This window comes from Paenibacillus sp. S-38, assembly GCF_049942825.1.
GTDB lineage: Bacteria > Bacillota > Bacilli > Paenibacillales > NBRC-103111 > Paenibacillus_G.
In genome coordinates this window covers 3,148,286-3,204,406 of sequence record NZ_CP187970.1, presented here as the reverse complement: position 1 = coordinate 3,204,406, position 56,121 = coordinate 3,148,286, and the positions used below count along the sequence as shown (strand labels likewise).

At 57.4% G+C, this 56,121-nt stretch carries 62 protein-coding genes, 1 tRNA gene, 1 riboswitch and 1 other annotated feature (1 of these 65 running past the window's edge); of the genes, 3 read left to right on the top strand and 60 right to left on the bottom strand.

All coding sequences use genetic code 11. The features are described 5' to 3' along the window. Positions 1-15 precede the first annotated feature (15 nt). The 39 genes from ACP26L_RS14790 to ACP26L_RS14600 form a co-directional block, all read right to left on the bottom strand. Positions 16-177, bottom strand: a complete 162-nt coding sequence (locus tag ACP26L_RS14790; protein ID WP_426453577.1) for a hypothetical protein — start codon at positions 175-177, stop codon at positions 16-18. Positions 178-273: 96 nt separating this feature from the next. Continuing rightward, on the bottom strand, positions 274-1,059 hold the full coding sequence (locus ACP26L_RS14785) for a CheR family methyltransferase (RefSeq protein ID WP_426453575.1): 786 nt from the start codon (positions 1,057-1,059) through the stop codon (positions 274-276). A 9-nt stretch (positions 1,060-1,068) separates the two neighbouring features. After that, positions 1,069-1,521 (bottom strand): nucleoside-diphosphate kinase, encoded by a 453-nt coding sequence (ndk, locus tag ACP26L_RS14780; protein WP_426453574.1) that lies wholly within the window; start codon positions 1,519-1,521, stop codon positions 1,069-1,071. Between the two features lie 250 nt (positions 1,522-1,771). Continuing rightward, complete coding sequence (locus ACP26L_RS14775) at positions 1,772-2,746, bottom strand: polyprenyl synthetase family protein (protein WP_426453572.1); 975 nt, start codon at positions 2,744-2,746, stop codon at positions 1,772-1,774. 69 nt (positions 2,747-2,815) lie between these two features. Beyond that, positions 2,816-3,418, bottom strand: a complete 603-nt coding sequence (locus ACP26L_RS14770) for a UbiX family flavin prenyltransferase (protein WP_426453570.1) — start codon at positions 3,416-3,418, stop codon at positions 2,816-2,818. Then, the gene (locus ACP26L_RS14765) at positions 3,415-4,287 is read right to left on the bottom strand and encodes a UbiA-like polyprenyltransferase (RefSeq protein WP_426453568.1); all 873 of its coding nucleotides are present in this window, start codon (positions 4,285-4,287) and stop codon (positions 3,415-3,417) included. The genes ACP26L_RS14770 and ACP26L_RS14765 overlap by 4 nt, the downstream gene beginning before the upstream one ends. 6 nt (positions 4,288-4,293) lie before the next feature. Then, positions 4,294-5,052: a demethylmenaquinone methyltransferase gene (locus ACP26L_RS14760; protein WP_426453566.1), complete on the bottom strand. Its 759-nt coding sequence runs from the start codon at positions 5,050-5,052 to the stop codon at positions 4,294-4,296. Between the two features lie 14 nt (positions 5,053-5,066). Further along, on the bottom strand, positions 5,067-5,930 hold the full coding sequence (locus ACP26L_RS14755) for a heptaprenyl diphosphate synthase component 1 (protein ID WP_426453565.1): 864 nt from the start codon (positions 5,928-5,930) through the stop codon (positions 5,067-5,069). Positions 5,931-6,018: 88 nt separating this feature from the next. Further along, positions 6,019-6,570 carry a hypothetical protein gene (locus ACP26L_RS14750; protein ID WP_426453563.1) on the bottom strand — a complete coding sequence of 184 codons (552 nt, stop codon included), beginning with the start codon at positions 6,568-6,570 and terminating at the stop codon, positions 6,019-6,021. Positions 6,571-6,655: 85 nt separating this feature from the next. Beyond that, on the bottom strand, positions 6,656-6,877 hold the full coding sequence (mtrB, locus tag ACP26L_RS14745; protein ID WP_426453562.1) for a trp RNA-binding attenuation protein MtrB: 222 nt from the start codon (positions 6,875-6,877) through the stop codon (positions 6,656-6,658). 184 nt (positions 6,878-7,061) lie between these two features. Then, the gene (gene ltrA, locus ACP26L_RS14740) at positions 7,062-8,453 is read right to left on the bottom strand and encodes a group II intron reverse transcriptase/maturase (RefSeq protein ID WP_426445489.1); all 1,392 of its coding nucleotides are present in this window, start codon (positions 8,451-8,453) and stop codon (positions 7,062-7,064) included. Positions 8,454-8,898: 445 nt separating this feature from the next. Next, a tRNA-Pro gene (locus ACP26L_RS14735) sits at positions 8,899-8,975 on the bottom strand. A gap of 299 nt (positions 8,976-9,274) precedes the next feature. Next, entirely contained in the window at positions 9,275-9,547 is a 273-nt protein-coding gene (locus ACP26L_RS14730) for an HU family DNA-binding protein (RefSeq protein ID WP_013916498.1), read from the bottom strand. Between the two features lie 241 nt (positions 9,548-9,788). Beyond that, positions 9,789-11,267 carry a stage IV sporulation protein A gene (gene spoIVA, locus ACP26L_RS14725; protein WP_426453560.1) on the bottom strand — a complete coding sequence of 493 codons (1,479 nt, stop codon included), beginning with the start codon at positions 11,265-11,267 and terminating at the stop codon, positions 9,789-9,791. Between the two features lie 260 nt (positions 11,268-11,527). After that, a complete protein-coding gene (locus ACP26L_RS14720; protein WP_426453558.1) occupies positions 11,528-12,259 on the bottom strand; it encodes a hypothetical protein in 732 nt (243 codons plus the stop codon). Further along, positions 12,259-12,609, bottom strand: a complete 351-nt coding sequence (locus ACP26L_RS14715) for a 2Fe-2S iron-sulfur cluster-binding protein (RefSeq protein ID WP_426453557.1) — start codon at positions 12,607-12,609, stop codon at positions 12,259-12,261. Before ACP26L_RS14715 ends, ACP26L_RS14720 begins: the two co-directional genes overlap by 1 nt. Then, positions 12,606-13,244 (bottom strand): hypothetical protein, encoded by a 639-nt coding sequence (locus ACP26L_RS14710; protein WP_426453555.1) that lies wholly within the window; start codon positions 13,242-13,244, stop codon positions 12,606-12,608. Before ACP26L_RS14710 ends, ACP26L_RS14715 begins: the two co-directional genes overlap by 4 nt. A 42-nt stretch (positions 13,245-13,286) precedes the next feature. After that, positions 13,287-13,580 (bottom strand): 2Fe-2S iron-sulfur cluster-binding protein, encoded by a 294-nt coding sequence (locus ACP26L_RS14705; protein WP_426453553.1) that lies wholly within the window; start codon positions 13,578-13,580, stop codon positions 13,287-13,289. 16 nt (positions 13,581-13,596) lie between these two features. Then, positions 13,597-13,758 carry a DUF2768 family protein gene (locus ACP26L_RS14700; protein ID WP_426453552.1) on the bottom strand — a complete coding sequence of 54 codons (162 nt, stop codon included), beginning with the start codon at positions 13,756-13,758 and terminating at the stop codon, positions 13,597-13,599. A gap of 124 nt (positions 13,759-13,882) precedes the next feature. Continuing rightward, on the bottom strand, positions 13,883-14,167 hold the full coding sequence (locus ACP26L_RS14695; protein ID WP_013916491.1) for a stage VI sporulation protein F: 285 nt from the start codon (positions 14,165-14,167) through the stop codon (positions 13,883-13,885). A 112-nt stretch (positions 14,168-14,279) separates the two neighbouring features. Then, on the bottom strand, positions 14,280-15,326 hold the full coding sequence (locus tag ACP26L_RS14690; protein WP_426453550.1) for an NAD(P)H-dependent glycerol-3-phosphate dehydrogenase: 1,047 nt from the start codon (positions 15,324-15,326) through the stop codon (positions 14,280-14,282). 24 nt (positions 15,327-15,350) lie between these two features. Then, positions 15,351-15,950, bottom strand: coding sequence for a glycerol-3-phosphate 1-O-acyltransferase PlsY (gene plsY / locus ACP26L_RS14685; protein ID WP_426453549.1), 600 nt, complete (start codon positions 15,948-15,950; stop codon positions 15,351-15,353). A 12-nt stretch (positions 15,951-15,962) separates the two neighbouring features. Continuing rightward, a complete protein-coding gene (gene der / locus ACP26L_RS14680) occupies positions 15,963-17,285 on the bottom strand; it encodes a ribosome biogenesis GTPase Der (RefSeq protein WP_426454950.1) in 1,323 nt (440 codons plus the stop codon). Between the two features lie 330 nt (positions 17,286-17,615). Continuing rightward, positions 17,616-17,795 (bottom strand): capping complex subunit for YIEGIA, encoded by a 180-nt coding sequence (locus ACP26L_RS14675; protein WP_426453547.1) that lies wholly within the window; start codon positions 17,793-17,795, stop codon positions 17,616-17,618. Between the two features lies 1 nt (position 17,796). After that, positions 17,797-18,711 carry a YIEGIA family protein gene (locus ACP26L_RS14670; protein ID WP_426453545.1) on the bottom strand — a complete coding sequence of 305 codons (915 nt, stop codon included), beginning with the start codon at positions 18,709-18,711 and terminating at the stop codon, positions 17,797-17,799. Between the two features lie 35 nt (positions 18,712-18,746). Next, the gene (locus ACP26L_RS14665; protein ID WP_426453544.1) at positions 18,747-19,277 is read right to left on the bottom strand and encodes a YphA family membrane protein; all 531 of its coding nucleotides are present in this window, start codon (positions 19,275-19,277) and stop codon (positions 18,747-18,749) included. A gap of 197 nt (positions 19,278-19,474) precedes the next feature. After that, entirely contained in the window at positions 19,475-20,533 is a 1,059-nt protein-coding gene (gene fni, locus ACP26L_RS14660; protein ID WP_426453542.1) for a type 2 isopentenyl-diphosphate Delta-isomerase, read from the bottom strand. Between the two features lie 75 nt (positions 20,534-20,608). Further along, positions 20,609-21,853, bottom strand: a complete 1,245-nt coding sequence (rpsA, locus tag ACP26L_RS14655) for a 30S ribosomal protein S1 (protein ID WP_426453540.1) — start codon at positions 21,851-21,853, stop codon at positions 20,609-20,611. An 82-nt stretch (positions 21,854-21,935) separates the two neighbouring features. Beyond that, complete coding sequence (locus ACP26L_RS14650; RefSeq protein WP_426453538.1) at positions 21,936-22,520, bottom strand: lysophospholipid acyltransferase family protein; 585 nt, start codon at positions 22,518-22,520, stop codon at positions 21,936-21,938. A gap of 3 nt (positions 22,521-22,523) precedes the next feature. Beyond that, the gene (gene cmk / locus ACP26L_RS14645) at positions 22,524-23,204 is read right to left on the bottom strand and encodes a (d)CMP kinase (RefSeq protein ID WP_426453536.1); all 681 of its coding nucleotides are present in this window, start codon (positions 23,202-23,204) and stop codon (positions 22,524-22,526) included. Between the two features lie 216 nt (positions 23,205-23,420). Continuing rightward, positions 23,421-23,666 carry a hypothetical protein gene (locus tag ACP26L_RS14640; RefSeq protein WP_426453535.1) on the bottom strand — a complete coding sequence of 82 codons (246 nt, stop codon included), beginning with the start codon at positions 23,664-23,666 and terminating at the stop codon, positions 23,421-23,423. A 64-nt stretch (positions 23,667-23,730) separates the two neighbouring features. Further along, the gene (locus tag ACP26L_RS14635; protein ID WP_426453534.1) at positions 23,731-24,390 is read right to left on the bottom strand and encodes a flagellar brake protein; all 660 of its coding nucleotides are present in this window, start codon (positions 24,388-24,390) and stop codon (positions 23,731-23,733) included. A 173-nt stretch (positions 24,391-24,563) separates the two neighbouring features. After that, the gene (ypeB, locus tag ACP26L_RS14630) at positions 24,564-25,919 is read right to left on the bottom strand and encodes a germination protein YpeB (protein WP_426453532.1); all 1,356 of its coding nucleotides are present in this window, start codon (positions 25,917-25,919) and stop codon (positions 24,564-24,566) included. 147 nt (positions 25,920-26,066) lie between these two features. Beyond that, complete coding sequence (locus ACP26L_RS14625; protein WP_426453531.1) at positions 26,067-26,231, bottom strand: hypothetical protein; 165 nt, start codon at positions 26,229-26,231, stop codon at positions 26,067-26,069. Positions 26,232-26,282: 51 nt separating this feature from the next. Continuing rightward, a complete protein-coding gene (prsW, locus tag ACP26L_RS14620) occupies positions 26,283-26,981 on the bottom strand; it encodes a glutamic-type intramembrane protease PrsW (RefSeq protein WP_426453529.1) in 699 nt (232 codons plus the stop codon). A 318-nt stretch (positions 26,982-27,299) separates the two neighbouring features. Further along, positions 27,300-28,547, bottom strand: a complete 1,248-nt coding sequence (locus ACP26L_RS14615) for a Glu/Leu/Phe/Val family dehydrogenase (protein ID WP_426453527.1) — start codon at positions 28,545-28,547, stop codon at positions 27,300-27,302. Positions 28,548-28,659: 112 nt separating this feature from the next. Beyond that, the gene (locus tag ACP26L_RS14610; protein ID WP_426453525.1) at positions 28,660-30,183 is read right to left on the bottom strand and encodes a DnaB-like helicase C-terminal domain-containing protein; all 1,524 of its coding nucleotides are present in this window, start codon (positions 30,181-30,183) and stop codon (positions 28,660-28,662) included. A gap of 147 nt (positions 30,184-30,330) precedes the next feature. Next, positions 30,331-30,933: a genetic competence negative regulator gene (locus tag ACP26L_RS14605; protein ID WP_013916472.1), complete on the bottom strand. Its 603-nt coding sequence runs from the start codon at positions 30,931-30,933 to the stop codon at positions 30,331-30,333. A 230-nt stretch (positions 30,934-31,163) separates the two neighbouring features. Beyond that, positions 31,164-31,505, bottom strand: a complete 342-nt coding sequence (locus ACP26L_RS14600) for a hypothetical protein (RefSeq protein ID WP_426453523.1) — start codon at positions 31,503-31,505, stop codon at positions 31,164-31,166. 150 nt (positions 31,506-31,655) lie between these two features. Here ACP26L_RS14600 and ACP26L_RS14595 point away from each other — a divergent pair, with 150 nt between their 5' ends. Continuing rightward, positions 31,656-32,564 carry a polysaccharide deacetylase family protein gene (locus ACP26L_RS14595; RefSeq protein WP_426453522.1) on the top strand — a complete coding sequence of 303 codons (909 nt, stop codon included), beginning with the start codon at positions 31,656-31,658 and terminating at the stop codon, positions 32,562-32,564. 40 nt (positions 32,565-32,604) lie between these two features. Here the strand turns inward: ACP26L_RS14595 and ACP26L_RS14590 are convergent, their stop codons facing one another. Together ACP26L_RS14590 and ACP26L_RS14585 are read right to left on the bottom strand one after the other, a co-directional pair. Then, positions 32,605-32,826 (bottom strand): hypothetical protein, encoded by a 222-nt coding sequence (locus ACP26L_RS14590; protein ID WP_426453520.1) that lies wholly within the window; start codon positions 32,824-32,826, stop codon positions 32,605-32,607. Beyond that, positions 32,827-33,426: a CPBP family glutamic-type intramembrane protease gene (locus ACP26L_RS14585; RefSeq protein ID WP_426453518.1), complete on the bottom strand. Its 600-nt coding sequence runs from the start codon at positions 33,424-33,426 to the stop codon at positions 32,827-32,829. It lies immediately after the preceding gene. Between the two features lie 80 nt (positions 33,427-33,506). Here ACP26L_RS14585 and ACP26L_RS14580 point away from each other — a divergent pair, with 80 nt between their 5' ends. Further along, positions 33,507-34,415, top strand: a complete 909-nt coding sequence (locus tag ACP26L_RS14580; RefSeq protein WP_426453517.1) for a hypothetical protein — start codon at positions 33,507-33,509, stop codon at positions 34,413-34,415. 82 nt (positions 34,416-34,497) lie between these two features. Here the strand turns inward: ACP26L_RS14580 and ACP26L_RS14575 are convergent, their stop codons facing one another. Beyond that, a complete protein-coding gene (locus tag ACP26L_RS14575) occupies positions 34,498-34,824 on the bottom strand; it encodes a rhodanese-like domain-containing protein (RefSeq protein ID WP_426453515.1) in 327 nt (108 codons plus the stop codon). A gap of 332 nt (positions 34,825-35,156) precedes the next feature. After that, positions 35,157-35,403, top strand: a binding site (T-box leader). Between the two features lie 188 nt (positions 35,404-35,591). Here ACP26L_RS14575 and serA point away from each other — a divergent pair. Beyond that, positions 35,592-37,175: a phosphoglycerate dehydrogenase gene (gene serA, locus ACP26L_RS14570; RefSeq protein ID WP_426453514.1), complete on the top strand. Its 1,584-nt coding sequence runs from the start codon at positions 35,592-35,594 to the stop codon at positions 37,173-37,175. 129 nt (positions 37,176-37,304) lie between these two features. Here serA and ltrA (ACP26L_RS14565) read toward each other — a convergent pair whose 3' ends face one another. From ltrA (ACP26L_RS14565) to ribH, 18 genes are all read right to left on the bottom strand, one after another. Continuing rightward, the gene (gene ltrA, locus ACP26L_RS14565) at positions 37,305-38,696 is read right to left on the bottom strand and encodes a group II intron reverse transcriptase/maturase (protein WP_426445489.1); all 1,392 of its coding nucleotides are present in this window, start codon (positions 38,694-38,696) and stop codon (positions 37,305-37,307) included. A gap of 453 nt (positions 38,697-39,149) precedes the next feature. Further along, positions 39,150-41,006, bottom strand: a complete 1,857-nt coding sequence (locus tag ACP26L_RS14560; RefSeq protein WP_426453512.1) for an ATP-binding protein — start codon at positions 41,004-41,006, stop codon at positions 39,150-39,152. A gap of 1 nt (position 41,007) precedes the next feature. Then, the gene (locus tag ACP26L_RS14555; RefSeq protein ID WP_426453510.1) at positions 41,008-41,724 is read right to left on the bottom strand and encodes a response regulator transcription factor; all 717 of its coding nucleotides are present in this window, start codon (positions 41,722-41,724) and stop codon (positions 41,008-41,010) included. Between the two features lie 39 nt (positions 41,725-41,763). Continuing rightward, entirely contained in the window at positions 41,764-43,011 is a 1,248-nt protein-coding gene (ccsA, locus tag ACP26L_RS14550; protein ID WP_426453509.1) for a cytochrome c biogenesis protein CcsA, read from the bottom strand. Beyond that, a complete protein-coding gene (resB, locus tag ACP26L_RS14545; protein ID WP_426453507.1) occupies positions 43,008-44,684 on the bottom strand; it encodes a cytochrome c biogenesis protein ResB in 1,677 nt (558 codons plus the stop codon). Before resB ends, ccsA begins: the two co-directional genes overlap by 4 nt. 117 nt (positions 44,685-44,801) lie before the next feature. Continuing rightward, on the bottom strand, positions 44,802-45,326 hold the full coding sequence (locus ACP26L_RS14540; RefSeq protein ID WP_426453505.1) for a redoxin domain-containing protein: 525 nt from the start codon (positions 45,324-45,326) through the stop codon (positions 44,802-44,804). Between the two features lie 65 nt (positions 45,327-45,391). After that, positions 45,392-46,171: a pseudouridine synthase gene (locus tag ACP26L_RS14535; RefSeq protein ID WP_426453503.1), complete on the bottom strand. Its 780-nt coding sequence runs from the start codon at positions 46,169-46,171 to the stop codon at positions 45,392-45,394. Positions 46,172-46,189: 18 nt separating this feature from the next. After that, positions 46,190-46,531, bottom strand: a complete 342-nt coding sequence (locus ACP26L_RS14530; protein WP_426453502.1) for a hypothetical protein — start codon at positions 46,529-46,531, stop codon at positions 46,190-46,192. Positions 46,532-46,651: 120 nt separating this feature from the next. Further along, a complete protein-coding gene (locus ACP26L_RS14525; protein ID WP_426453500.1) occupies positions 46,652-47,185 on the bottom strand; it encodes a spore maturation protein in 534 nt (177 codons plus the stop codon). A 7-nt stretch (positions 47,186-47,192) separates the two neighbouring features. Next, entirely contained in the window at positions 47,193-47,792 is a 600-nt protein-coding gene (locus ACP26L_RS14520; RefSeq protein ID WP_426453498.1) for a nucleoside recognition domain-containing protein, read from the bottom strand. 17 nt (positions 47,793-47,809) lie between these two features. Continuing rightward, positions 47,810-48,979 carry a D-alanyl-D-alanine carboxypeptidase family protein gene (locus ACP26L_RS14515; protein WP_426453496.1) on the bottom strand — a complete coding sequence of 390 codons (1,170 nt, stop codon included), beginning with the start codon at positions 48,977-48,979 and terminating at the stop codon, positions 47,810-47,812. Between the two features lie 336 nt (positions 48,980-49,315). Next, complete coding sequence (locus ACP26L_RS14510; protein WP_426453495.1) at positions 49,316-49,990, bottom strand: SOS response-associated peptidase; 675 nt, start codon at positions 49,988-49,990, stop codon at positions 49,316-49,318. A gap of 177 nt (positions 49,991-50,167) precedes the next feature. Further along, positions 50,168-52,639, bottom strand: coding sequence for an EAL domain-containing protein (locus ACP26L_RS14505; protein WP_426453493.1), 2,472 nt, complete (start codon positions 52,637-52,639; stop codon positions 50,168-50,170). A 160-nt stretch (positions 52,640-52,799) separates the two neighbouring features. After that, a riboswitch (cyclic di-GMP riboswitch) is annotated at positions 52,800-52,907 on the bottom strand. A gap of 192 nt (positions 52,908-53,099) precedes the next feature. Then, complete coding sequence (ytfJ, locus tag ACP26L_RS14500) at positions 53,100-53,606, bottom strand: GerW family sporulation protein (protein WP_426453491.1); 507 nt, start codon at positions 53,604-53,606, stop codon at positions 53,100-53,102. 139 nt (positions 53,607-53,745) lie between these two features. Further along, positions 53,746-54,423: a DUF2953 domain-containing protein gene (locus ACP26L_RS14495; protein WP_426453490.1), complete on the bottom strand. Its 678-nt coding sequence runs from the start codon at positions 54,421-54,423 to the stop codon at positions 53,746-53,748. Between the two features lie 121 nt (positions 54,424-54,544). After that, entirely contained in the window at positions 54,545-55,162 is a 618-nt protein-coding gene (gene scpB, locus ACP26L_RS14490) for an SMC-Scp complex subunit ScpB (protein WP_426453488.1), read from the bottom strand. Next, the gene (locus tag ACP26L_RS14485; protein WP_426453487.1) at positions 55,131-55,916 is read right to left on the bottom strand and encodes a segregation and condensation protein A; all 786 of its coding nucleotides are present in this window, start codon (positions 55,914-55,916) and stop codon (positions 55,131-55,133) included. Before ACP26L_RS14485 ends, scpB begins: the two co-directional genes overlap by 32 nt. A 42-nt stretch (positions 55,917-55,958) precedes the next feature. Continuing rightward, positions 55,959-56,121, bottom strand: the final stretch of a protein-coding gene (ribH, locus tag ACP26L_RS14480; RefSeq protein WP_426453485.1) for a 6,7-dimethyl-8-ribityllumazine synthase. The gene runs 308 nt beyond the window's last position; only the last 163 of its 471 coding nucleotides appear in the window; its start codon lies beyond the right edge, outside the window — the gene reads right to left on this strand; it ends in the stop codon at positions 55,959-55,961.

Below are 56,121 nucleotides of genomic sequence, written 5' to 3'. Positions count from 1 at the left end.
ACCATCCGGAGCGGTTCAGCCGCTGACCGGTTGTTGTTTGAGCGCACGTTTGTCCTTGGCCTCGGTCTCGTTCATCATGCCCAGAATCTTCGGCGAATCGATACCGAGAATTTGGGCGCATTCCTGCATGGTAATAAACCCTCTGCGGTATGCGGTGATGACCTTGCGTTTGTCCATGGGAATCCTCCTGGGGTCACCGGCAGGTCTGACGCCTTTCCGGCGAATCTCTGGCTCTTCTCCTAGTATGGGATTCCATGGTAAGGATTATTCATGCTATTTGCCCGCTTTGCGGTAAAAGAACGTTTCGGCCGATTCGAGCCCGTACTGTCCCGGACTGAAGATCTGCTCCGTGCTGCCTACGAACAGAATGCCGCCGGGCTTGAGCGCATTGGCGAATTTCTGGTACAGCACATGCTTGGCCTCTTCGGTAAAATAAATCATGACGTTGCGGCAGATGATGAGATCATAGTTCGTATCGAACGTATCGGTCAGCAGGTTGCCCTTCTGAAACTTGATCGCCCGCTTGAGCTGGTCCACAATATGGTAAGTCAGATTCTCCTGACGGTAATACTTTTGAAGGTATTTGGCAGGCACATCGCGGATCGAACGGTCGGAGTAGACGGCTTTTCTCGCCTTTTCCAGGGCTCCTTCATCAATGTCCGTTGCTGTCACCGACGACTCCGGCAGCACGCCGAGCTCCGCCAGAATCATCGCCAGCGTATAAGGCTCCTCGCCCGTAGAGCAGGCGGCACTCCAGCACTTCAGCTTCCGGGATTTATGAATCATCTCGGGCAGGAACTTCTGCTCGAGCACCTCCCAGCGGTTCGGGTTGCGCCAGAATTCGGATACGTTGATCGTCATGCGGTCGAGGAACTCATAGAAGAGCTCCTTGTCCTTCGTCATTGCATCGAAGAAAGCCACGAAGGTGGGATACCCTTTCTTCATCCGAAGCGTGGCCAGGCGCCGGCGCATCTGGGCTTCCTTGTACTGCGCCAGATCAATACTCGTGTAATCCTTCACTTTTTTGACAAAGGCTAGGAAATCCTTGTCGTCATCCATCCCGTCACGTCACCCCGTGTAAATCCAGTTTTGTATGGTTTTGGTATAAACGACCAGTTCATCCGGCGAAAAGTAATTGGCGATTTCCCGTTCGGCGCTCTCGGGCGAATCCGATCCATGAATCAGGTTGAGTCTCGTCGAAGCGGCCAAGTCCCCCCGGATCGTGCCCGGCTGCGCTTCTGTCGCATTCGTCTTGCCGATCATGGTGCGGGACAGCGTAATGATGTCGTCCCCTTCCCATACCATGGCGAAGACCGGCCCCGACGTGATGAACTTGATGAGGTTATCATAAAAAGGCTTCCCATGGTGCTCTTCGTAGTGGCGCTCCGCCTGTTCCTGTGTGACCTGAAGCAGCTTCGCCGCTACGAGCTGGAATCCCCTCCGCTCGAATCGGCCCATAATTTCCGCCACAAGCCCCCGCTGTACGCCATCCGGCTTCACCATTAAAAATGTCTTTTCCATATTATGATCTCCTCTCAACACTACTATATAATCCACTTATTGGGAGAGTTTTTTCGAAAAGACGTATCTCCTGCGCCCAGCCCGGTAGGGACAAGGTGATGCGGAGAGCGAAGCGTCCGCCTTTGAACTCCCGTTTCTCCATTTCCCCAAACTTATAATTGAAGAAACGGGAGTTCAACAGCGGTGGAGCAGCAGCTTGTCCCGTTAGGGCGTCCTGCGATAGAGGCACGCCATTTTGAACTCTCTCTCCTCAATAAGAGCGATTCCCCACGAAATGAGCAAAGCTCACCAAATCCTTCTTCGCTTGGATGTCGGGCAGTCCTTCCAGTACACGGATTGCCTTGTCTATGTAGGTCGAAGCCATCCGCTCGGCCTCGGCGATGCCGTTACTGCCGCGGATGATATCCAGAAAACCACGGACATCGGTTTGTCCGTCGCAGGCTTCAATGCGTGCGAGCTCCTTAAGCAGGTACGGACGGAGCTCCGGATTCCTAAGGGCAAAGATGACGGGGATCGTGATGTTCCCCTGCTTGATGTCGCTGCCTGGCGGCTTGCCGATCTCCTTCTCCGTGCCGCAGATATCGAGCAGATCGTCACGGATCTGGAACGCCATGCCGGCATAGTAGCCGAAATTATACAGCCTGGTGGCAACCCGCTCGGGGGCACCCGCAGCCATGGCTCCCAGCTGACAGGAGACGGCGAGCAGCAGGGCCGTCTTGCGCTTGATGCGCAGGAGGTAATCCCTTACGCCCTGCTCGGCATGGAAGAAGAACCGGATCTGCTCCATCTCCCCGATGCTCATCTCGACCAAGGCCTTGGACATGACCTGATGAATCGCCGGGTCCGGCAGCCGGGTCACGATGCTGAGGGCCTTCGCAAATATATAATCTCCCGTATACATCGCAATCCGGTTGTCCCATTTGGAGCGGACCGTAAGCTGGCCGCGCCGGGTGTTAGCATCATCGATCACATCGTCGTGAACGAGCGACGCCATATGGATCAGCTCCAGCGGGACGGCCACGTGCTTGATCTTCGCAAGATCATACGTCCCGAACTTGGCGCCCAGCAGGACGAAGACCGGACGTATCCGCTTTCCGCCCGCTTTGAGAAGGTGCAGGGAAGCTTCGCGCAGCATCGGATGATCCACATCAATGCTGCGCTCCAGCTCCTTCTCTATGAAGCTGATATCCTTTTTCATTTTTGCATATAATTCGAGCAGTTTCATTCCGTCACCCGTACTGTGTTTTATCGTTCGATCCGAAAGCCGCCGGAAGTATAGAGCCGGCCGTTCCGCTCATTGAGGCGTCCCCCATCTTCGGTAGAGCTCATGATCGATTTCCATGCAATCCAAAATTTTACCCACCATAAAATCGATCAGGTCGTCGATGGTCTGGGGCCCTTGATAGAATGCGGGCATCGCCGGAATGATCCGTACGCCGAGCCTTGCCAGCTTGAGCATATTCTCAAGATGGATCGCATGAAGCGGCGTCTCGCGCGGCACGAGAATCAGCTTGCGGCCTTCCTTCAGCATGACGTCTGCTGTCCGCTCGAGAAGGTTATCAGAGGCACCGTGGGCAATCCCTGAGAGTGTACCCATCGAACAGGGGACAACCACCATGCCTTGGGTCCGGAACGATCCGCTGGCTGTCTTCGCGCCGATATCCTGATTGGACACATATTCCAGCCGGCCAGGCACCCGTCCGAGGGAGAACTGCTCCTCCAGCATCTCCTTGCGGCGTCCGGCGTCCCAGCCGAGCTCCTCCTTCAGAACGCGCCAGCCCGCATCGGTGATCACCAGATGAACGTCCTTCCCTGCTTCCAGCAGGAAGCGGCAGAGCCTGACGCCGTAAGCGGCGCCGCTCGCCCCCGTCATGCCGACCACCCAAGGCTTGCTCATCCCGTATGCACCACCAGGTCGATCAGGGTGAATGCAAAGACCGCAATGCTCAACGTACTGTTCATGGTGAAGAAGGCGGTATTGACCCGGCTGAGATCGTCCGGCTTAACAATGAAATGCTCATACATCAGCAAAGCATAAGAGACGATGATCCCGAGCAGATATACCCACGTCAGCTCCGTCAGAAAGTACAGGGAGATCAGGCCCACCGCTGTAACGATGTGAAACCAGCGCGCCATTTTCAGCGCCTTCGGAACCCCAAAGCGGCTCGGAATGGAATGGAGGCCTTCCTTACGGTCAAATTCCACGTCCTGGCAAGCATAAATGACATCGAAGCCGGCCAGCCAGAAGACGATCGCGACATAAAACACAAGAGCAGGAAGCGAGAATTCGCCCGTAACGGCCACCCAGCCGCCGAGCGGCGCCAGGGCAACGGTCATGCCGAGCACGAGGTGGCACGCCCAGGTGAAACGTTTGGTATAGGAATAGAATACCAGAAAAAACACGGCGACAGGAAGCAGTTTGACCGCAATCGGACTCAAATGAAACGCGGCGTAGAATAACAGCAGAAACGATATAACGATAAAGATGAGTGCTTCTTTGGATGAGATCAAACCGGCCGGAATCGCACGCATCGCCGTACGGGGGTTCTTGGCATCGAACACCTTGTCCACCACCCGGTTGAGGCCCATTGCTGCGCTGCGCGCTCCTACCAAGGCCAGCAGAATCCAACCGATCGTAGCCCAGGAAGGCAGATGACCGAACACCACTACCGATCCCAGCAGCGCGCCCATAAAGGCAAACGGCAGTGCGAACAAGGTATGCTCGATCTTGATCATTTCCATGAATATCTTGGTCTTTCTCCACATAGCGCTTCAGTCTCCCTTGAATGCAGGGGTCACTGCCGGCTTGCGGCCGATATGCAGGGCAGCGATGCCGCCGGTCAGCGGATAAGCTTCCACTTCGCCGAGCCCCGTCCTGCGGAAGATCTCCGCCAGCTGCTTATGGTCCGGAAAATGAACCAGCGATTCCGGCAGCCACTTGTACTGCTCATAGCTCTTGGCCACCAGCTTGCCGATCATCGGCAGCACCCGCTGAAAATAAAAATAATAAATCCCTTTGAAAGGCTGCCAGGTCGGCTTGGACAGCTCCAGCGAAACCACCAGGCCGCCCGGCTTCACAACGCGCTGCATTTCCTCGATCACCTTGACCAGGTCCGGCACGTTCCGCAGAGCAAAACCGATCGTCGCATAATCGAAGGTGTTGTCTTCGAACGGAAGCTCCATCGCGTTGCCGCGTACGAGACGGATCTGCTTGTCGAGGCCCAGGCGTTCGATCTTGTCCGCCCCCACATCGAGCATGTTCTGCGAGAAATCCAGCCCGACCATCGGTCCGGACCCGGATGCCTCCGCCAGGGAGATCGTCCAGTCGCATGTGCCGCAGCAAATGTCAATCGCGGTACTGCCGGGACGGACATTCATTTTTTTCATCGTGAAGCTCCTCCAGGCCTTATGCCTGCGGAAGCTCAGAATGTCGTTCATGAGATCGTATTTCGGGGCTATGCTCTCGAAGACCGAATGAACGAATTGTTCTTTGGATTTCCCTTTGGGTTGGTTTCCTGACGTGCTCTGCATTTCGTTCTGTCCCCCTACACTTCCTGCGTGGCCCGCGGTGCGGACAAATAGCGCCGGATCGGCTCGCCGATCGACTTCAATTCCTGCCTGAGCGGCTCGGACTCCAGCCCCTGGATGGCCGTCTGCAGCTCCGACATACAGGATTCGAGCTGCCCGTAGAGCTGGGATGCTACCTTGTACTTGAGCCAGAGCGCCCGCAGCTTGGCGGGATCGGACTCTTCCTGGCGGAGCAGCTTCTGCTCATCCCGCGTACCGAACTGCTGCACATGCCAAAAGCCCCAGCTATCCCGGTACTGCTGGGACGACTCGGAGCGGACAATCTCTTGAAGAAGCACCTCACACCGGGTGAACAGCTTCAGCAGCCGCGGCCATACGCCGCCCGCCCCATTCTCGAGAAGTCCGCTGAATGAAAGGTAGAGCTCCGATTTTACCTCGACGGTCTGCCGGAGATACTCTTCCGCCGTCAGCTCCGCGCCCTTCATGGCGAGATACAGATTCATTTTGAGCCGGTTCGCTTCACAGATCGCCTCGGACAAGACACCGATCAGGTCAATGCGTCCGGCCAGGGACAGCAGATGGTAGAAGCGCGAAGAGAAATAGTCCCCTGCGAGCACCTTCAGCTGGCGTGACCGCGCGGCCTTCTGCTCCTTGATATCGCTGTTCACGCTCACCTGATCGTGCGTATCCAGTCCGACCTGCACCAGCGAGGTAACCAGGGAATACAGCTCGCTGTACCCGGCGAGAACACTGTGTCTATTGAGAAAAGCATACAGCAGCCGGGTTCGATAGTCGGGGAACAGCGGCAGGTCCGTATGCTTCTGGATCATGTCGTAATCCAAGTATTTTTGGGCGATCTCCGGAATCCGATAAGTGGTCATATGTAAGCCTCCGAACCGTTACACAAATCTCTGTTCTCCAATCCAAACTATTATAGCACAACAGGATTCGTTTCGCATTGTTTTACCCTCAGCTTTTCTGCCTGTCGCGCTGCTGCCATTTGGGGGTATACGTGGTCCGGTAATGCGTTTCAAGATACGTCTGAATCTCCTCGGTGCTCATCGGGCGGAGCTTGGGTTCGTTCGGCAGCCACTTCTCCCTCCGGGCGTCCGTCGCGATGAGCGGACCCGGTGTTCCTTCCTTATCCTGCGAACCGTCCAGCACACGGACGAGCACTTGATTGATGTTGGTCGATGCCCCGAACAGCACCCTCGGAATTTCGTACAGGTCTTCGAGCATGTCCGCCTTGGCCGTCGATTTAGAGGCCAGCAGGTCGATCGAGACGATGGCATGGCTCACCTCGACGCGCCGGATCCGCAGATGCAGCTTCATCCCTGAGACGACGTCGACGATGGTCGCTTCCGTCACCGGCCTCGCCTGGCGGAAGACCAGTGCCGATTCGTCCAGCTTCGATACGTAGGACAGCAGTATGGCTACGGCCACCGAGACGGCCGTCATGATAAAGACACGGGGAGCCCATTTCACTGCAGGCACGCTTCCTTCCTTGACCGGTTTGGGCAATTTCGCAGCTGCGCTCTCGAGATGACCCTGTCCTTATCATTGTACAACGAAAAAAAGCAGGCTATGCCTGCGCTCTTCCGAAAAATTATTCCTGCGTATCCACGCTGCCGACCTTCGTCATGACCGTTGCCTTGCCGCGGATCTTGATGGCTGATGTGTGCTCCGTGAACTGGCAGATCATCACTTCGCCTTTGTCCAGCTTCTCCGTATGGTGAAACCGCGTATCCTGCCCGCGGGTCAGACCGATCACCTGGACTCCGTTCTCCTTGGCTTTGATGACGATGTAATCATTCTGATTCGACTCCATAGGTTGAGTTCCTCCGTTCTCGTATCCAATGCCTCTCCATCATGCAAAAAAAACCATGCCGTGTCAACCGGACGGCAGGAGAGAACGCGCCCGGCGGCAGGCGCAATCGAGTAGGAGGAGGCGGCTAGCCTCCGTCCTCTCACACCACCGTACATGCGGGTCCGCATACGGCGGTTCCAAAAGGTTAACAAAGTTCCGAGTAACGAGAAAGCAAACTTTTAAGCCCTTTCGCTTCCCAGTAGGAAGTCGGGAGGGCATTGTTTGTGCTACGGGACATTTCCCACGGACCTCGACGGGAGTTTGCCAACATATAGGCAGCCCAGTTCGGAACGCCGAGCGCACGTAGTTCGCGAATGCGTGTCTTCACCCGTTTCCACTGTTTCCATAGACACATGCGGAGTCTTCTCCGAATCCACTTGTCAAAGGCTTGGCAGTGCGTCTTCGCCGAGGCTAGGCGAAAATAACCTAGCCAGCCCAGCATGTACTGGTTCAGGCGCCGGATGCGTTCCTCCATCGGTACAGGCTTGGTTCGGTTCGTCAGTTCCCGGACTTTCTCTTTGAATCGCGAAATTGTCTTAGGAGCCAGCCGAATCGTCGCCTGTTTGTTCGACAGGAAACTAAAGCCTAGGAATTTGCGGTTCCATGGCCGGTCCACTGCACTTTTATCCCGGTTCACTTTCAGTTTCAGCTTTCCTTCCACAAAGCGAATCACCGATTCCATCACGCGCTCCCCTGCTCGCTTGCTGGAGACAAAGATGTTGCAGTCGTCCGCATAGCGGACAAACCGCAGTCCCCGTCTTGTCAGTTCCTTGTCCAGATCGTCCAGCAGGATGTTCGCCAGAAGCGGACTGAGCGGACCGCCCTGCGGCGTGCCTTCCGGTGTGCGCTCCAACGCTCCATGCGACATGACTCCGGCGTTCAAATAGGAGCGGATGAGCTTCAGGACACGCTTGTCCTCCACCTTCCGTGCTACTCTAGCCATGAGCATGTCATGGTTCACCCGGTCAAAGAATTTCTCCAGATCCATATCCACGACCCATCTGAGGCCGCTTTGGATATAGCTTTGTGCCTGCTTTACGGCGTCATGCGCCCGTCTTCCCGGGCGGAAACCGTAGCTGTACCCCGAGAAATGTGCATCAAAAATCGGATTCATCACTTGCAGAAGCGCCTGCTGGAGAAAACGGTCCATTACGGTCGGGATGCCAAGCAGCCGTACACCGCCTCCGGGTTTGGGGATTTCCACCCGTTTGACTGGCGCGGGTCTGTAGCTTCCCGTCAGGAGGTTGGCTTTCACCTGTTCCCAGTGGGTTTTCAGGTAAGCTTGTAGCTCGGCTACCGTTACACCATCCACTCCGGGCGCTCCTCCGTTCTGTACCACTCGCTTGTAGGCGAGCCGAAGGTTGTGCCCTTCGAGCATCTTCTCCAGCAGCCTGCTCTGGCCTTTGCGAGAGAAAAGGTCGGCTTGTGCCGGCGAAGAACTCGGCGCTCCGGCATACCCTGGCGGCTTCACCGCTTCTCTCTGCCGCGAGCTCCCTTGCGGAATATTCTGCTGTCTCTGCTCTTCACGCGAACGCACCGGTTTCCTCTCTCCTTTCGGTTCAGCCCTTCCGCTTTCCGGCGTCCCGTACTCGCGTACTATGGCCTCTGCTGACTCCTGCGGATTCAGCGCGGCTTCTCAGCCGCGGTTACGAAGTCACTTCGCGTATCCGCAGGCCTCCCCAGATAAGAACGCCATCTGTCTGCCCGCGACCACCTAAGTTTACAGCATCAGCCCTTGGCGGCTTTGGATTTCGTCTTGTCTTGGAGACTCATCCGACTGACACTGCCTCAAATTAGGTTCGTGTACCTTGGCCCGTGCATTTGCCTCCGGCTTCCTTCAGATTCCGCCTCACGGCCGACACCCTTGCCCTTGGCTAACGGTAGGCGCTCGCCAGCCCCCGTTCGGGACTCTCACCCTAGAGATGGCGCCCATGCTGGGCGTACAAAAAAAAGAGACACCGGCATTGACGGTGTCTCTCTCATGGTCGGAGTAGCGGGATTCGAACCCACGGCCTCACCCACCCCAAGGGTGCGCGCTACCAGACTGCGCCATACCCCGAATCGTGCCTTGCCAGGCGTACAAGGAATGCTAACCAAGGTCAAAACTTATGTATGGTGTACGCTTTCACTCGGCGAAATTCATTATAGCACGCGTCTTACGGCCCTGCAATAGGATAGGCTAATTTTTTCGCCTAATGTTTTCCACCGGGAAGCCGGCCGGTCCATAACCATCTGTGATGCAGATCTCTAGAGCCGTGCGGCATTCAAAGAAAAAACACCCGGTCCCCCAGGGGGCCGAGTGTCCTGCGCGTACAATCTATTAGGAGCCGAAGCTCTTATGTAGATGAAGTGCTTCTCTTACTGAATGCCGTCCTTCAGTGCCTTGCCAGGCTTGAAAGCCGGAATTTTGCTCGAAGGGATTTCGATCTCTTCGCCAGTCTGCGGGTTGCGGCCTTTGCGGGCGGAACGCTCACGAACCTCAAAGTTGCCGAAGCCGACCAGCTGAACCTTGTCCCCGCTCTGCAGCGCTTCGGAGATCGCTTCGAATACGGCCTCAACCGCTTTGGTAGCGTCTTTCTTGGAGAGTTCGGTGGATTCGGATACCTTGTTGATCAAATCAGATTTATTCATGGAATTCACCTCCCCTGCTAGTAGGAATGTCCTGTTATTTCCTTTGTTGGCTGTTTCACCGAAAAATATACATGGAATCAGGGTTTTCGCCAGTCAAATCAAGATTATAGTAATACAGGACTAACGCTTTTTCAAGTCGGAACGCAAAAAAATGCACCCGGTGGAGTGCATTTTTGCAGGAATGACTCTCTTTATGGCAGAAATTGCTTGTTTCTATCTCTTTTTGTCGAAAGCCCAAATGCTATAGAATAATGGCGATCAGGCCGCCCGAGCCCTCATTGATGATCCGGCCCAGCGTCTCCTGCAGCTTGTAGCGGGCATTATCCGGCATCATGGCCAGCTTGCCCTGGATGCCTTCCCGCACGATGGAGTGCAGGGAACGGCCGAAGATATCGGATTCCCAGATCTTCAGCGGATTGTCCTCGAAGTCCTGCATGAGGTAGCGTACGAGCTCCTCGCTCTGCTTCTCCGTACCGATGATCGGCGAGAACTCCGACTCGACGTCGACGCGGATCATGTGAATGGAAGGTGCCGTCGCCTTCAGCCGCACGCCGAAGCGTGAGCCCTGGCGGATCAGCTCCGGCTCATCGAGGGCCATCTCCGCCAGTGTAGGCGGCGCGATGCCATAGCCGGTCGTCTTCACCATCTCGAGCGCCTCCGCGAAGTGGTCGTACTCCCGCTTCGCATGCGTGAACTCCTGCATAAGCTGCAGCAGGTGATCTTTGCCCCGGATCTCAACGCCGACGACTTCCATCAGGATGCGGTCATACAGCTCGTCGGGGGCATATAGATCGATCTCCGCTACGCCCTGCCCCATGTTCATGCCGGCCAGAGCGGCCTTATCGATGAATTCATACTGCTCGAAGGAGCCGACCACCCGGTCTACGTCGCGCAGCCTGCGGATGTCCTGCACTGTCTCGCGCACGGAATTCTCGAATGACGAGCGCAGCCAGTGGTTCTCTTCGAGTACCATGACCCAGCTCGGGAGATTAACGTTGACTTCATGTACGGGGAACTCGTAGAGCACTTCCCGCAGCACCGAGGTCATGTCGTCCTCGTTCATGCTAGCCACGCTCATCGCCACAACCGGCACGTCATGCTTCTCCTGCAGCTCGCTGCGGAGCTCCTGGACGGCATCGCTCTGAGGCTTCGTCGAGTTCACGATGACGATGAACGGCTTGCCTACTTCCTTCAGCTCGCCGATGATGCGGTCTTCCGCGTCCACATAGGAAGAGCGTGGAATCTCGGCGATCGAGCCGTCCGTGGTAATAACTACGCCCAGGGTTGCGTGCTCCTGGATCACCTTGCGCGTGCCGATCTCCGCCGCTTCCTGGAAGGGGATGGCCTCGTCGAACCAGGGCGTGTTGATCATTCTCGGACCGCTTTCGTCCTCGTAGCCTTTGGCCCCCTCCACCACATAGCCTACGCAGTCCACCAGTCTGACATTGACGTTCAGTCCTTCAGCCACGTGCAGCTGCACTGCCGTGTTCGGTACGAATTTTGGCTCCGTCGTCATAATCGTCCGTCCGGCCGCGCTCTGCGGAAGCTCGTCGGTGGCCCGGACCCGGTCGGATTCATTCTGAATGTTCGGCAGCACCACCGATTCCATAAAGCGCTTGATGAATGTCGATTTTCCCGTACGGACCGCTCCAACGACCCCCAGGTAAATATCCCCGCCAGTACGCTCTGCAATGTCCTTAAAGATATCTACTTTCTCCAATGAGAATCCCTCCTACAGGTTGTTTAAGACGAAACTCGTACATGCTTTGGACTAGTACAAATATATGTATGACACCGTGTTTTATGATGCCGGCGGCCACAAATATCTTCTCTCCGCCCAAGGCAGCTGCGTTACTTCGTCCAAGACACCCTTGACTCATCCCAAACAAATATATGTGCGGGATTCCGAGGTTATTCTAGATTGGGCAAAAAAGAAACTCTACCATCCCGGGGGATGATAGAGTCTTGTAGAGAATACGATCAATATTCATGAAGCGTTCCGGACGGAACAGGACTGCCGCCCTGCCAATGATATGCGACGGATCGGGCGGGAACAAAATACGATTCCTGCACGAGCAGCTCGCGCAGATCCTGCTCTGCCTTCAGGCCGCCCGCCAGGCCCTTCTTGTCGATGAGCCGCATGATCTCCGAAGCATAATCGATCACAACCTCTCCCCCTTCGGTAAGCAGAAGAGGAAGCTGCATGGAACGGGTATACACGCTCTGGACTTCCAGCTTGGCCCGTCCGAGCTTGCCGAAGTCAAGGTGGTAAAAGCCGGGAGCAGCCGCTTCCCCGAAGGGGAGGCTGCCATTTTTGATCTTGTACGAGTCCACATCCCGCTGCAGATCCAGCACCTGCTGGAACGACGGGATGTCCATCATCTTGACGGCCGGCTTCGTCTCCACGTCCACAAGCACATAGGTCGCCGTGCCGCCTTTCTCGAACGCATTGGACGGCACCTCGCTCAGGAACCGGCCTTCGAGCTTCTTGAAATCAATCGGATATTTCTCATAATGCGGGGTGTTCTCCGTACTGTTCTTAATCGGCAGCACCCCGGTCTTCGCCTTGTACGCGTCTATTGCGTTCTGGACGACAAGGATATATTCCCCGCTCGCGGCCTGGTTCTGCCGGCGCATCTCCTTCGGATACAAGCATCCGGCAAGCAGTCCGCAGAGCACAACCAGCAGCACGAGCTTCGGCACATGCTTCATCACCAGTCCTCCTCCTGCTGCTTCTCGAGCTGTTTGCGGATGGCCGCCTTCAGCGGGTCCTCAGGCACCTCAACCTGTACGGGACCAGTCACTTTGGCCTGGCAGGCGAGCCGGAAGCCTTCCTTCTCCTGGCCTCCGAGCTTCAGGCGCTCGTTCTTGCCGGGTTCGGCAAGACCGCTCTCCGCTCCCTCCGTTACCCTGACTTTGCACATCAGGCATGCCGCTTTGCCGGCACAGCGGGTTCTGATACTCACGCGTGCCCGCCGGGAAGCGTCCAGCAGCGTGGTTCCCGGTCTGACCGTGACCGTCCGGCCGTCCGGAAGAAACGTCACTACCGCGTTCGTGCTCATGGCTCCTCCCTTTCACCCGAAGACATGGATTCCAACACAGATTGGGCGTAAGCCAGCGCTTCGCCGCCGAACCGGTTGCGCGATATCAGGCTCTTCAGCGCAGCCAGTTCCCGCGAGTCCTTCCGGGTACGAAGCACCTCGGCTATAGCCTCATACCGGTCAGGCCTTTGACGCAGCAGATTGAACAGCAGCTCATGCGCAAGGGGCATAAGGCCGGTCTCCAGCCCGTCTCCCAGCCTTAAGGGAAGGGCGTAGTAGGCGCGCTGCAGGTACGCGGCTTCCACACGGTACTCGCTCTCTGAGGCACGCACCTCGAAGGCCCCTACGAGCTCCACGCTCACCCCTGAAATCACGTAATGGCTGAGAATGGACCGGTAGATGTCCGTAGCGCTCTCCTGCTGCTCGTCCACCGACCAGCGCAGCAGTGCGCTGTGGAGCTTATATGCTGTATCCCTGTCGGTATACAGATCGAGATCACGGGGCGGGGCGGCCAGCGGCACACCCTGCAGAAGCAGTCCCGTGCTGCCGCCGACAAGCCAGGCGGCCTGAGCTTCCCCGCTGCTGCGTCCGATCTCCTGCAGCGCCAGTCTCAGCGGCTCTCCGGCTGCGGACAGCTTCTCATCAATGGGGTTCATGCGGCTCTACATCCTTACTCTTGAAGTTCCACTCTAGGTTCATTAAAAATACGGTTTATGCACAATCGTCACCGGGCCCGCGCTCCGGATGGTCGCTTGACAGCCGAGGCGAAAGCCCTCTTCGATCTCGTCGTCTCCCAGGTTATCGAGCTCTTCGTCCGTCGGTTCGCTGAGATGCTCGGCGCCCTCGAGCACCTGGCATCTGCAGCGGGAGCATGTCCCCCGCAGGCACGAGAAGCCCCATTCGACCCCATGCTTCAACGCCATATCCACAATGGTGAACCCGTTTTCGGGCTCCACCGTTTTTGATCCTTGTTTGCCTTTTAGCGTCAACATATCTTGGGCCCTCTCCTTACAGCAGCGATGCGAACATATAGAGCAGAATCGGGATGAACATCAGGAAAGCGACCAGCGACAGCAGAAAGCGGACCGCTCCCTTCGTCCGGGTTCTTGCAAAGGAAATCAGCAGCGATGCGGCTACCATCAGGCCGATCGCGATAAATGAAGCCCACATTTTGTCAAGCGGAGACATATATCCAACCCCTGTTTCTCTGATTCGTACAAACCTCATTCCATCATATCACAAAAAAAGCACAAGCGCGCCTTCCGGCCGCTTATGCCACGGAATTGTCAAGCCATTACTTCTTCATGATCATCTTCATGAGCTGTTCCATGTTGTTCGTGTTCATCTTGCTCGTCTTGATCGCCTGGATCAGCTCGTTCATCGTCTGCTCCGATACCGGAACGTTCACCAGACCGGCCACCTGCTTAATCAGCTGCTTCAGCTGGGCATCGCTCTGGACCGTCGTCGGCTTCACGCCGCTGGCCAGTTTATAGATATCCTTCTCGGAGACGTTCTTGCCTGTTTTCTTCTTGACTACGTTCAGGACGTCCTTAGGCATGTTCTTGTTATTGCCTGACATCTTCCTCATTCCTCCCCGGACCTTCATGCTGGATCGCCGGATGGCGGCCGCTGCGGTAAGTCTAGAGCAGTATATGAGCGAAGAGGCCCCGGCGTGTAGGCGGACGCCCTCCTTAGCTCCAGCCGGTGTGAGAGGATTCCGCCACCTGGACCGACTCGTGCGTCGGATCGCGGCCCATCAGGTCCTCGACCGCCGAGCGCGGCTCTTTCCCCTCGAAGAGGAGCAGGTACAGCTCATCGGTGATCGGCATCTCGATGCCGTACTGGCGGGAGAGCTTGTGCGCCGCCTGGGTCGTCTTCACGCCCTCGACAACCATCCCCATCCGGCTGAGCACCTCGCTGAGCGACAGCCCCTGGGCCAGCATCGAGCCGGCCCGCCAGTTGCGGCTGTGCTTGCTCGTGCAGGTGACGACAAGGTCGCCTACCCCGGCCAGACCGGCGAAGGTCAGCGGATTGGCGCCCATCGCCACACCGAGTCTTGCGATCTCCGCTAGCCCGCGGGTCATCAGCGCAGCCTTGGCATTGTCGCCGAAGCCAAGCCCGTCGGACAGCCCGGCGCCAAGCGCGATAATATTCTTGAGTGCACCGCCGACTTCAATCCCCACTACATCCGGTGTGGTGTACACCCGAAAATAGGCGTTGGTGAGCAGCGCCTGTGCCGCCTCGGCCGCCTCCTTGTCCTGCGAAGCGACCACGACGGTCGTCGGGCACTGCTGGATGACCTCCTCGGCATGGCTCGGCCCCGACAGCACGACAATGCGCCCGGGATCCATCCCCTGCATTTCGTCAGCCAAGACCTCGCTCATCCGCTTCAGGGTGCCGGTCTCAAAGCCCTTGGTCGCATGCACGAGGATCGTCTCGGGACCGAGATGGGGCCGAAGCTGGGAAGCGATCTCGCGCATCGCCGACGAAGGCGCGACGATGAACACGGCCCGAGCGCCCTCTGCCGCTTCCTGCATGGAGGTGGTGGCGCGGATCCGCTCGGAGAGCACCGCTTCACCGAGAAACCGGCGGTTGCGGCGCTCCGTATTGATTTCTCTCACTTGCTCTTCGCTGCGGGACCAGAGCAGCACCTCATGACCGTTGCCCGCCAGGACGGAGGCAATCGCCGTTCCCCAGCTGCCGGCCACCAGCACGGCGACTTTCGTGGAATTGGACATGTTCGGGCCCCCTATGTAAGAAAATTAGGAAGATTTCTTGGATCCAAGCTTGTTCTCCTTGCCCTGCAGGAGCTTCACGATATTGGTCCGGTGCTTCACCCAGGCGAATACAAACAGCAGCAGGCTGAGCACCAGTATTTCAACGGAACGGTCCATTCCCCAGATAAAGAGCGGAAGCAGTGCGGTAAACAGCAGGGAACCGAGGGACACGTACCGTGTGAAGACAATGGCCGCAATCGCGATAAGCCCGGCGAACAGGGACGGAAGAAAAGCCAGCGTAGCCATGACACCGATCGTCGTGGCGATCCCCTTGCCTCCCTTGAATCCGAAAAACACAGGCCAGTTGTGTCCGACAATGACGGACACGCCGGAGAGCACCATGATGAGGGTATCCCCGCCGCTCAGCGCATTTCCGATCCATACGGCGGCAATTCCTTTGAGCACGTCGAGCAGGAGTACGGCGATACCTGGCCCCTTGCCGAGCACACGCAGCGTATTCGTCGCCCCCGCATTCCCGCTTCCGTGCTGGCGGATATCGATTCCTTTGAGCAGCTTGCCCGCCAAGAAGCTGAAGCTGATCGAGCCGAGCAAGTACCCGATCAGCAGCGACAACCAGCTTGTCACGTTCCTTCGCCCCTATTCCTCTTCCGATTTGCGCCGCGTAAACAGACGGAGCGGCGTCCCCTCGAACCCGAAGGCCGCCCGGATCTTATTATCCAGGTAGCGTTGGTAGGAGAAGTGCATGAGCTCCGGATCGTTGACGAAGAAAATGATCGTAGGCGGCTTCACCGCTACCTGTGTGGCGTAGTTGATCCGCATCCGGCGGCCCTTGTCTGTCGGCGGCGGGTTGATCGCTACCGCATCCGACACGACATCGTTAAGCACGTGCGTCGGAATCCGCATCGCGTGTGCCTCCGAGACCGTGTTGACGACCGGCAGCAGCTTGTGCAGACGCTGCTTCGTCTTCGCCGAGAGGAACACGACCGGCGCATACGTCATGAAGAGGAAATGGTCACGGATCTTCTGTTCGAACTGGTGCATCGTCTTCTCGTCCTTCTCGACGGCATCCCATTTGTTCACGACGAAGACCGCCGCCTTGCCCGCTTCGTGTGCATAGCCCGCCACGTGCTTATCCTGCTCGATGATGCCGACCTCGCCGTCGATGACCACGAGAACGACGTCCGCGCGTTCGATCGCCTTCATGGCACGCATCACGCTGTACTTCTCGGTGTTCTCGTACACCTTGCCGCGCTTGCGCATCCCCGCCGTGTCGATGATGACGTACTTCTGCCCGTCCTTCTCGAACGGCGTATCGATGGCGTCCCGCGTCGTGCCGGCCATGTCGCTGACAATGACGCGCTCTTCGCCGAGAATGGCGTTTACGAGCGACGATTTGCCCACGTTCGGACGCCCGATCAGCGCCACGCGGATAACATCCTCACCGTATTCCTCATCTACAGTATCAGGGAAGTGCTTCACGACCTCCTCTAGCAGATCGCCGATCCCGGTTCCATGCGCACCTGAGATGCCCACGATCTCACCGAAGCCCATGGAGTAGAATTCATAGATATCGTCCGCCCGCTGCAGATTATCCACTTTGTTGACGGCCACGACAACGGGCTTCTGCGAACGGAATAGAATTTGGGCGACTTCACTGTCGGCCGGGGTTACGCCGGCTTTGGCATCCACCATGAAGATGATGACGTCCGCTTCTTCGATGGCAAGCTCCGCCTGCACGCGCACCGAGCGGAGAATATGGTCTTCTCCTTCAATCTCGATCCCGCCCGTATCAATAATGCTGAACTCCTGGTCGAGCCATTCGCCCCTTCCGTACAACCGGTCCCGGGTTACTCCGGGTTTATCTTCTACAATCGCCAGCTTATCCCCGATAATCCGGTTGAATATCGTGGATTTGCCCACATTCGGGCGGCCGACAATCGCAATGACAGGCCTTGCCATGCGCTTCATTCCTTTCTCTCTCTGTCCTTACGACCCCCAAGACGGGACCCAAGTCTTCCATGCAAAAAATAAAGTACCTGCCGCATCCGCGGACGAGCTCGTGAGGAGCAAAACGGACGGAACCAGGTACTCGGGTGATCTGCGGCACCACTTCTTAGGGGTAACGCTCTGCACTGCAGTTCCGGCGGTCTTGGCGGTTCCACAATTCGCCAGGCCCGCTCAGGCTACGCCATTATACCAAAATTTATGGAGCAAGTAAACGAGGAGGCGCTTCTTCTCCTGCCCCCGCAGCCCCGTAAAGCCCGGCAGCCGCCCTGTACGGGAAGACAATTACCCGTGCTTTACGATAATGAGCGTCCCGTTCTGCAGATCATGAGCGGAAGCGTCCATGATTTTCTCCAGCTTGAAGGCCACCTGCTGCTGTTCTTCCGGACTGCCTGTCACGAAGATCGGCGCACCGCCGGCCACCTTGCTCTTATCCATCGTAATTACCGCCAGGATCTTCCCCATGCTACCCTCCCGCCTTTCCGCCGGCCGGCACTTCCGCTTCCGTCGGCATGCGCACCGCACTCTCGAGGATCGGCGAACGCATTGCCACCGCCCGGGCCTTCTCGGCGTTCTTCTCCTGAGGAAGAAGCAGCACCGCCAGCCGGCCGTCTTTCATGTCCAGCTTGGCCTGAGGGACGAGCGATGGTTCCCCGTCGTCCCGGAAGACTCCCATGATCGTCGATACATCATGCAGCAGCGCCTGCCGCTGGCCGAGGTTCGAGAGCGTGATCCGTCCATTCGGATTCCTCGGTGTCAGCACAAGGCCGATCGCCCGCTCCCGGATCACCCGTTGCGTATCGCTGAGGCCGACGTTCATGATATAGATATCATCCACGAAGAGATTCGGTCCGTCCAACCGCACCGTGCCGACCTGAATGTCCGCAATATGGGAGACACTCTTGCCGGACTTGAAGTAGAACGTGATGAGCATAGCGATCAATCCTGCTGCAATCCCCCAGTACCAGGCGAACAGAATCCCGAAGAAGGCGGTGACGAAGGAGGTGAAGATCACGAGGTAATTGCGGCCTTCGAATACCATCGCTATGCCTTCGATATAGGTGGCTCCCCGGGGCACCAGCTCCAGCGAATCAATCTTGCTGAGTGTCTGACGCTCCATATTGCGGACATCGCGGAACTGCTGGGCTGCCATCGCGAGGAACGTCATCGCCGTATAGTTTTTGTCCAGCAGGGCGGGGACGGCTACCGAACCGAGACCCGCTGCGATGACTCCCAGGGACAGGTGGATAATCTTGCCGTGGGGGTACGTCGGGTACTGCCGGTAATCGGTTCGCAGCATGGTAATTCGTGCGGTAACTCCGAACAGGACCCCGAGGACGATACCAACGTTATATTTCTGCTCTACGATCCACACCCACATGTCAAGCCTCCTCTTTACTTGCTGTCCTGCAGCCCTTAGTCCTTGTCCCCCTTAAGGGTGTACCAGATATACCGGACAGCCGAACGTACCGTGCGGTGAAGGGCTACGACAACGATAGAGCAGCCTCGTACCGCGTAGACGCAAAGCCACCAGCCGTCCTGGAAAGAAGGCCCGTCAATCACTCCCGTCCACGCCTCCCGGTGGGCATAGTAGGCCATCGCTTCCCCGATCAACAGCCCGAGGGTCACCGCACCGATCTGCCCGGCGGGCGACCGAAGGAGCACGGCGCCCAAAAGCCCGACCAGCAGAGCCATCGTGCACTCGGGGGTGAAGATCACAAGCATCGGAGCCAGAGGCAGCGTCTCGCGGAGAAAAAAATGAACGGACGCCAGCAGCATCCCCACGGATAGCAGGTGCATCTTCAACAGCACCCCCGGGGATCGCAGCAGAACCGCTCCGGCCAGTACGGTCAGGATAAGCACTATGCCGTTCACCGTCTGCCCCCCCACCGGGAAGGACCAGGCGGTTCCGATCAGCCAGCCCATAAAAAAAAGAAGTAGACTCATACGAGTAATACCTCTTATTAGAACATCCTTCCAGCCACTGGCGATCAGAATCAGCGATACGACGATCAGCAATAAGGACAAATACCCTGGATTCATTCGCTCTCACCCGCAGAAACAAGCTTTGACTCCCCATCCCAATACCGGATAGGCAGCCTTTATCTCACTTCCGTAGTATGGCTTTCCATATTTAGTTTTAGTCACCTGGCAGCAAAACCGCTGCGGCCCGCAAACCTGCGGATATCGATGCTGCGTGCGTCACACCACTGCGCCGTATCTCCGGTAATGACGGCCGGCATATCGTGCAAAGCATCGATGGTCGGTGCACCGAGTGCCGTCATGACCAGACGCAGCTCCTCATGCAGCGATTCGATGAAGCCGATCAGTGCCTCCGTACCTTCTTCGCGCTGCACCCTCAGCATTGCACCGGCCATACCGACAGCCGAGGCTCCAAGCACTAGCGCCTTGGCCGCATCCAGCGCTCCGGTTATGCCTCCCGTGGCAATGATAGGCACGCTCCGCCCCACTTCGCCCATCCGTGCTTCCAATACTTCAAGCAGCGCGACGGCGGTAGGACAGCCCCAGTCGTTCAGCCACTCCATCGGCTTCACCCTTCTTGCGTTCTCGATCGCCGCAAAGTTGGTTCCGCCTGCTCCGCCGACGTCGATCGCTGCCGCGCCGGTCGACAGCAGCTGCTCCGCGCTCTCGCGCACCATGCCGAAGCCCACTTCCTTGACGATGACAGGGACGCCGACCCCTTCCACTATCTTATGTATTCTCTCCAGCATGCCGCTGAAGTCGCGGTCTCCCTCCGGCATGATGAGCTCCTGCATCACATTGAGGTGAATCTGCAAGCCGTCCGCACGCAGCATCTCCACGGCCCGTAGCGCCTGGTCGAGCGTCGCCTCACTGCCCAGGTTGCCGAAGACAATCCCCTCCGGATTCACCTGCCGCACAATGCGGTAAGATGAAGCCACCTCGGGATTCTTCAAGGCGGACATCTGTGAACCGACCGCCATCGCGAGTCCCGTCTCACGGGCAGCTGCAGCCAGCTCCCGGTTAATCTCCTCCGTCTCACGGGCTCCTCCGGTCATCGCATTAATAAGAATCGGCGAGCTCAAAGTGAGTTCGCCGATTCCGGTACGTAACGATATGCGATCGGAGGAGATCCCGGGGAGACAGTTGGGAAGCAGCCGGATATCCCGGAAGCCCTGGGTTCCGCTGATGCCCTGCTGCAGAGCATGATGAACATGCTCCATTTTCCTTGGTATGCGCACCCTGGATTCCTCTTTTCGTTATACTAGGACGAACCGGCCTTTACGCCAGGCAGCTGCTTACTTGAACTTGCTCAGTTTGTCGCCGAAGCGCTCGCCGAGGGTCAGGTTCAGGGAAGACAGCTCTTCGTGGGAGACGGATTCTCTCTCTCTTCTTGGAGCTCTCTCACGGTCACCACGCTCGCGCTCTTGTCTTGGCTCGCGGGCCGGAGCTTCTTCCGTTTCCTTGATGGAGAGGGAGATGCGCTTCTCATCCGGGTTCATATCAAGCACTTTCACCTTAACTTCTTGGCCTTCTTCCAGCACTTCCTGCGGCGTAGCCACATGACGGTGTGCGATCTGGGAGATATGAACCAGACCTTCCACGCCAGGAGCCACTTCGATGAAGGCGCCGAACTGCACAAGACGCTTCACGGTACCGGTAACGATGTCGCCGGTGTTGATGCGGCCGGCCACCTGCTGCCAAGGGCCCGGCTGGGTAGCCTTGATGGACAGGGAGATCCGTTCGTTAGCCGGATCGACCTTCAGCACCTGCACGGATACCTTGTCGCCTTCTTTCACGACTTCGGATGGCTTCTCTACGTGGTGCCAAGCCATCTCGGAGATGTGCACAAGGCCGTCCACGCCGCCGATGTCCACGAATGCGCCGAATTGGGTCAGACGCTGAACCGTACCCTCAAGCACTTGGCCCACGGACAGGTTCGCGAGGACTTCCTTCTTCTTGCCTTCGAACTCTTCGTCAAGTACATCCTTCTGGGACAGGATGACCTTGTTCTTCTCGCGGTCCATTTCTTTCACGCGAAGACGAAGCGTGCGGCCTTTGTAATCGCTGAAATCTTCAACGAATGTACGCTCTACCATCGAAGCCGGAACGAAACCGCGCAGACCTACGTCTACGACAAGGCCGCCCTTAACGACTTCAGCCACTTTCGCTTCGAGGATCGTTTTGTTCTCCATGTCGGCAGCAAGCTTGTCCCAGGACTTCTCGCCGTCAACGGCACGCTTGGAGAGAACGAGCTTTTCTCTGTGATCGTCGATTGTGAGCACCTTGAGCTCGATCTCTTGGCCGATCTCCACGTTCTGGGAAGCATCGTCCACCTGTACGGAGGAAAGCTCCTTCACAGGAACTACGCCGTCATATTTGTAACCTACGTCAACAAACGCCTGGTCCGCATCCACTTTGATGACTTTCCCTTTGACGATGTCGCCCTTCTTGATGAAGGTTACATCCGCCATGGATTCTTCCTGGGATACCTCGGCACCCTGCACTTCTTGAACTTCCTGGTCTTTAATTTCTTCTGACATGTTCAATACCCTCCTTAGCAACCTGACGACAATGTATTTGGATAAAAGCTAGCTTTCATCTTTTTCCTAAGTATTCCACGCTTTATCTTTTCGATTCGTGCTGTTTCACCATCGCGCGGATGGTAGTCATGATCTTCTCCGTCGCTTGCTCCAGACCTTCGGAGCCGCTACCCGCGAATTCGCTGAGATCCACCGGCGGACCGTAGACCACTTTCATCGGCCGAAATACCTTGTAGCCGCCGACGATCGCTGCAGGGATCACCGTTGCTCCCGACTTCAGAGCGAGGCTCGCCGCCCCTTTCTTGCCCATACCGCCGGCATTGCTTCGGGTTCCTTCAGGAAAGATCCCGAGCACATTGCCTTCCTTGAGCAGATCCAGGGACAACCGGATCGATTCTTTGCTTACGCCGCCGCGCTTGACGGGAAAAGCTGCGATTCGGGGAAGAATGTAGCTAAGTACAGGCACTTCGAAAAGCTCTGCCTTTGCCATATAGTGCACCTTGCGTTCCATGAGACAGCCAAGCAGCGGAGGATCCCCGTTGCTCGTATGGTTCGCACATAAGATGACCGGTCCCGATCGGGGAATGTTCTCCATCCCTTCGGCGCGAAGCCGGAAGAGGATACGGAATATTACCCGGAAGAGACTCCGAAAAAACCGATACAGCATGATTTATTTCCCTCCACCGACTCTGGACTGGCAAAGCTCCAATATCCGCTCCACCACTTCGGGGATCGTCATATCGGTCGTGTCCATCAAGACGGCGTCGGCCGCCTTGACGAGCGGCGAGGCTTCCCGCTGTTCGTCCATCCGGTCCCGGCGGGCGATGTCCAGCTCCAGCTGTTCGAGCGTCATCTCCGTCTGAGTATCGCAGATTTCCTTGTACCTGCGCTCCGCGCGGATTCTTACCGAGGCGGTCAGGAAGATCTTGACCTCCGCATCCGGGAGCACATGGCTGCCGATATCCCGGCCGTCCATGACCACGCCTTTGTCTGCGGCCATCTCCTTCTGCTTCGCAGTCAGAATCGTACGGATCTCTGCGATGGATGCGATTCGTGAGACGTTCCCCGTCACTTCGGCCGAGCGAATCATGCCGGTGACGTCCAGCCCGTCCGCATAAACCGTTTGCCCGTTCTCGCCGGGCACCAGACGAATCTCCGTCCGGCTTGTCAGTGCTATCATGTCCGCCGTGGACTCCGCCGGAAGGTTCTCCTGCAGAATCTTCCAGGTGACGGCACGGTACATGGCCCCCGTATCGACATACACGAATCCGAGAGACCCTGCCACCAGTCGGGCGATGGTGCTCTTGCCCGCTCCGGCCGGACCGTCGATAGCGATGTTAAACTTTTCCAAGATGCGGCCTCCTTCTTGCCTGAAAGCGGACGAAACTTCCGAAGCTGCATTGCTCCGCTCCCGACTCTGCGGCAGCGGCATAGGGCGGCCCGGAATGATCCGGTGAAGCCAAGACCGCGGGTGCGAATCCTGCCGAATCACAAAAAAACAGGCCGAAGCCTTGAACGTAGAAAATTATACCATAGCTGTCCACCTGAATGCAAAACGACAAAAGGGTCAGTGTCCGCTTCGGACCAGAGCCCCCTGCTCCCCGTAAGGCGTCCCCTCCAGCTGCTCCACTCGCACCAGCAGATACCGGATTCGCGGATTCTGCAGAAGCAGCTGGGTGGCAACCAGCAGGGACAGCAGCACAAGCAGCACGGCTACCGCCATCTTCTCCACCCGTCCGGCTACGCCAAGAAACAGTTCTTCGTATTCGTCCGCCTCTTCTCTCTCCTGCCTTCCGCCAGCTTGTTCCTGCATGACCCGGACACCCCCATCCCTGAATTTGGAAGGTAGTGTGCCCAGCAGGCCTCCGTTCTATCCGCTATCTCTTGCGGATATCCAGCTGGCGTTCGAAACAATAGCGGATGATCTTCTGGCGATCCTTGTCCGTTATCTCCGTGAAGCGGAGCATGAGCTGCTGCTTGCCCGTCTCGTGCAATTTCACACGCACGATCTCCGCCGTGAACGGGATATGTTCGACAGCTCCGCTCTTCATGTGGATGAGCAGCCAGCATTCGAGGGACTGCCCTTCGGCTGTACGGACCGCAGGAGGGCAGAGCAGCGACAGCCCCCCTCCGCTTACATCATCCGTTAACACGACCTGGCGCTCTCCGTCCGGAAAGCGGACAGCGATCTCAAGCTCCGCCGGCACCCGCAGATAGCTGCGGCGCTGGATCTGCGTTACCGCCTCGGGCTCCGGCCTCCGGATGGCGACCAGACGGATTACCTCATCCCGGAACCCGGTCACTTCGGTATGAAAGTAATTCTTGACGCCGCCCTCCGCGATAAAATAGACGGACAGCCCGTCGCCCTTGAAGAGTTTCTTCAACCGGCCCGTAGTCTCGTTGATCGGCACTTCCATAATGATCTCCGTATCGGTCAAGTCGGCAATGCGGGACTTGTATTCCTGCCTGGCTTCCTCTTCATCTATGGATTCGATCTGGATATGCAGGATTTGATTCACTTTCGGAAGCAAGGTCATCCCCCCGGGGTTTTCTCTAGGCTGCTGCCCTGGCTCAGGCTCTTTCTTGTCGCACGCCATTCCCTATTATAGCACGCTGTCCAAATATGGGAAGAGTCTCATCCTGCCGCCTCATCCGGTCTGCTTCCGGGGCAAAAAGAAAGGGCCCGCACCGAGCCGGGCCTCCCTGCTTCCTATGACTGCACTTCCACTTCCTGCGCGCCCAGCTCATCGATCTTCTCCTCGGCTCCGCTCTCCGCGTTAATATAGACCCGGTACATCCCCCCGTTGACCCGGCCGATGAACTGGTAGCACAGCACTTCCTCCTGTATGTCGCTGCGGATGAGCGCCTGGGCACTGCTGTGCACTTCAAAATTCGGATTCAGCGTCTTACGAGCCTCCTCGGCCGTCAGCTTGGGCTGCTTAAGCTGGCGGTCCTTCTTGTCGAAGACGTAGTCGGAAGCCTCCAGGCCGGTTACCTCTCCGTTATCCAGCGCCACTTTGACCGCAACCTTCTCCAGGTAATTGATCACGTCGTTCCGGCGGGTGGCGAAGGTAATGTTCGCCAGATTGTTATACTCGTCATAAGAAACGGCCGTCATCTCCTTGTAGCCGTGCTCATCGAGAAACTGGGCCGCCGTATCCCTTGCCTGGCGCAGATCCAGCTGCTTCGACGGAATGTCTCTCGCCGCCGAGAACCAGAGCAGCTGTCCGCCTTTCTTGGAATAATCCATCTGCACGCCGTCGGTCGTGCCCGGCTTGGGCACACTGACGCTGTAGGACTGGTATTCGGTCCCGTGCCCGTTCTCGACGACCTGAAGGCCCGTCGGATCGGAGAGCCCGAGGAACTCGGCGGCCTTCCGCTTGATGTCGTCGGCCGTCTCTTCCTTGCCCCCCAGCATGGTCATATCCCGCTTCTGGTACATGCTCATTACGACCGGACTCCAGTCGATCTCCGAATACTCGCCGACCTTCTTATCCATAGTGGAGAATCCGTCGATGATGACGTTATCCTGCGGTTCCTTCTCGGTCGCCAGGGCAAGCTCGACATCCATCCAGCGCAGGTTGCTTGCGAGCACCTTCGATTGGACGCCCCGCAGGTCGCCGGCTATCTCGCTGGCGTGCTTGTACAGGGCGTTCAGCGTTTTGATCTCATTCTCATCGAGCGGCTGCTTGCTGAGGTCCCTGACTGCGGCACGGTATGCGAAATTCGAGATATTGGCCAGGAATTCCTCCGTCTTGTTGAACGGGAGCAGGGTCAGGGGCAGCTGCGAGATTTCGTTCTGCGCCTGGCTGGTGATCCGCCATACATTGATGAGGCCCTTCTTGTAAGCATCCTGCGAGGTGGAATTCACCGCCAGGGTATTGCCGAGCTCCGTATGCAGCTTGTCCACATGGAAGCTCAGATCGTGGAACGCCCGCTGGTACTGGTTCTCCGCCTTGATCAGTACGGAGTTTTTCTCCTGGTGCTCCATATATCCCCAGATCCCGGTTCCCACCAGCGCCATAAGGAGAATCGGGAACATGACCATGCTGAGCCGTTTGTACATGACTTAAGATCTCCCTTCATCAGCAAAAGTTGGGCTTAGTGTTCGCCGGAAGGGAGCGCGTTTATGCACGGGGGAAGCGATGGAGGAGGACGGTTTCGGAAAGCGGGCTTTCCGGACAGCAAAAAAACCGGCTCGCGCCGGCTTCTCTTAAAAATCCTGGGTTTCGATGTGAAAATCCGAGATGTTGTTGCAGATGCACATCTTAAAGCCGGTATCGACCCGGCCCTTTTCCTTCCGTCCCTTCAGGACGAATTTCTCGCCGCAGTGCCTGCAGCGGATCGTTACTTTCACTCGAGTGGTTACGGCCGTCATGCCCATCCTCCGGTTCTCAACTGGTTATGCTACCCAGTATGGACAGCCCCGTCAGATTTTAATCTGCTCTTCCCGGGTAACCATGCGAAGCGGCGATTTGGCATTCGCCCGGTTCACCTTCAGCAGGCTGCGCACCCACAGGAACACCATAAGCGGGGCCATGAACCAGACCCAATAAGTCTTGGTGACGGCGAGGATGTAATCGAATGTGCCGTGCCAGAAGAACGGCAGCAGCAGAGCGTACAGCAGATGCTTGCTTGATCCCGTCCCGCTGAACTTGGCCTTGCCGAAATGATAGCCCATGATGACGCCGAACATCGCATGACCCGATACCGGAAGGAACGCCCTCCACAGCAGGAAGGAGAAGTCCGTTCCGTGGAGGAACGCATAGAATACGTTCTCCAGCGTGGCGAACCCCAGCGATACCGCGACGGAGTACACTATCCCGTCATACGGCTCATCGAACGAGGTATGCTTATAGATGACGAAGTAGACCAGGAACCACTTGAAAAACTCCTCCGGCAGGGACGAGGCCAGGAAGGAGAACAGGAAGGAGCCCTCCCCGAGCCCCAGCCCAAGCACCAAAGCCCGCTGAAGGACCATGATGGGAAAGACGAGCAGCACGCCGAAGAAAAACATCCGGAGTACCAGAGACACCGGCTCGGGCTGGTATCGGTCTTTGAGATAAAAGTAGCACAGCAGAGCGGCACCAGGCGCTATAGCCGCGGTTAAGATGGGTAAGACGCTCACGGTGACCCCTCCGATCCTGGTTTTGAGCAGAGTGTAATAGTGGTGGTGTCATGCGCTTGCAGGGCGATTTGGATAAACGACTGCGGCCGCTGTTGAATCCGGGTTCCTCTGAATTGAAGCAGAGAGAGGGAGGAATCCGGATTCATAGGCGGCACGTAAACTCTCCGTCCTTTATCCAAATCTAAAACCACAGACTGCAAATCCACCAAAACAAACGGGTTCAAAACCGCCTAAATAATAATAAAAAGAAAGATGAAAATGGTTTCTTGGAAGAGAAAAAACCGCCTCGCATCGCAAGCAACCTCAACAAATGCTATATTAATTGACCCAGCCCCGGAACCGGGCGGCTTCGGCCATTTTGCGGACGCCCACCATATAAGCGGCCAGACGCATGTCGACTTTTCGTGTCATATGAACATTATAGACATTCTCGAAGCCTTTTTCCATCACTTCTTGGAGTCTGGCATGCACTTCCGCTTCCGTCCAGTAGTATCCTTGATTGTTCTGCACCCACTCGAAGTACGAGACGACCACGCCGCCGGCGCTGGCCAGCACATCCGGCACAAGCAGCACGCCCCGGTCCATGAGGATCTTCGTCGCCTCCATGGTGGTCGGTCCATTGGCCGCCTCCACTACGATCGGCGCCTTGATGCGGCCCGCGTTGTCCGCCGTAATCTGGTTCTCGATGGCCGCCGGGACGAGAATATCACAGTCGAGCTCCAGCAGCTCCTGGTTCGTCAGCGTATCCTTGAAGAGCTTCGTGACGGTGCCGAAGGAATCCCGGCGGTCCAGCAGGTATTCGATATCGAGGCCGTCGGGGTTGTACAGCCCCCCGTATACGTCGGAGATGCCGACGACGCAGGCCCCCATATCGTGCATGAACTTCGCAAGGTAGCTGCCCGCGTTGCCGAAGCCTTGGATAACCACCTTGGCGTTCTTCAGCGGAATGCCTTTCTTCTTAAGCGCCTGGTCGATCATGATGGTCACCCCTTTGGCGGTGGCCGTCTCCCTGCCGTGCGACCCGCCCAGCACAATCGGCTTGCCGGTGATAAAGCCGGGGGCATCGAACTCGCGGATGCGGCTGTATTCGTCCATCATCCACGCCATGATCTGCGAGTTCGTCATGACATCCGGTGCCGGAATATCCTTGGTCGGACCCACGATCTGAGAGACCGCGCGCACATACCCGCGGCTCAGCCGCTCCAGCTCACGGAACGACATCTTCCGCGGGTCGCAGATCACACCGCCCTTGCCGCCGCCATAAGGGAGATCCACGATCCCGCACTTCAGGCTCATCCAGATCGATAGAGCCTTTACTTCATCCTCATTCACGTCAGGGTGGAACCGAACCCCGCCCTTCGTCGGCCCCACCGCATCGTTATGCTGGGCGCGGTAGCCGGTGAATACCTTTACGGTATCGTCGTCCATCCGCACGGGAATCCGCACCGTGAGCACACGAAGCGGCTCTTTCAGCAGCTCTACCATCGATTCGGAGTACCCGAGACGGGTAAGCGCCTGCTCGATGATCACTTGCGTCGAATGCAGGACATTCAAATTTTCGGACATACGGACCACCCTTATCACATGAGAGTATGGATCACTGGATGCTTTTGCTTGGAAGCGGCCGGCACCGGATCAGATCAATCGGGCCGTTCAGGTGAAGCTTCTTTCGAACACATCAGTTCAGTTCGTCGAACCGCGCCTTCCCGTCGAGAAAACGCAAGGGGACGGTCGCCAGCGGCCCGTTGCGGTGCTTGATCAGGTGCAGTGCCGCGGGGTGACCCTCCACCTTGGCCGGAGGCTCCGCAGCGCACTGGGACTTCAGCAGCAGCATCACATCGGCCGAAGCTTCCACCCCTTCGGGCAGCCGCTCTTCGCCGATATCACTCGGAATCGCCGCGACTACCGGGCCTCCCCACTCTCTTGACCACTGCTTCAGGGCGTAGGCCAGAGAGGTTTGATATTCCGCCGGTGCCACACGGGGAGCCGGGCCTCCGAGAGCAAGCGGAATCCGGTTAAGATGGTCGATGAACACCACCGGCGTTTTGCCGGCCATGCCCGCAACCCGCTCAATGGAATTCAGTACCCGTTCCATCGTCGTATCCGGCGAGCACTCGAGCGTCCACTGCATTTTGCTGATGGGGATGTACTGCTTGTTGGCTTCATTGACCTCATCGGGAGATACCGCACCTCCGAGCACTTTCTGCGGCTCGGTGCCGATCAGCCGCGCGATGCTGCGGGCCCACAGCTCGAAGGCCGTCATGTCCCAGGATACGTACACGACGGGCGTGCCTCCAAGAGCCATATGATCGGCCATCTGCTTCATCAGCATTGTCTTGCCGGAAGATGCGCAGCCCGCCAGCAGGTATAGGCCGCTGTGCAGCCCGCCGAAGAGTACTTCATCGAGGCGCTTGAACCCCGTGGGCACGCCGGACACCTGCCCCCGGTGCCGCTTCATGTACTCCTCCGTGTACACCGTGATGTTCTTGACATCCGGTGCGATCGGCAGCAGCAGCGATTCCTCCATCGTATCATTGAGCATCTGCGTGAACGTTTCCAACGGGTTCTTGACCCGGCTGAAGAAATCATTCGCATCCCGGATCGATTCAGGCAGATTGACAATAAAGGACTGCTTTGCCGTAGATTGCAGCATGCTCTGTATTCTTACACTTTCCCGCCGCCCTAATTCATCATTGCCCAAACAAATGAAAACACGCTTGTCCTTCAGCTTCTCCGCATGGCTTTCCTTGAACATCATCCACACCGGCACGCAGACCGCCGGCAGCCTGGCCTGGGACAGGCTCAGCACATCAAATACGCCGCTGCAGAGCACGACATCATCCGCTTCGGCGAGCACCTCTTCATTGAACATGTACTCTTCTACGCCGAGCAGGCTTTTGTATTTGGGCTCGCGGTTGTCGATCGACCGGCCGATAAGGTCCACGACAGTCCCTTCCGCGTTCTCGATCGGCAGGATGATCCGGTTCTCGAAGAAGTCTCCGAGCTTGTCGGAATGAACATAGAAGCCGATGCGGCCCGGCTCGAAGCCGATCCGGTACTTCTCCACAGTCTCGGACTCGATTCCCCGGCGCTGCATATAATAAAGCGCTTCCTCGCGAAGCTGTTTATGGTAATGGTTCGTCAGCTGTTCCAGATCATAGGACGATTTGGCCGCCGTCGGTTTGTTTAAGCTCATGGACATGTCCTCTCTTCCTCCTGTGGTTACCGAATTCCGCAAAAAAAGCATCCCCCAAAAACGGCCGTTTTTGTTGAATGCTTTACCATGTCTACAGCTTGTTTCTTCCTGCGCAAATCTCTGGGAGCGCCGACGCCAGCCGGGCTGGCTTCATTATTGGAATTTGGCGCAAAGCACCTTGACCGCATCGGACTCGATCACTGTCTTGCCGTATTCTTCAAGCATCGCTTGCGTCACGGAAGTCGATTCGCCGAATTCGGACAGCACCGCAACGATCGACTGCAGGCGCTTCTCTTCCATATCCACTGCATCAAGCAGAAGGATCCACTTGTTCTTAAACGAATATAGCGTTCCCCCATCAATCAAGAGCGGGTTAATTACTTTCGCCATGCGGAGCAGATCTTCAAAATCATGGAAGGCGTACGTGATCTGGTCGGTTTCGTCCATCGTCACTTCCAGCTCGTACACTTCCTCCATCTCGTCCTCAAGCGTGTCATCTCCGTGAGTGAGATTCATCTTCCCTCTGGTAACAATCACCATCATACCTTGAGCCGGCATGGCAAGAACTTCAACGGCAAGCGGTCCTGTAGCGTCAAAGCCAAGCTCCATATAGGCTTGGTCCATCATTTCACTAAACAGCTCATGAACCTTGGGGATCTCTCTCCACATGTCATCCTTATGAATGCCCCGCTCCGTTAAGTCATCGAATGTGAGGAATATCCGTATCTTGTCCTGACTTAAACGCTCCATTTTCATACTGGATTCCTCCCTTGCCGACTGTATTAACAGCTTATGAAAATAGGTTCTCAAAGGTGAGATATGAACGCGAGTTAACAGCTTGTATTCCATGATACGACTATTATATCACAAACGCCAAAGAAAAGAACGGTTATCCCCCTAAATTTAAGCTTCATTTGCGGAAAAAGACAGGGCCGCCGCCCCGTGAAGAGCGACGGCCCTGTCTTGAAGCGCAAACCGGCGCAAATTTAGTGGGCGCGGTGCTCTTCCTTCGCATGATTGCTTGCCAGGATTTCAGCCACCGTGGCGGACAAAGCGGGGTCCTTTTTCACGATGTCCTCCACCTTGCCGAGGCCCTCTGATGCCGAGAGCGCATCCTCGATTCCGCTCTCCTTCTTGGAGCGCGGCGAAGCGGCTTTGCTCTCCGAGCGCTTCGGCTTCTCTTTCTTCTCCTGCCCGGCCGACAGCAGGCTGTTCATGGCGTCGCTGCTGCTTAGTGCGGAGAAAAGCATCGGTCCTCTGCGGTTAGACAAATAAACGGCTGCGGCGGCTCCAACCAGCCCGCCCAGCAGAAACGAACTCAGCTTCATTGGGATCCCTCCGTGTGGTTTCATAATCGTAATTTTGTATTCGAAACTTATTTTCCGTTAGGAGGGGCGCTGCCATGCATGATAAAATAAGGAAGTCTGTAACAGACCGCATTGCCATTACATGATGACTCAGAGAGGAGCCGGCACGGAATGATACCTCACCTTCGACTGATCCTCCCGCTGGGAACAGCCATACTGATAGCGTCCTGCCAGGGGAGCGGCGCCCCGGCGGCCGGGGTTCCGGCCTCCACGCAGGATACCGACGCTCCCCGGGATGCGGAGCAGCCTGCGAACGGATCCGGCGCCCGGCTGTCCGTCACCGTCCCGGCCGCACCCCCATCACCCGAGGGCAGCGAACCGGCAGCGCCCAGCGCCGGTGATTCCGCTGAACGGCCGCAAACCCGGCCGGAAGCAGCCGTCAAACGCTACCGGATCAACCCCAACAGCTATGATGTCAAACCGGTGGAAGGCTCCGGCGCGCCGGCCCAAGCCGTCCTCCTCACATTCGACGACGGTCCGAAAGACAAGGGCGTGCTGACTTCCCTCCTGGACACCCTGGACCGTCATAAGGCTAAGGCCATCTTCTTCGTTAACGGTTACCGCGTCAAGCAGAAGCCGGAGCTCCTGAAGCTTATCCACGAGAGAGGGCATGCGATCGGGAACCATTCCTGGGATCACGTCGACCTGAAAAAGGAAGACCCGGAGACCGTTAAACGGCAGCTTCTGGATGTGCAAAAGCAGGTGCAGTCCTTGACTGGCGAGGCGCCGCGGTTCTTCCGCCCCCCCTTCGGCTCCGGAAGCGACACAGTGCGTGCCGAAGCCAAGACAAACAGACTGCTCTATATGACCTGGTCCAATGGCTCGAAGGACTGGGAGATGACCACGCAAAAAAACGACCCGCAGAAGGTCGTTACGAATGTGCTGGAGCAGCTGCGTCCCGGCAGCAATATCTTGATGCACGAGCTTCCCTGGACGGCGGAAGCCCTGGATCCGCTGCTGACCCGGCTGGCCGGGCTGGGCTATCATTTCGCGGACCCTGCCGAGATCCTCTCCGAATAAACCGCCTCAAGAACCGAAGATCCATCCTACCTTCCAATCCTCAATACAGCCGCTGGTAGCCCCAGAATAAAAGTCCGATAACTAAGAGTACAAAAATCCACAGCAGCGACCGATAAAAGAAAGGAAGCCATTTTTCTTTTTCGGTCGGATGGACAGTCTTGCGCGGGGGCAGGTAGTGATCGTCATTGACGGCGGGTCCGGCTCCCGGGCCCTCCGTCTGTATTCGCTGCCCTTCCAAGTGTGAATACGGTTTGCGGTTCATTTATTCTTCTCTCCTATAGCGAAGAATACAGCCCATAACGAAGTCGATCAGAAAATGGGCGAAAATCGGTGTCCACAGCGTCCCGGTCTGGATGTAAATCCAGCCGAGGCCGTAGGAAATGCTGAATACCAGACCGGTCATCAGCCAGTGCTGAAGATAGCGGATATGGATCGCGGCGAACAGGATGCTGGTCCAATACGGGCCCCAGGCTGCCTGGATGGCCCCGCGGAACAGCACTTCTTCACAGATCGAGACGATGAGGGACAGCAGCGCGATATGCCACAGCGCGCGGTTCCCGAAGATCATCTTGTTAATCCCCCCGTCGTCGGTGACTTCGGGCGGGACCCAGCGGGAGATGAGCAGATCGGCCGCCAATACAATGAGGGCGTACAAGCCCCCCCAGATCAGGATGGTACCGGGGTTGTCGATAGAGAAGAGACTGCCGAGCGAGGGCTTCTGGAACAGCATGATGACGGCCGCAATGAAGAGCACGAGCCCCTGTGTCAAATACAGGTTGACCAGCAGCATACGGTCATCGAGTTCGTGGACGTCCACTCTGCGGAGTTTCAGATCTTTGAGCTTGAAGTTGAATTTTTTCATATGGTTTCCCTTTGTCGACAGATTCCCCTATACTTTGCAAACAACCCAAAGAAACAGATTGTCAGCAGGAGGTGCTTCTTATGCAAAAACGTCTTAGTGGTTCGGACTACCTGTATGTCGTTACGTTTATCTTCATGCTGGTCGTGGCTCTCGGCGCCTTCTTCCTCGGGCTGAAGCTTGGACAGCAAAAATCGGATGCGAAATACGAGGCGCTGATCGTCAAAAAAAATGAAGAGGAACACGGGTTTACCGCCTATCATCAGCAGTATTTGGTCTCGTTCTATCATACCATCTACCAGCCCTACAGGGAATTTCACAAGAGCTGGTTCGTGAAGACGGACGAGCTGCAGAGCGGCTCCATCGATCCGGCCGGTATGGTCAAAGAGCTGAAAAAGCTGGCGGATGAAACGTACAGCGTGCTCAGCACCAAGACGATGCCCGACTCCTCACCTATGCTCAAAGATGCGCATACGGATTATATGAGAAGCCTTAAGCTGTTCAGCGAGGGCCTCGGGGGCCTGGCCTCCAAAGCCGGCAGCCAGTCGCCGGGCGAGTTCCTGAAGAGCGCCGCCGGCGATGCCTATCTGAACGAAGCCAAGAATTACGCGCTGAAGGCCGAGAAGGAATATTACGGCTCCATCATCCTGTGGAACCAATCGGTGAATCCGCAGTTCGCCCCGCTTGATGTGAACCAGAATCTGAGCTTGGCCGACTGGTCGGCTCTGCCTCTCAATTCCAAGAATGACTACGCCGCCCAGCTCATGCTGACGGGCAAAGTGTTCCAGGCATTCACACCGCAGGATCTGACGATCCGTATCGACGAGATGGCCTCGAGCGGCCAGGCGAAGAACATGGGCATCGGTCAGGTCAAGCAGGTCATGGACATGCTGGTCGCCACGGAAGCGGTGCGGCCCGGAGACTTCCTGCGAGGCAAAGACAAGCGCTACGGCGGCGAAACCCTGCCGCAGCTGCCCTTCTTTACGAACTGATAGTCCGCAATCAAGCCGCGGTTCCCGACAGGGACCGCGGTTTTTTGTGCGGTTTCAGAACATACAGATTCTTATCGCCCGTCTAATCGTATTGGAATCCCCGGAGTGAGGCGATGGCCGCCATTCCCCCGTCGACATTTACCAAATTATCGAAGCCCTGCTGCCGCAGATACAGACAGACGTTAACACTGCGCACTCCATGGGCGCATACCACATAGATACTACGGTCCCTCGGCAGCTCGTCCAACCGGGCAGGGATGGTGTTCATCGGCATGAGCACCGCACGCTCATCATGGTAGTACTCCCATTCGTAAGGCTCCCGTACATCCAGGATCAGCTGGCCCTCCAGCTCCCCTTCCTCCAGCTTTTCCTGAAAGGACTCGGGATCGATCCTCCGAATCTCCGTCATTTGATTTTCCTCCTGTCAGGGCAAACTTTGCGCCGCTCCCTTATCATACCATGCGCACGGGCGCCCGAAAACTCGGGCGGAAGCCCGCTTCGGGACGAGTGCCTCCCTGATTTGGGCTTCCCCGCCGTTACATTTCGTCAATATCGTTAATTTTATGTTAATATCCGATTTTTTGTTGCCTTTTTCGGCTAATAGACTTACAATAATAGTACACAGCCGCTTTAATGTTCGTACATTCTCGTTTACAGTGTGCTTCCATGCCATCGGCTGACCGGTGCGAAACCTATTGACTAGGTCGCATCCGCATGATAAGCTAATGAAAATTTTAGATCTAACATGCTATGACGGAGCCAAGCATAGTCCGAAACGTTCAGAGAGCCGGTGGTTGGTGCGAACCGGGTCGTTCTCGATATGCGGAGCACTCCTGAGTTGCTGAGGCGAACCCTTCTGAGTAGTCCCAGCCGGCCGGAAGCCGTTACCCTTCCCGGTCTGTCCCACAGGCAGACCCTTGAGGCTGTTCGCGCGAGCGTTCAGCGAATTAGGGTGGTACCACGAGAACTGTAACTCCTCGTCCCTTGTATACGCTAGTCGTGTCGGGATCGGGGAGTTTTTTGCGTTGCAAAAAGCGTTGTGGATCCCCATTTTACGGCCGCATCATCCTGCCCGAGAGGCTCCACCGCGGTTTTTACAACGCAAAAGTTGTAGGTAAAAAAGGGAAGTCAGCTAGCGCATCCTACCCGGAAAGAAAAAATGGAGGTATCGTGAAAATGTTCAAAGTGTTAGTCATGGATGGAATCAGTGACATGGGGATTCAACTGCTCTACGACGCACCGGATGTGGAAGTAGAGAAAAAGAACGGCCTGTCCGAAGACGAGCTCGTGGCCATCATCACAGACTACGACGCCCTGCTCGTGCGCAGCGCGACGAAGGTTACTGACCGCGTCATGGCGGCCGGCAGCAAGCTCAAAGTCGTAGGCCGTGCCGGTGTCGGCGTCGACAACATCGACCTCGGCGCGGCAACCAACCGCGGCATCGTGGTAATCAACGCGCCGGACGGCAACACGATCGCGACCTGCGAGCTTACCTTCGCCATGATGATGTCGCTTGCGCGGACCATCCCCCAAGCCTATAAGAAAACGATCGGCGGCGAGTGGGACCGCAAGACCTTCGTCGGCGTAGAGCTCCGCAACAAAGTGCTCGGCGTTCTCGGCATGGGCCGCATCGGCAGCGAAGTCGCCCGCCGCGCGAAAGCGTTCGGCATGGAAGTCCGCGGCTACGACCCGTTCCTCACCGAAGAACGTGCCGAGAAGCTCGGCGTCAAGCTGGGTACCGTTGATGAGATCTGCCGTGTAGCCGACTTCATCACGGTGCATACCCCGCTCACGAACGAAACCCGTCACATGATCTCCGGCCCTCAGTTCGAGATCATGAAGAAGGGCGCGCGGATCATCAACTGTGCCCGCGGCGGCATCATCGACGAGATGGCTCTCGTGGAAGCGATCGAGCAGGGCATCGTGGCCGGCGCCGCATTCGACGTATTCGAGGAAGAACCGCCTCGTGCCGACCACCCGTTCCTGAACAACCCGAAGATCATCGTCACTCCGCATCTGGGCGCATCGACTGTAGAAGCGCAGGAGAACGTGGCGATCGACGTATCGGAGGAAGTGCTGCACATTCTCCGTGACGAGCCGTTCAAGAATGCCGTCAACATGCCGCAAGTGCCTGCTAACGTGCTGAACACCCTGCAGCCGTACTTCGGCCTCGGCCTCAAGCTCGGTGCCCTGCTCGGCCAGACGATCGACGGTGCCGTGAACGAGATTGTCGTTTCCTATTCCGGTGAGCTGACGGGCGTGGATACGGCTCCGCTGACGCGCCATATCGTCAAAGGCGTGCTGGAGAAGCAGCTGGAGGGAGTCAACATCGTCAATGCGATGCATCTGGCCAAAGCCCGCGACATCAACATCGTCATCCAGCAGTCCACGGCGGCTAAGACATTCACGAACCTGGTCTCCGTCACCCTGAAGACCAAGAACGAAGAGCGCCTCATGGCCGGCACCCTCCTCTCGGGCTATGGCGAGCGGATCGTGCAGATCGACCAGTATCCGGTGGATATCGCTCCCGCGGGCAACCTGCTCTTGATCTCCCACACGGACAAACCGGGGATCATCGGTAAGGTCGGTACCCTGCTCGGCACAAACGAAGTCAACATTGCCACGATGCAGGTAGGCCGGAAAGTGATCGGCGGCCAGGCGATTATGGTCCTTACGACCGACAAGCAGACACCTACGAACGTAATCGACCAGCTGGAGCAGCTGCCTGAACTGACGAAGGTTCGCGAACTGACGCTCTAATCCATCCTATTTGTTTCACGGACAACAAGAAAAAACCAAGCCATTCAACAATCGAGTAGGAGGAGGCGGCTAGCCTCCGTCCTCTCACACCACCGTACATGCGGGTCCGCATACGGCGGTTCCAAAAGGTTAACAAAGTTCCGAGTAACGAGAAAGCAAACTTTTAAGCCCTTTCGCTTCCCAGTAGGAAGTCGGGAGGGCATTGTTTGTGCTACGGGACATTTCCCACGGACCTCGACGGGAGTTTGCCAACATATAGGCAGCCCAGTTCGGAACGCCGAGCGCACGTAGTTCGCGAATGCGTGTCTTCACCCGTTTCCACTGTTTCCATAGACACATGCGGAGTCTTCTCCGAATCCACTTGTCAAAGGCTTGGCAGTGCGTCTTCGCCGAGGCTAGGCGAAAATAACCTAGCCAGCCCAGCATGTACTGGTTCAGGCGCCGGATGCGTTCCTCCATCGGTACAGGCTTGGTTCGGTTCGTCAGTTCCCGGACTTTCTCTTTGAATCGCGAAATTGTCTTAGGAGCCAGCCGAATCGTCGCCTGTTTGTTCGACAGGAAACTAAAGCCTAGGAATTTGCGGTTCCATGGCCGGTCCACTGCACTTTTATCCCGGTTCACTTTCAGTTTCAGCTTTCCTTCCACAAAGCGAATCACCGATTCCATCACGCGCTCCCCGGCTCGCTTGCTGGAGACAAAGATGTTGCAGTCGTCCGCATAGCGGACAAACCGCAGTCCCCGTCTTGTCAGTTCCTTGTCCAGATCGTCCAGCAGGATGTTCGCCAGAAGCGGACTGAGCGGACCGCCCTGCGGCGTGCCTTCCGGTGTGCGCTCCAACGCTCCATGCGACATGACTCCGGCGTTCAAATAGGAGCGGATGAGCTTCAGGACACGCTTGTCCTCCACCTTCCGTGCTACTCTAGCCATGAGCATGTCATGGTTCACCCGGTCAAAGAATTTCTCCAGATCCATATCCACGACCCATCTGAGGCCGCTTTGGATATAGCTTTGTGCCTGCTTTACGGCGTCATGCGCCCGTCTTCCCGGGCGGAAACCGTAGCTGTACCCCGAGAAATGTGCATCAAAAATCGGATTCATCACTTGCAGAAGCGCCTGCTGGAGAAAACGGTCCATTACGGTCGGGATGCCAAGCAGCCGTACACCGCCTCCGGGTTTGGGGATTTCCACCCGTTTGACTGGCGCGGGTCTGTAGCTTCCCGTCAGGAGGTTGGCTTTCACCTGTTCCCAGTGGGTTTTCAGGTAAGCTTGTAGCTCGGCTACCGTTACACCATCCACTCCGGGCGCTCCTCCGTTCTGTACCACTCGCTTGTAGGCGAGCCGAAGGTTGTGCCCTTCGAGCATCTTCTCCAGCAGCCTGCTCTGGCCTTTGCGAGAGAAAAGGTCGGCTTGTGCCGGCGAAGAACTCGGCGCTCCGGCATACCCTGGCGGCTTCACCGCTTCTCTCTGCCGCGAGCTCCCTTGCGGAATATTCTGCTGTCTCTGCTCTTCACGCGAACGCACCGGTTTCCTCTCTCCTTTCGGTTCAGCCCTTCCGCTTTCCGGCGTCCCGTACTCGCGTACTATGGCCTCTGCTGACTCCTGCGGATTCAGCGCGGCTTCTCAGCCGCGGTTACGAAGTCACTTCGCGTATCCGCAGGCCTCCCCAGATAAGAACGCCATCTGTCTGCCCGCGACCACCTAAGTTTACAGCATCAGCCCTTGGCGGCTTTGGATTTCGTCTTGTCTTGGAGACTCATCCGACTGACACTGCCTCAAATTAGGTTCGTGTACCTTGGCCCGTGCATTTGCCTCCGGCTTCCTTCAGATTCCGCCTCACGGCCGACACCCTTGCCCTTGGCTAACGGTAGGCGCTCGCCAGCCCCCGTTCGGGACTCTCACCCTAGAGATGGCGCCCATGCTGGGCGTACAAAAAAGAAAGCCTCCGATGACGAATCGGAGGCTTTCTTGTGGTTTTTAGGGCGTCTGGACCGGAAGCGTGATAGAAAATGTCGTTCCTTGGCCCTGCTGGCTCTTAGCCGTCACCGCGCCCTTATGAGCCTCTACAATGTTCTTCACAATCGAGAGGCCAAGACCCGTGCCGCCCGAGACTCCGCGGGTTCTGGCTTTATCCGCCTTGTAGAAGCGCTCGAAGATAAACGGCAGGTCTTCGGCCGGAATGCCGTAGCCCTGATCCGCCACTTCGATCAGAACGGCGGGCTCCCCCTTATGCCGGGCCGGGGCGCTGCTAAGCCGGATCTCCGCACCGGCAGGCGTGTGCCGGATCGCGTTGTCGAGCAGATTGGTCAGCACCTGCTCCAGCCGGTCCTCATCGGCTTGACGCAGGATCAGCTCCGTCTCCGGCACGATGCAGTTCAGCGCAATGTCCCGCTCTTTGGCGAGGACCATGAACTTGCGCTGGATGCGCCTCAGGAAGACCCGCACATCGAGCTCGCGGAACTGGAGCTCCATGTTGCCGGTCTCCAGCTTAGCGAGGTCAAGCAGATCCATCACCAGTCGGCCCATTCGCAGCGACTCGTCATAGATCACCTGGGCGAGCTCCTTGCGTTCTTCCGGCGTAGCCGCAATGTCATCGATCAGCGCCTCGCTGTACCCCTGCAGCATCGAAAGAGGAGTACGCAGCTCATGCGACACGTTGGCAACGAAGTCCTTGCGTACCTTGTCAAGGCGATACTCCTCCGTCACATCCCGCATGACGGCCACGACGCCGCGTACGACCTCATAGGAGTACAGCGGTGCCATGACGACGGACCACACTTCGCTCTGCACGTGAATCTTCGAGGTGATTTCCTGGGCTTCTTCGATCACCGTATCGAATAAAGGCTGAAGCGGCTCGGGAATATAGGCGACAGGCAGCGCCGACCAATCCGTCTCGGCAGGCTCCTCCGTCCCCTCTCCCTGCTCCGGCCATTCAATGCGGTTCCACTCGCGGACATTGCGCTCCCCTGGCGGATTCGTCAGAATAACCCGGCCTTCCGAGTCGAACGTAACGACCGCATCGGCCATACTCCGCAGGACGGAGGCCAGGTGCTCCTTCTCGTGGCTGAGCGCCTTGATCGTGTCGGACAGCTGCTCTCCCATATGGTTGAACGTCTTGCCGAGCTCTCCGATCTCATCCGATGATGCAATCGGCACGCGTGTGCCGTACTCTCCTTTGGAGATAAGATCCGCCGCTTTTTTGAGCTTCTGCAGCGGCCTTGTAATCTGGGTGAGCAGGAAGAAAGCGAAGAAGGTCGTCATCAGGAAGCCGCAGACGCCGACGACCACGAACAGCCGCTTGACATAGTCCTGCGTCTCTTCCGAAGACTGGGTGAGCTGATACAGGATCAGCGCGCCGCCGACCTTCGACCCGCTCGTGTCCATGAAGGGCACCGCTACCGCCGTATACTGCATCGTAAGGGGCGGCTTCGGTCCGATCCCGCTGGAGAGCTGGTTATTGATCGTCTCTCCGGCGAATACCTTCTTCAGATCCTCCTCGAGGAAGAAGTCCCGCGGCTCGTAGATCCGGTTGTCCGACTCGCCGACCGGGGCCTCCAGCCGGCTGAAGTCGGGGGCCGAGAGAACCACATTGGCCCCCTGCGCGCTCAGCAGCTCGTTGACGACCTGCAGATAGCGCCGCTCTTCCTTGTGCAGCGAAATTTCGCTGGCCACTTTCTGCGCTAGCCGGTTCAGCGTCTCCACCTGGTCCGAGGACTTTGGGAACGAAGTCTCGATATAACGGAAGAGGAATACGCTGAGCGTCAGCAGAACCACCACAACCAAACCGATAATCGTAATCCAAAGCTTCCCGACAATCGTTCTGAGGATGAACACGTTATTTCGGCACCTCGAGTTTGTACCCGACGCCCCAAACCGTCGTGATCATGGAAGCGGCATCGGGCGATACCTTGTTGAGCTTCTCTCTCAGCCGCTTGACGTGGGTATCCACCGTCCGCAGATCGCCGAAGAACTCATAGTTCCATACGTCCTTCAGCAGCTCCTCCCGGGAAAATACCTTATCCGGCGACACGGCCAGATAATGAAGCAGCTCGTATTCCTTCGGCGTCAGCGCCACTTCCTGGCCGCCGGCCGTCACCCGGTGGGCGTCATGCTCGATCACGAGATTCGGGAAGACAATGTTGTTCGAGGAATTCACTTCCTTCGACAGATACGCCGTCACCGAGGACCGGCGCAGGATCGCTTTGACCCGATAGATGACCTCACGCGGGGAGAACGGCTTCACGACGTAGTCGTCCGCGCCGGACTCGAAACCCTGCACGCGGTTCGTTTCTTCACCGCGTGCCGTCAGCATGATGACCGGGGTGGACTTCACCTGGCGGAGCCGGGCGCACACCTCGTTGCCGTCAATACCGGGCAGCATGACGTCGAGGAGAATGAGATCGTAGTCGGTCTCTAGCGCCTTCGTCAGTGCCGTCTCTCCGTCCTCCGCCTCGTCAATGCGGTAGTTCTCCTTTTCCAGATACATGCGCAGAAGCCTGCGGATCCGTTCCTCATCGTCAACGACCAGGATATTCATTTTTACTTCCGACATTGTTCAGCCTCATTTCCCTGGAATGTGTCCGTGTCCGTCTTACGTACCGGAGTACGAGTGCAGACCTGCGATTACGAGGTTTACGCCAACCAGCGTAAACATGACCACAAGGAAGCCGACCACCGACAGCCAGGCCGAGGGCTTGCCCTGCCAGCCCCGCGACAGCCTGAGGTGCAGGTAGGCCGCATAGAACAGCCAGACGATCAGCGCCCATACTTCTTTGGGGTCCCAGCCCCAGAAGCGTCCCCACGCCTCGTGGGCCCAGATCATCGCGAAGATCAGCGCACCGAGCGTGAAGATCGGATAGCCGATGGCGATGGCCCGGTAGGCGATCTCATCGACGTCGTCCGGATCAACGCCCTTCGTCAGCGGCTGGAGTGCCGCACCCAGCGGTTTGCGCGCAATGAGCCGCAGGATGCCGTAGAGTACCGCACCGCCGAGCACCGACCAGACGACCGTGTTCAGCTTGCGTCCCGCATTGGCGCCATGCATCCAGCTTGGCGCTTCGAAGAGCGGCGAGGTCATGCCGAGGAACGGCTGCATCTCGGTCGTCTTGCTCTCGAACGGCTTAACGATCGGCGGCAGCACGTACTTGACTTCCTGCCGGACCACCTGCTCGGTGTTGTCCGTGCCGATGACCTTGACGTCCGTCTCGAACTTGGCGCTGTAGCCTGCCGCATTGAAGCTGAAGATCGAAGCGACGAAGGCTGTAATCATGACCAGCGTGAAGATCGTGAACTCCACCCCGCGCTGCTCTCGCCGCTGCTTGGGCTCCTTCGAGGAGAAATCAACCGCCTGCAGCAGGTACATCAACCCGCCGGCAAAACCTACGGCGAAGAAGGCTTCACCGAGAGCGGCCGTGGTCACGTGAATCTTGAGCCAGTAGCTCTGCAGCGCTGGAATAAGCGGCTGCACCTCCCGCGGAAACACGGAAGCGTAAGCGATGATAATGACCGCGAGCGGCAGTGCGAAGATGCCGAGCACCGCCGTTCGGTAGATCAGATAGACGACGATAAAGGCCAGCACGATCATCATGGCCAGGAACGTCATGAATTCGTACATGTTGCTCGTCGGAATGTGACCGGCTTCCGCCCAGCGGGTGAAGAAGAAGCCGAGGTGGCACAGAAAGCCGATGATCGTCAGGACCAGTCCGTTGCGGCCCCAGCGGCTCGTATAGGCATCCGGATCCTTCACTTGTACGGATTTGCGTCCGGTAATGGCCATCACGAAGGCCATCATGGCCAGTCCATAAATAATAAAAGCAATCAGCAGTAGCGTGCTGCTCACGAAGGAATCACCTTTCTCTCCAGCGTCTTGGGATCAACCTCGATCCCTGTTTTGCGCAGTACTTCGGACACCTCTTTACGGATCCCGTACCAGTTCTTGTTCGTATGGGCTCCGAGAGCAAGGCGTCCCCCGTCGATCCGCATCCATATCCGCCGGTGATGCCAGTAGAAGCCCATCGTCAGCCCGATCATGGAGATCGCTGCCCCAACCCAGATGAACGGCATGGCGCGGTCCACCCGGATGTTCAAGTAAGAAACGTATTCGGAGATCTCGACATCCTCCATCGAACCCACGGAGAGCTCCAGCTTGTCCGCGAGCGCCCCGTTGATCTCATCCTGCCGGAAGTTCGCCTTATCCACCTGGCGCGGGAAGTACATGTAAGGTTCTCCCTCCGGCTTCAGCCCCGGCCCGGTTATCGTGAAAACGAACGCCGGCATCTTCGGCTCCTTCGATTTCGTCAGAGGCGCCCCTTTGTCACTCAGGCCGAACTCTGGGAAATAAGCTTGAAGCTTCAGCGTATACGGCCCGGCTTGATATTGATCCGCGGGATCGGCCATCGGAAGCGTGAACGAGCCGTAATTCTCGCCCGTCGCCTTGTTCTTAAGCGACGGCTTCACGGAGATCAGCATCGGCGCCGGCTTGAAGTCGAACTGGTAGGCGAGCAGCCCCTTGTAATCGAGCGGCTTGTTCACGATGATATCCTGCCGGTGCACCTCCGTCAGAACAGGCTTCTTCGACGGGTCGTCGCAGTCCTGGGTGCAGCGGTATAGAACCGCCTTCGTTTCGTACACCTTCGGCACATCCTGCCCTTTTGCCCGGAACTCGTCCGACAGCTCCTCCGGCTTATAGAACTCCAGTGTGAACTTCTCGTTCTTGAGATAGTAATCGGTTTCGGGAATTCGCACGGTCTGCCCTTCGGGGAAGGCCAGATGCTGGTCCATATGCCAGCCTGGAATGCTCCGCATGAGAACGGCGCCGAGGAAGATGATTAACCCAATATGATTGATATAAGGCCCCCACCGGCTGAACCGGTTCTTCTCGGCAAGCAGGGCCGTCCCCTCGGTATGTACCTTGTAATGCTTCCTGCGCAGCGCCTCGGCCGCCTGTTTCGTCCAAGCTTCGGCCGGGTCCGCAGCGGAGGCTTCCGCACGCGGCACATCAGCTGAGAAGGTAACCTTCTGCCGGGTGATGAAGCTCAGGTGCTTGCGGATCTGCTGCTTGTTCAGCGCCCTGTACAGCGGCAGCACCCGGTCCAGCGAGCAGACGATGAGCGAGGTGCCGATCATGAAGAGCAGCGTGATGAACCACCAGGATTCGAACGTATGGGATAAGCCCAACAGGTAGTACCATTCCCCCGTCGTCCCATAGGTGTCCTTGTAATAGGAAGGATCGAAGTTGAGGAACGTGCTCTCCTGCGGGTAGATGGTTCCGAGTGCGGATGCCAGCAGCGTGATGATGATGAGATAGATGGCTACTTTGACCGAGGAAAAAAAGTTCCATACCCGGTCCAGCACGCCCGGATTCTCCCGCTGGGACCTGCGGGCGACACCATCGTACTTCATCTCGAGCGGCTCGCTGCCCCCGTCCTCCTGCAGCGGCTTGCCGCACGATTCGCAGAGCAGGGTGCCGACATGATTCTGGTGGCCGCATTCGCATTTTGTGTTGTGAATCATGTGTCCTCCCATGCGCGCTTGTTCCGCGCTGCCGCTGCCGAGCTCCCCAAACACCGAAGCCCCGTCGCGGGAAACCGGGCGGCGGGCTGGCGGCAAAGGCGCGGGTTCGCGCACACTTTATTGTTGTTGTAATAAAGACTTCAGCGTCTTCTCGATGAAGGGCTCGTCCATCTCGCCGACCCTGATGGTGGCAACCGTGCCGTCCGCATTCAGGAAGAACGTGGTTGGATACTCCTTCACGCCGTAGCGTTTGCGCATCGTCTCGTCCTTGTCGAACAGAATCGGGAAGGTCACGCCCGTCTCTTTCACGAAGCTCTCGACGGCGACCTTCGGCTCGTCCAGGTTCAGACCGAGGATCGTGACTTTGTCGCCCCACTTGGCATGCTGGCGTTCGAGCGCGGGCATCTCATTGCGGCACGGTTCACAGAATGTGCCCCAGAAATTGACGATGACCGGCTTGCCTTCGTAATCCGAGAGGTTATGCGTCTTTCCATCAAGACCCAGCAGCTTGAAATCCGGCGCCGCGCTTCCTGAAACCGGCTTCTCCTCCTTGGAGAACAAGTGGCTTGCGAGGGTTAATCCGCCGATAGCCAGGATCACAGCCAGGATGCTGATTTGGACCCACTGCCTATGTTTTCCCATGATCCCCCACCTTCAAACGGCTCATACTGCAACAGTTCTATTATAACGAAATGAGTTACTTCCTTTTATTCACCTTTTTGAATTTTATGTGACTCCCGGGGCTTCTTCGCCTCACGCGAACCGGCCGCGAGCGCACTCGCCTTGAGCTCCTCGATCTCGTCCTGGGTCAGGAAGCGGTAGCGTCCGCGGGGCACGCCCGTGAGCTGAATCGGCCCGAACTGCACGCGCTTCAGCTTGTTCACCGGATGGTGGATCGCATCGAACATCCGTCTCACCTGCCGGTTGCGGCCCTCGTAGATGGTAATTTTGATCACCGCTTCGTTATTGTCCTGGTCGATATCCTGATACTCCACCTCAGCCGGAGCCGTCATGCCGTCTTCGAGCTTGATGCCTTGGCTCAGCTTCTCCAGCTGGGTGCCGTGAGGCACGCCGCGGACCGTTGCCAGGTAGGTTCTCGGCACGTGATGCTTCGGATGGGTGAGCAGATGGGCGAACTCGCCGTCATTGGTGAGCAGCAGCAGTCCTTCCGTATCGTAATCGAGACGGCCGATCGGATAGATGCGCTCTTTAATGTCCTTGAAGAATTCGGTCACCGTTTTGCGGCCTTCCGGATCCTGTGCGCTGGTAATGACGCCCTTCGGTTTATTGAACAGCACGTACACTTTCGTCTGGCGGCGGATGGACTTGCCGTCCACCTTGATTTTGTCCAGGGCCGGATTTACTTTGACGCCGAGCGTCGTGACCACCTCATCGTTCACCTGTACGCGTCCTGCCGTAATCAATTCTTCACATTTGCGCCTGGAAGCCACACCGGCTTCGGCCAATACTTTTTGCAATCTTTCCATTCGTGGTTTCACCTCAAGCTAATGATAACGATCCTCGGGTGAAATCACAAGTTGAGACCATGGAAAAATAGCCCCGGGGCAGGATATCGTGTGGGGAAAGATGTCGTCAGGCTGGAAATGGTAGAGCTCCGAGAGACGGAGAACCAGTTTGTTCAGCAGAAACAGCTGTTCTTTTTCCTCTGCTGAGAGAGCGGACCCCGATGAGGAGAACTCTCCTTCGAGGCAGATGTGGATATAGAGGGGATCGGTTTGTTCGGAGGAAGGAATGATCGCGCCCTGCTTCGTGATGAAAAAATCATAGCCTCTGCCGTTGATCGAAGGGCAGACGGAACGATGAATGACAATACCGTAGAACTGCATGCAGCTCACCTCTTCGCGGTTGACTGCTGCAGTATATGCCCGGAACTGGGCGGGGGTGTCTGGCGGAGAAGACTTTGGGCGCCCCCTCTTGCCGGCAGGGCCCGGCTCGGGTGGGCCCGGTTACATGAAGACGAGGTAGCAGACCACGATGGAAGCGACAAAGCCCACCGCGTCGGAGATGAGGCCGACCTTTAGTGCATAGCCGGCCTTGCGGATCCCTATCGCCCCAAAATAGACAGTGATGACATACAGTGTCGTATCCGTGCTGCCCTGGATCGTGGAGGCGATCCGGCCGACCATGGAATCGGGACCGAACTGCGAGATGAGGTCCGTCGTGAATGCCAGTGAGCCCGCCCCCGTGATGGGTCTCAGAAAGGCGAGCGGGATGATCTCGCTGGGCACCCCGATCTCTTCACACAGCGGCTTCAGCCAGCCGATGAACAGATCCATGGCGCCGGAGGCCCGGAATACGGAGATGGCCACCATCATGCCCACGAGGTGCGGGATGATCCGGATGGCCGTATCGAAGCCGTCCTTGGCCCCGTCTACGAACGATTCGTAGACGGGAACCTTGCGGTAAGCGGCGTAGAGCGGGATGAACACGATAATGACGGGAATCGCCCAAGCGGAGATCAGATTGACGAAATTATACACGGCGCGCTCATCCTTTCACCGGCGGAATGGGCTTGTAGCGTTTGCGGTACCATTTGTCCACAAGAATGGCAGCCAGCGTCGAGATGAACGTAGCGATCAGCGTCGTCCCGACGATCTCCGCCGGATTCGCCGAATTGTAGCTCATGCGAATTGCGATCAGCGTTGTCGGCACGAGCGTGATGCTGGCCGTATTCAAGGCCAGCAGCGTGCACATGGCCGGCGAGGCGATCTCCTTGTGGGGATTCAGGCGCTGCAGCTCCTGCATCGCCTTGATGCCCATGGGAGTAGCAGCATTGCCTAGGCCAAAGATATTGGCGCTCATGTTCGACATGATGTAGCCGAGAGCCGGATGGTTCCTCGGAATGCCGGGAAACAGCCAGCGGACAATGGGACTGAGCAGGCGGGCCATTGCCTGCAGCAGCCCCGCGTCCTCGGCGATCCGCATGACCCCGAGCCAGAACACCATGATGGAGATGAGACCGAAGCATACGGTGACCCCGCTCTTCGCCCCGTCGAAAACGGCTTCCGTGACAAGCTCGACCCGGCCCTGAAAAGCGGCGACAACAAAGCCTGCGACAATGAAGAACAGCCAGATAAAGTTGACCATTCCGCTTCCTCCTCCCTCTAGTCCGCGTGGCCCGTGAAGAGCACGCGGGTCAGCGCCTCCAAAATGTAAAGCCAGCGTCCGGCCTGGGATTCCCCTTGATATTCATTCTCCTTCGCGGAGAACACCGGACTGTCCTCCCACTGCAGACGCGGACTGTCTTTGGCCACCAGCGGAACGGAGCCTACCACTTTGCCGTTCAGGAGAAAATCAAGCCGCCCGGCATCCCCGAGCCGGTAGGCGGCGGACAGCGGATCGTTCAGCACCGGCTGGCGAACGAACTGGCCCCGCTCCTTCTCCTCCGCCGCATACCGGAGTCCCGCTCCGGCCACGAGGTCCGTGCCTTCGACCGGCTCGCCTTTGCCGATCAGTCCGAAGAGCGGGAAGTGCTGGAACCCGTAATCGAGCAGCCGGGAATGATCGATCCAGTCATCACGGTCATTCAAGGTAACGACGGCCAGCTGCTGGCCTCCGCGCGTAGCGGAGGAAACGAGACAGCGCTTGGCGAGCTTGGTGTACCCGGTTTTCACTCCATCGGAGCCTTCGTACAGATTGAGCATCTTGTTCTTGTTGACCCAGGTATAGTCCCAGGATTCATTCGGATTCGGTACCTTCTTCACCTTGGTCTTAACGATCTCCCGGAATACAGGGTTTCGGAGCGCATAAGCGGTCAGCCTCGCCATATCGTTCGCGGTGGAATAGTGCCCTTCTTCGTCCAGTCCCGACGGATTCTTGAAGCTGGAATTCTTCATGCCGATCATACGGGCTTTCTCATTCATGAGATAGGCAAAGCCTTCCACCGAGCCTCCGACATGCTCGGCAATCGTGGTGGCCGCATCGTTGCCCGAACGGAGCATCATGCCGAACAGCAGGTCTTTGAGCACCATTTCCTCGCCGAGCTTCAAATAGATCGAGGAGCCTTCCTTGCCAAACGCATTTTTGCCGACCTTGGCCTTGTCCGTCAGCGTCCCATGCTCAATGGCTACGATCGCCGTCATGATTTTGGTCAGCGACGCGATCCGCATCGGCTTGTCCCCCTCGGTACTGAGCAGGATGCGTCCGGAAGTAACATCGATCAGGGCGGCGGCTTCCGCGCTTGTAGAGATGCCAGGGGCGGCCGAGGCGGAGCCCGGCAGAAGCATACTTGGGAATAGTAACAGCAGGGCAAGCAGCAGACATCCTCTTCTCATCGCGATCCTCCCACATCAAAGCCGGGTTCCCGTTACGCAAGCAGGCATGTCCCGAAGGCGGGGTGCAGCGCACGATTTCGGTCCCATCTTGTACATATATATGCTTGTCAGGACGCGATATGATTTTTGTGGACGAACTAAGCTTCCCCGCGGCATCATCAGCAGCCGCCCTCCTGCTGCCCGAAGTCAATCACCTTCCGGGTGCCAAAAAAGCAAAAACCGCCCGGCTGCCCGGACGGCCCTTACGTCATACTACCCCGCACAATCGATAGGATTGCCCGTGGGGCTCCCATCGCTGAGCAAGCTTCCTTCTCTTCACCGCATCCGGTTCAAGGTCTATCCCAGGAGCGGCTCAATACAGTCCGCCGCTTCATGCTGGACGCGGCCAACCTTCGAATCCACGGGGTAATACCGCATGGACTCTGCCGGATAGGGCTTCAACAGAGGGAGCAGCTCGCTCTCCCCCTGTATGCTTCGGTCCAGCCACAGCCGCTCGCCCTCCGGCTCCAGGATCACCGGCATCCGCTCGTGCACTTCAGCGACAAGAGGGTTTGCCGCCGTTGTGAGGATCGTGCACGTATGAAGCTTCCCGCCGTCCGGTGCGGCCCACGTGTCGTACAGGGCCGCCATCCCGTAAGGAGCGCCGTCCTGCAGAACGAACCGCACCGGCTGCTTGCGCCCGCCTTCCTTCTTCCATTCATAGAAGCCGTCCGAGGGAATCAGACACCGCTTGCGCTTCAGCAGAGAACGGAAGGCCGGCTTCTCCGCGGCGGTCTCCGACCGGGCATTGATCATCCTTGCCCCCGACTTGTCATCGTGCGCCCAGGCGGGCACAAGCCCCCAGCGCAGCTCACCGAGCCGGTTCGGGGCATCGCCCCCGCCGAGGATCGCCGGAATGTACTGGCCCGGCGCCACATTATACCTCGGCTGATAAGCACCCGCACGTGGATCGAGCATGAAGCGGAGCAGCAGCTCTTCCCATGTGACGGTAATCGTAAACCTTCCGCACACCGCCGGCACCCCCTTATCATATCGGTACTTCCGAGTCCCTTCCCCTTACACTATAAAACGGAGAAGAGGGCAAGTAAAGCTTGCCCCCTCCCGCATGCCGTAAGCTTAATCTTACATGAAAATGTTTCAGTTTCCCGCCTTCCCCCATTGTTCACCGCCGCTTCCTGCCGCCCGTTGTTAGGAAATTGGGGGGGAATCCATCTGCTTGAACCGCTCATACGCCAGAATCCGTTCGAACTCTTCGGCCGCCATCGGCTGTCCGTACCAGTAGCCCTGCGCACCGTCGCAGGCAAGCTCACGCAGCTTCTCCAGCTGCTCATGCCTCTCTACGCCTTCGGCTATGACCTGCATTCGGCGGCCATGCGCCAGCGAGATCAGCGCCTCCAGCATCGCCTGCCGGGCGGGACACTCTCCTAAACCGGCGATCAGCCTCCCGTCCAGCTTCAATTCATCTACAGGCACCTGCTGCAGAAACCGGAGCGATGCGGCTCCCGCCCCGAAGTCGTCCAAAGAGAGCCGGATGCCAAGGGCTTTGAGCGCGTTCAACCGGTCGCACAGCCGCCTGTCCCTGCCGCGGCCGAGCTCCTCCGTGACCTCCAGCTGCAGCCATTCCGGCTCCATGCCGGTCTCTTCCAGCGCCCCTCGCACGCCTTCCACGAAATCTTCCTCCGCCAGCTCGCGGGCCGAAATATTCACGGATATCCGCACGGCCGGATGCCCTTTCATCATCCAGCCCGCATGCTGCCGGCAGGCTTCCCGGAGCACCCACCGTCCGATGCCGGTGATCAGCCCCGACGCCTCGGCCTCCCCAATGAACTTTCGTGCGGGAAGCGTCTCGCCGTCCCGCTCCCACCGAAGCAGCGCCTCAACGGCCAGAAGGCCGCCCGTTTGCAGGGACATGACAGGCGAGTAATGCAGGAGGAACTCCTCCTGCTGAATCCCAGCTTTCAGCCGGGATTCCAGCTTCGACTGCTCGGATAAGGATTCCGCCATCTCGGGGGTGTAGAACTGAAAATTATTTTTCCCGTTCTGCTTGGCGTGGTACATCGCCGCATCCGCATGCTTCACCAGCATATGCGCACTCCCTCCGGCGGACGGATAGAGCGCTATGCCGATGCTCGGGGTCACCGACATCACCCGTCCGGCGTAAGTAAAGGGTTCGGCCAGCGCCTCAATCATCCTTACGGCGATTCGTGAGGCGGTCCCCGGAGTGATCCCGGTAAGCATAACGATGAACTCGTCGCCTCCCTGGCGGGAAACCAGGTCTTCTTCACGCACACAGTGCAGCAGCCGCTCCCCCACTTCCTGAAGCAGCATATCCCCGCAGTCATGCCCGAATGTATCGTTAATCGTCTTAAACCCGTCCAGATCCAGAAACATGACGCCCAGATGGCCAGGCCCGACTTCGGCCCTTGCGATGGCGGAGGACAGCTTTTCCTGCAGATAGGAACGGTTGAACAACCCCGTCAGCGGATCCCGGAGCGCCAACTGCCGGATGTGTTCCTCCGCCTTCTGCCGTTCGGTAATATCCCTGACGAACACGGTGAACACAGGCTTTCCATACTCCTTCGCCCGCGTCATGCTGATTTCGAGAGGAAAGGAAGTTCCGTCGGCGTGCCAGCCCGTCGTCTCGATGCGGCTGTCCAGCAGAGTGCGGATTTGGTGTTCGACGGAGATAAGGGAGCTTGACCCTCGTTCCCCGTCCGGCGCATCCGATGCGGGCGGCTCCGGCCTGCCTCTACCCGCGGGAAGCTCAAGAAGATCCGTGAGCACCAGCGTCCTGAGCTCCTCCCGTGCATATCCGAACATCCGGCCCATGGCCGGGTTGCATTCCATAATGCTCCCCTGATGATCCACCATCAGGATGCCATCCAGCGCGGATTCCAGTACAGCCAGCTTGACGGCCTCTCCTTCACGGTAGCGTCTGTCGAGAAAGTAGCCCCGGATCACAACAATGCTGAGCAGAAAAATAATGCAGTTTCCGAGAATAATCCCGAGCATATCATCCTGAAGCTTGGGGGAGCGGAGCCTCTCGTGCAGGTGCCCCGCACGGCCGAACGTCATGGCTGCCATACTGAGATAATGGAGTCCGGCAATCGCTCCTCCCATCATCGCCGCTCCGAGCATACGCCGGAGATAAGATGTCCTCGCGCTTCCCGCGGCTTGGGTACGAAACGACACAAACACAGCACCGGTCGTCCCAGCCAGCCCAATGGCAGCCCCAAGCAGCAGCAGTAATCCGTAATCATGAGCACCGCTCATCCCCATAGCGGCAATTCCTATGAAGTGCATCCCTGTCACGCCTATGAACAAGAGAAGGGCGCCGGCCCCGAGATTCCGGATTCCCGGAACGGGGCGAGTGGCATAGGACAAACCGCCCCAGGAAGCCGCAACGGCAAAGCTGGCAGAGAGGAGCATCAACCGGATGTCATAGCCGACAGCCGCGGTCTGTTCATTGGCCAGGATAGCCACAAAATGCATGGCCCAGATGCCGGTGCCGAGGATCACCCCCGCGGCCCCGAGGGATAGAATGCGGATCCGCCCCGCAGCGCCCCCGAGCCTGCGGGCCAGATCGAACGCCGAATAGGCGGACATGAAGGCGATAAGAAACGATAGGAGAACGAGATAGACATTGTAAGTTCCAGACATGATGAGCCCTCCAAACGGGGTAGGATGAGGCGGCAGATAAAGATCAATGGAAGAGAGTCCTTGCGTGGATCCGAACCAAATCAAAAAAGCCACCCTTCGGTAAGAGCAGCCGTCGATCTTGAACCTATCACCGGAAAGCACCGGAAAGAACGGTTTTACTTTCGGTAACCCAGCGGTCATTGCCCGGTGTTCCAGATTTGGAATCCTGACGGGCTTTAGATCTGTGGCTTTGCGTCCCCACCTTTCAATGGGTTTGCCTTTATCGTGATATGTAAGTGAGTAGTTCTTTATAACCTATAGTAGCATGACAAAAGCGGATTAGTCTATCGCTTTTATCCTAGTTTTTGAAGAATTTTATAGATCTTTCGAATCATATGGAAAGTTTTATGACAAATTAAAAAAGAAAGCTGCCCTCCTAAGGAGAGCAGCTGCCGAGTACCTGTTCCATCATAAAATTGGGCTACACGATAAAGTTCTGATTCTCGATATTATTGGTGACGGTCGTCGATCCGGCCTGGGAAGAAGCGCCCTGCTCGGAGCCCTGCGATTTGTTTCCGCCGCTCTTCATCATGGACTGAATGCGGTCTACGACTTGCGGAGCCGAATCGATCAGCCGCTCCAGCAGATGCGTCTGGTTATCGAGCGGAACAATCTTCACGCCCTGTTTGCCCACTACGAGAAAAGCAATCGGCGTAATGGAGACACCGCCGCCGCTGCCGCCCCCGAAGGGAAGCGCCACCTGGGCATTGTGGGATTCATGACGGGAGAGACTCGGTACGGCCGGATCCTCGGTTGTAACGAATTCGCTGCCTCCGGCTGCAAACCCGAAGCCTACCTTACTGATCGGCATAATCACGCTGCCGTCCGGCGTCTCAACGGGATCACCGACAATCGTATTCACGTCGACCATTTCTTTGATGTTTTCCATGGCCGTTTTCATAAGACCTTGAATCGGATGTTCTGTCATCGCTGTTCCCTCCTGATCAGAAGTAGTGTAGACTGACTAGCCATTCGTTAGGCTTCCCTTGATGCAGCGCACGTATTCGGCTTAATACGGGCTTTGGACTTCGCTGCCATCACCGGTTGACTCATGGGTACACCTGCAGTTATGACGGCAGAAGCACGTTCCGCCAAGCCTTGAGCCCACCCTTGACTTTCAGGATCCGCAGGAGAAGCTGAAAGCCCGCCAGCATGACATAAACCATCCGCACCCGAAAGGTGCATGTCCCTTCCACCGCAATCAAGGTTTGATTGAAGGCGGGTATAACCGCCAGCCGCGGCTGACCGTCAAGGGGAATGTAGCGGAACAGCAGCCCAAGGATAGAGGTTTTGATCCCCCAGAACGCTCCTGCCAGAAACGCGGTTTCGGCGGCATCGCCAATGCCGACTGTGGTTCTCCAATCCATCTGGGTGCACCTGACACGGGCGAGCATCTGACGCAGCCAGTCATTGAATTGAAAGCAGTTCTGAAGCAGGATTCTGATGTTCTCGTACGCCCTTCTCATCATCTCGGGACCGATGTTTCCCATCGCTTCGCCAAGAAGGCTGCCCGCATTGGCATTGACCTGCTTGGCTTGAATCTCGAAGCCTTTCTTCAGGCTCTGAAAGCGGACGATCGGAATGACGAATTTGAGATTCACCAGGCCGAACAGCGCCTTGGCATGAATGGTAATCTCATCATCTTTACCTATATGGCTGAACAGGATCCGCAGGTTCACCTGACTCAGCACCAAAGCCGCGAGTACAATGGCCGCCAGGCCGGCGGCAGCCCAAACCCATATCATTGGAATGGTTTCCTCCTCTGCCGCAGTTGGTACGAATACGGCAAAAAACTCCCGGTTCCAGAAGCGGTCCGCTTCTTTTCCACAGGAGTTAGTGTGACCCTAATCTGTCAAAGCCATGCGCCTAGCCCGATCCCTGGCCAAGCGTCAGTTCATCGAATGTAATCTGCTGACCCTCAAGCTTCTCAAAGAGAAGACGCGTCTCTTCCTCAAGATTCTCATCATCTTCGAAGAGCGTCGTCTCGGGCAGATCGGCTATCGAACCGAGGGCAAAATAATCGAGGAAGGCCTTCGTCGTTCCATACAGGATGGGCCGTCCTGGGGCATCCGCCCTGTCGACCTCCTGGATGAGGTCCTTTGAAACCAGCGTCTGAAGAGCCCGCTCGGCTTTGACGCCGCGTATCTCCTCGATCTCCACCCGGGTAATCGGCTGTTTGTAAGCGACAATCGCCAGCGTTTCCAGGGCAGCTTGCGAGAGGGAAGAACGGGATGGCGAATGGGCCAGCCGCTCGAAGTAGGGGGCATGCTCAGGGACCGTCGTGAGCTGGAACGTTCCGGCGAGCTCCACGATCTGAATTCCCCGCTTCGTCCGCTTCAAGTCTTTCTGCAGGTCCTTCACCAGCTCCCTGACAAAAGCGGCATCATGTTCCAGTACCTCAGCCAGCTGCTTGGCGTTCAGTCCCTCGTCCCCCGCCACAAACAGCAAGCCTTCAATAACTGATTTCATCTGCCCAGAATCCATTCGCCGTTCCATCCTCTCTTGCCTGTATCACAATGTCGTCAAACAGCTTGTGCTGATAGCACGTTATCCTCTTCACCTTCATGAGCTCCAGGAGAGCCAGGAAGGTCACTACAATGGAGTCCTTCGACGCCTCCTGCTCGAGCAGCCTGGAGAAAAACACGGGTCCGCGCTCACGGGCGAGCAAGTCCACGACCTGGAACATCCGGTCCTTCACGGAGATCTCATCCTTGCGGATCCTCGCCACGCTGCTGCGGCTCTCCATCCGGCGGAGCGCCTTCCGGAAGGCGCGTACGAGATCGGCCACATGCAGCCCTTCCACCGGATTCTCGGGGAGAACCGGGGTATAAGGCGTCAGGTCCTCGGGCTCCCGCGTATAGATCAGGCTGCGCTCGGCCTCCTTGTCCCGGAGGTGCTCGGCGATCGCCTTGTATTTGCGGTATTCGATCAGCTTCGCGACGAGCTCGGCGCGCGGATCGTAATCCTCGTCCTGCAGGTAATCGTCAAACTCGAGATCGAGCACCGGCGGCTTCGGCAGGAGCATTTTGCTCTTGATGGAGAGCAGGGTCGCCGCCATAACGAGAAACTCGCTGGTGACCTCGAGCTCCAGCTCCTGCATCGCCCCAAGGTATTCCATATACTGATCGGTAATGTCCTTAATCGGAATGTCGTAGATATCGACTTCCGCCTGATCTATCAAGTGAAGCAGCAAATCAAGGGGGCCCTCGAAGGTTTCCAGCTTTACCGTGACTTTCACTTGTGGTCTGTTCCCCCTTACTGCCCAGGAACTGTGGCTTCGTTACTTCGCGAATTGCTTGGTGAGGTTGGCCATCTCAATGGCGCTTGCCGCAGCTTCCCAGCCCTTGTTGCCGGCCTTCGTGCCCGCACGCTCAACCGCCTGTTCGATGGAGTCAGTCGTCAGCACGCCGAAGATCGTAGGTACGCCGGTCTTCAGGGCGATC

Excerpts from the sequence above, each read along its gene's own strand:
- ACP26L_RS14790 (WP_426453577.1), bottom strand. The coding sequence starts at position 177 with ATGGACAAACGCAAGGTCATCACCGCATACCGCAGAGGGTTTATTACC.
- ACP26L_RS14785 (WP_426453575.1), bottom strand. The coding sequence starts at position 1,059 with ATGGATGACGACAAGGATTTCCTAGCCTTTGTCAAAAAAGTGAAGGAT.
- ndk (WP_426453574.1), bottom strand. The coding sequence starts at position 1,521 with ATGGAAAAGACATTTTTAATGGTGAAGCCGGATGGCGTACAGCGGGGG.
- ACP26L_RS14775 (WP_426453572.1), bottom strand. The coding sequence starts at position 2,746 with ATGAAACTGCTCGAATTATATGCAAAAATGAAAAAGGATATCAGCTTC.
- ACP26L_RS14770 (WP_426453570.1), bottom strand. The coding sequence starts at position 3,418 with ATGAGCAAGCCTTGGGTGGTCGGCATGACGGGGGCGAGCGGCGCCGCT.
- ACP26L_RS14765 (WP_426453568.1), bottom strand. The coding sequence starts at position 4,287 with ATGTGGAGAAAGACCAAGATATTCATGGAAATGATCAAGATCGAGCAT.
- ACP26L_RS14760 (WP_426453566.1), bottom strand. The coding sequence starts at position 5,052 with ATGCAGAGCACGTCAGGAAACCAACCCAAAGGGAAATCCAAAGAACAA.
- ACP26L_RS14755 (WP_426453565.1), bottom strand. The coding sequence starts at position 5,930 with ATGACCACTTATCGGATTCCGGAGATCGCCCAAAAATACTTGGATTAC.
- mtrB (WP_426453562.1), bottom strand. The coding sequence starts at position 6,877 with ATGGAGTCGAATCAGAATGATTACATCGTCATCAAAGCCAAGGAGAAC.
- ACP26L_RS14730 (WP_013916498.1), bottom strand. The coding sequence starts at position 9,547 with ATGAATAAATCTGATTTGATCAACAAGGTATCCGAATCCACCGAACTC.
- ACP26L_RS14720 (WP_426453558.1), bottom strand. The coding sequence starts at position 12,259 with ATGAAGCATGTGCCGAAGCTCGTGCTGCTGGTTGTGCTCTGCGGACTG.
- ACP26L_RS14715 (WP_426453557.1), bottom strand. The coding sequence starts at position 12,609 with ATGAGCACGAACGCGGTAGTGACGTTTCTTCCGGACGGCCGGACGGTC.
- ACP26L_RS14710 (WP_426453555.1), bottom strand. The coding sequence starts at position 13,244 with ATGAACCCCATTGATGAGAAGCTGTCCGCAGCCGGAGAGCCGCTGAGA.
- ACP26L_RS14705 (WP_426453553.1), bottom strand. The coding sequence starts at position 13,580 with ATGTTGACGCTAAAAGGCAAACAAGGATCAAAAACGGTGGAGCCCGAA.
- ACP26L_RS14700 (WP_426453552.1), bottom strand. The coding sequence starts at position 13,758 with ATGTGGGCTTCATTTATCGCGATCGGCCTGATGGTAGCCGCATCGCTG.
- ACP26L_RS14695 (WP_013916491.1), bottom strand. The coding sequence starts at position 14,167 with ATGTCAGGCAATAACAAGAACATGCCTAAGGACGTCCTGAACGTAGTC.
- ACP26L_RS14690 (WP_426453550.1), bottom strand. The coding sequence starts at position 15,326 with ATGTCCAATTCCACGAAAGTCGCCGTGCTGGTGGCCGGCAGCTGGGGA.
- der (WP_426454950.1), bottom strand. The coding sequence starts at position 17,285 with ATGGCAAGGCCTGTCATTGCGATTGTCGGCCGCCCGAATGTGGGCAAA.
- ACP26L_RS14675 (WP_426453547.1), bottom strand. The coding sequence starts at position 17,795 with ATGGGGAAGATCCTGGCGGTAATTACGATGGATAAGAGCAAGGTGGCC.
- ACP26L_RS14670 (WP_426453545.1), bottom strand. The coding sequence starts at position 18,711 with ATGTGGGTGTGGATCGTAGAGCAGAAATATAACGTTGGTATCGTCCTC.
- ACP26L_RS14665 (WP_426453544.1), bottom strand. The coding sequence starts at position 19,277 with ATGAGTCTACTTCTTTTTTTTATGGGCTGGCTGATCGGAACCGCCTGG.
- fni (WP_426453542.1), bottom strand. The coding sequence starts at position 20,533 with ATGGAGCATGTTCATCATGCTCTGCAGCAGGGCATCAGCGGAACCCAG.
- rpsA (WP_426453540.1), bottom strand. The coding sequence starts at position 21,853 with ATGTCAGAAGAAATTAAAGACCAGGAAGTTCAAGAAGTGCAGGGTGCC.
- ACP26L_RS14650 (WP_426453538.1), bottom strand. The coding sequence starts at position 22,520 with ATGCTGTATCGGTTTTTTCGGAGTCTCTTCCGGGTAATATTCCGTATC.
- ACP26L_RS14640 (WP_426453535.1), bottom strand. The coding sequence starts at position 23,666 with ATGCAGGAACAAGCTGGCGGAAGGCAGGAGAGAGAAGAGGCGGACGAA.
- ACP26L_RS14635 (WP_426453534.1), bottom strand. The coding sequence starts at position 24,390 with ATGACCTTGCTTCCGAAAGTGAATCAAATCCTGCATATCCAGATCGAA.
- ypeB (WP_426453532.1), bottom strand. The coding sequence starts at position 25,919 with ATGTACAAACGGCTCAGCATGGTCATGTTCCCGATTCTCCTTATGGCG.
- ACP26L_RS14625 (WP_426453531.1), bottom strand. The coding sequence starts at position 26,231 with ATGACGGCCGTAACCACTCGAGTGAAAGTAACGATCCGCTGCAGGCAC.
- ACP26L_RS14615 (WP_426453527.1), bottom strand. The coding sequence starts at position 28,547 with ATGTCCGAAAATTTGAATGTCCTGCATTCGACGCAAGTGATCATCGAG.
- ACP26L_RS14610 (WP_426453525.1), bottom strand. The coding sequence starts at position 30,183 with ATGTCCATGAGCTTAAACAAACCGACGGCGGCCAAATCGTCCTATGAT.
- ACP26L_RS14605 (WP_013916472.1), bottom strand. The coding sequence starts at position 30,933 with ATGAAAATGGAGCGTTTAAGTCAGGACAAGATACGGATATTCCTCACA.
- ACP26L_RS14600 (WP_426453523.1), bottom strand. The coding sequence starts at position 31,505 with ATGAAGCTGAGTTCGTTTCTGCTGGGCGGGCTGGTTGGAGCCGCCGCA.
- ACP26L_RS14595 (WP_426453522.1), top strand. The coding sequence starts at position 31,656 with ATGATACCTCACCTTCGACTGATCCTCCCGCTGGGAACAGCCATACTG.
- ACP26L_RS14590 (WP_426453520.1), bottom strand. The coding sequence starts at position 32,826 with ATGAACCGCAAACCGTATTCACACTTGGAAGGGCAGCGAATACAGACG.
- ACP26L_RS14585 (WP_426453518.1), bottom strand. The coding sequence starts at position 33,426 with ATGAAAAAATTCAACTTCAAGCTCAAAGATCTGAAACTCCGCAGAGTG.
- ACP26L_RS14580 (WP_426453517.1), top strand. The coding sequence starts at position 33,507 with ATGCAAAAACGTCTTAGTGGTTCGGACTACCTGTATGTCGTTACGTTT.
- ACP26L_RS14575 (WP_426453515.1), bottom strand. The coding sequence starts at position 34,824 with ATGACGGAGATTCGGAGGATCGATCCCGAGTCCTTTCAGGAAAAGCTG.
- serA (WP_426453514.1), top strand. The coding sequence starts at position 35,592 with ATGTTCAAAGTGTTAGTCATGGATGGAATCAGTGACATGGGGATTCAA.
- ACP26L_RS14555 (WP_426453510.1), bottom strand. The coding sequence starts at position 41,724 with ATGTCGGAAGTAAAAATGAATATCCTGGTCGTTGACGATGAGGAACGG.
- resB (WP_426453507.1), bottom strand. The coding sequence starts at position 44,684 with ATGATTCACAACACAAAATGCGAATGCGGCCACCAGAATCATGTCGGC.
- ACP26L_RS14540 (WP_426453505.1), bottom strand. The coding sequence starts at position 45,326 with ATGGGAAAACATAGGCAGTGGGTCCAAATCAGCATCCTGGCTGTGATC.
- ACP26L_RS14535 (WP_426453503.1), bottom strand. The coding sequence starts at position 46,171 with ATGGAAAGATTGCAAAAAGTATTGGCCGAAGCCGGTGTGGCTTCCAGG.
- ACP26L_RS14530 (WP_426453502.1), bottom strand. The coding sequence starts at position 46,531 with ATGCAGTTCTACGGTATTGTCATTCATCGTTCCGTCTGCCCTTCGATC.
- ACP26L_RS14520 (WP_426453498.1), bottom strand. The coding sequence starts at position 47,792 with ATGGTCAACTTTATCTGGCTGTTCTTCATTGTCGCAGGCTTTGTTGTC.
- ACP26L_RS14515 (WP_426453496.1), bottom strand. The coding sequence starts at position 48,979 with ATGAGAAGAGGATGTCTGCTGCTTGCCCTGCTGTTACTATTCCCAAGT.
- ACP26L_RS14505 (WP_426453493.1), bottom strand. The coding sequence starts at position 52,639 with ATGTCTGGAACTTACAATGTCTATCTCGTTCTCCTATCGTTTCTTATC.
- ytfJ (WP_426453491.1), bottom strand. The coding sequence starts at position 53,606 with ATGACAGAACATCCGATTCAAGGTCTTATGAAAACGGCCATGGAAAAC.
- ACP26L_RS14495 (WP_426453490.1), bottom strand. The coding sequence starts at position 54,423 with ATGATATGGGTTTGGGCTGCCGCCGGCCTGGCGGCCATTGTACTCGCG.
- scpB (WP_426453488.1), bottom strand. The coding sequence starts at position 55,162 with ATGGATTCTGGGCAGATGAAATCAGTTATTGAAGGCTTGCTGTTTGTG.